Origin of the sequence: Bacillus cereus group sp. BfR-BA-01383 (genome assembly GCF_022663495.1) — a bacterium.
In the GTDB taxonomy this organism is placed as follows: domain Bacteria; phylum Bacillota; class Bacilli; order Bacillales; family Bacillaceae_G; genus Bacillus_A; species Bacillus_A cereus_AU.
On the sequence record NZ_JAKUFP010000007.1, the window covers coordinates 1 to 57,671 of the forward strand.

A 57,671-nucleotide genomic window follows, 5' to 3' on the forward strand; every position below is an offset into this window, starting at 1 on the left:
AAATGAAAAACACCTCCGTTGAATTTGCATACTTAGTATGCGAATTCAGGAGGTGTTTTTTTCATGTACCACTATTCGGGTTCACTTCAGTCTTCTATTCTTGTTATGTTTGTCGAAAAATCTAATAGATTATTACAAGATATATTATACAATTAAAACTTTTCAAAGATACATTAAATGGTAAAATATTCAAAAAAATTCACATTGTTATAGATATTCATAGTAATATTATGATGTTTTACTTGTGAATATATAAATAAAAAGAATAAAACTAATGTAACCTACTAGTTTCTTGATGCTCTTCTTTATAATATATCAAATCCACCTAGTCTTAACGATTGAAATAATATACTTATGCCATATTCAATTACGTTAAACCCCTGGAGACTAGCCCCACCCCCAGAGAACACTCACACCAAAAATCAAGAAAAAACCAAGAGAACACCTATAATTGTTAATATTTACAATCACAAACAAGGAGGCTTTATTATGAATATTAAACAAATGAAAATTTCAGCTATCGCTTCAATGTATGGATTATCTATACTAGCTTTTTTTTCAACAAATTTTAAAACTGAAGAATTGCCTCCAGTTTCAAAAATTTCAAAAGATCATAATACAATTATTCTCGAAAAAGGAATGTACTTAGAAAACAATGAATTACCTTATAAGTATCAATCAACTATATAAAAAACCCCCTCACAGTAAACAGCTTACTATGAAGGGAATTCTATCAAATTGACATCATTACTATCTCAAACTACCCGCAATCTCCGTAAAGATAACCCCAAGCGCATGTGCACCTGCATCTGGATATCCTAAACTTCTTTCGCCAACTGTACCTGCGCGGCCCATGCGAGCTACGATTTCTTTCGTATACTCTGCGCCTTTAACCGCTGCTTCTGCTCCTTTTTCAAAGGCAGTTTTTATTTCTACTTCATTTGAAGCACTGTCTAACCAAGAATCTACACATGGAGCAAGTGCGTCAACAAGTGTTTTATCACCAACTACCGCTCCTCTTCCGAACGATCTTTCACCGATAGATTGTATGCCTTGCAGTGCTGCTTGTAACATTTCAGCGAATTCTTTTACTGTTAGCTCACGTTTTTCGCCTGCTGCTTTACTAGCTGCGCGGAACGCACCGCCCCAAATTGGACCAGATGCACCTCCGCAATGTTCCATAATAATCATCGAACAACCGTCAAGGAATGATCCGATCGTTACGTTTTCTTGTTCCACAATCGAATGCCACTCACGTTTTAATTGCTTAAATCCTTTTGCCACACTCATTCCGAAGTCGCCGTCACCTGCATGCGTGTCTAACTCACAGAACGGTACTTCGTTTTTAATAATAATGTCGCTCATTTTATCAACGAGATACATCATGTTGTTTAATGTAATCACGTTATCTTTAATAACAGCGTGCTCATCCGCTGTTTCTAGTTCAAATGAAACTTCCTTCTCTTCTATCTCTTCAAGCACATTCACGTACTCTACACTTTCAACTGGTCCATCTACTTTAAACGCTGGTGTATTACACTCTTTAGATAGTAGTGTTTTTAGCTCATCATCTAATTTCATTACTGTTAAAGACATACCAGCCATATCAATACTCGTCATATAATTACCGACGAATACTCTATTGATTTTAATGTTTCTTGCAGCTAGTTCTCTCGTAACTGCGTTGTTAAATAAGTAAAGTTCTTGCAGTGGTGTTCCGCCAAAACCATTAACTAGAAGTGCAATCTCTTCTCCGTCTTTTACGCCTAAATCTTTTATTAAATCGTTTGTCATACGGTTCGCTAATTCATCTGCTGACATCGTTTTTTCACGCTTAATTCCTGGTTCACCGTGAATACCAACGCCGTATTCCATTTCATCTTCCGCAAGTGTGAAAGTAGGTGATCCGCTCGCTGGAACTGTACAAGAAGTTAACGCTAAACCGATTGTACGCACATTAGCCGCTGCTTTTTCTGCGATAGCTTTCACCGCTCCTAAATCCATACCTGCTTCCGCTGCTGCACCGGCAATTTTATGAACTAAAATAACTCCCGCAACGCCGCGGCGTCCTACTGTATAAAGACTATCTTCTACCGCAATATCATCGTCCACTTTTACGTAGTCTACTTCAATTCCATCTTCAGTCGCTAAATGCGCACCGTTTTTGAAATTCATAATATCGCCGCTATAATTTTTTATAATTAATAGCGTACCTTTTTTACTAGCCGTCTCTTTAATCGCTTGATATATCTGGATTTGCGAAGGAGAAGCAAACACATCTCCGCACACTGCCGCATCTAACATTCCTTTTCCGACTAACCCTGCATGCGCTGGCTCATGACCACTACCGCCGCCACTAATTAGCGTTACTTTATTTTCATTCATTTCTTTCTTCTTAATGACTTTATATTTTTTCAAAAGCTCAAGCTCTGGGTGAGCCATAACCATTCCGTTACACATTTCAATTACTAATGTTTCTGGTTTGTTTATAATCTTTTTCATTGTGCTTCTCCCTCAATTCCTTTAATATATTGTGATATATTTGAAATCTTCTTCTTACTACTCATGTTAAAATGAAAGCGTTTTATAGTAAACGGACAAAATGAACAATCTGTCTAAAGACACTGCTCTCATTTGTGGATAGGATTTTTATATTAATAACATTCTAGGGATGATTCAGATGACCTCTTCTATAATTTCTAAAAAGATAATCGCGAACTCATTGAAACATTTAATGGAAACAGAGTCGTTTCATAAAATATCAGTGAGCGATATTATGCTACACTGTCAAATGCGTAGGCAAACTTTTTATTATCATTTTAAAGACAAATTCGAACTATTAAGCTGGATTTATAGAGAAGAAACGAAAGAAAACATTATCGACTTTCTCGACTATGAAACATGGGAAAACATTTTCGATTTATTATTTGATTACTTTTATGAAAATCAAAAATTTTACCGAAATGCTTTTAAAGTCATCGAGCAAAACTCGTTTAATCACTATTTATTTGAGCATACGAAAAACTTATATATGAAAATTATTGATGAACTATCCGTGAGCTGTAGATTAACTCTTTCTATTGAAACAAAAAATACGATTGCCTCTTTTTGTAGTCACGGCTTCGTTGGAACGATAAAAGATTGGATTGAAAGTAAATGTGAAGTAGATCCATCCATTATGTCTTCTCTCATGAAAAATATGATAAACAATCAATTACTACTATTACTTGAGCAATCAGCAAACAAATCATAAGGTGGCAAGAACAATGAAAAAGATTATGAATGATGTACAAAATATTGTTCAAGATATGCTGCATGGCTTTTATTTTGAACATAACGACAAAGTACATTACGACGAAACACATAACATCATTTATGTAAAAAACATCGAAAAACTGAAGCAAGACGTCGCTATTATAAGCGGCGGCGGTAGCGGACATGAACCTGCTGGTATTGGCTATGTAGGAAAAGGAATGCTTACAGCAGCAGTAAACGGAAGCATCTTCACTCCGCCTACAGTGGAACAAATTGTAGCAGCAACCCGCTTCATACCAAAAGAAAAAAGTATTTTATTCATCATAAAAAACTTTAAAGATGACGTAGCTAACTTTTTAGCGGCAGAACAAATCGCTAAAGAAGAAGGAAGAAAAATTGACCACATCATCGTAAATGACGACGTTTCAATTGAAGATGATGCTTCTTTTAATAAAAGAAGACGCGGCGTAGCTGGCACTGTTTTCGTTCAAAAAATAGTTGGTGCGGCTGCTCTTGAAGGTCATTCTCTAGAAGAACTAACAGCACTCGGCCGTTCTATCACCGAAAACTTACACACATTAGGAGTCGCCCTTTCACCTGCAAATGATCCAGTAAAGGGAAAAGCTTCATTCACATTAAACGACGATGAAGTCTTTTATGGCGTCGGCATTCACGGTGAAAAAGGGTACCGTAAAGAAGCACTATCCTCTTCTGAAATATTAGCGATCGAACTAATGAACAAACTAAAAAGCATTTATCGTTGGAGAAAAGGTGACAACTTCGCTATCCTCATTAATGGACTCGGTGCCACACCATTAATGGAACAATACATTTTCACAAACGACATTCGCCGTTTGTGTGAACTGGAAGGATTGCAAGTTACATTCGTAAAGGTCGGTACACTGTTAACTTCTTTAGATATGAATGGTGTTTCACTCAGTTTGCTTAAGGTAGAGGATCTGGATTGGGTGAAGTGGTTGAAGGAAAATACGGAAACTGCTAGTTGGTAATACAAATATAAATAGGATGGCTTCAATTGGCTATCCTATTTTTGCACATATAATTATTGAAAGACAACTTCTTCTGGACTAAGTTCATGATACACTTTTGTTTTTAATTCATTAAACTTTCCCCGTGACATATCTACATCAGTTTGCTAAAATTATGTGAAATTTACCCTCTAGTATAGATGGCATTATTGACGTAAGCCCTGGATTTACTATCGACACCCAAGTTGACATTAACGGTTCGCCTCACAAAACTGGAAGGGAAGTACGTTCCACATTACAGTTAGGTTAGCAATGCGTATATGAATGTAAATTAAGACGAAGAAAAGACCACCTACTATGGGCGATCAATTTTTACTAAGTATTTTTTAATGCTTGTTTTATCGTTTCACCTGTTTGTTCAAGCCATTCTAGGGGAGTCATTCTTAAAGCTGGAAAATAAATATCAGTATAATATTCAATGAATTCCTCTTTTTTTTCCGTGGATAGATCACTGTTTAAAAATGAAGTTATGTACTTTATAGTATTTTCTATACAAACTTTGTGGGCTTCTTCTATAAATTCGTGTACAGCTTTTTCTGGTGTTCCCATATCTTGATGGAATGTTCCATCTAAAAAGTCACTTAATTCTTCATAAATATAATCTTTATCATTCATAAATAGCCTCCTAAATTTCTATCTTATAGGGAATCCTGTTCTAATATAACTATCTATTGGGTGTAAGATAGTATTTAATATCCCTATTAAAGAAGGGCTGTTTTCAATGCTTCCTCAAGCATTGTATTGAAATCATTATATATTTTCATCACTGTGCCAGATGGTTTATCAAGTTCTAAGTAAGTACCGTTAGATAAGTTTTTACAAAACCAAGCAATACTTGAATCTCCAAAGAAAAGATACTCTTTTTGAAATTCATTTTCATACCAAATCTCATTCGTTTCTATAAAGCCGCAAATTTGTTCATTTTTTTCTGTTTCTAGTAAAGAAAAATCAACTCCATAAATAACTAGTCCACCAAAATCTAAACCGTTTACGTTTTTAAGAAACTCCTCAAATTCAATCGGTAAATCAACATTAAATTTCTCTTTCACGTGTTCTCTTAATCTATGAACTTCAGTATCTTTTGCTGATGTGTTCAAATTAAAGTTAACACTTTTCAGTATATCTCCAATTTCTAAAACTAGATTTTTCCACATATAAAAACCTCTTTCTAAGTGTATTGTTACACTTTGGATGGTATTAAAAGCCGCTCTCATTTGCGCAGCCATTTATTGTGCCGATTGAAAATCACTTTGAAATTGTCCCATTCTTAAAAACCTTTTCTATAGTTTTCTGAACATACCAGAGAAATTTTAATATCGATTTTCCCAAGTTATCAACTAACATTTGTATACCCCTTACCACTAATACAAATTATACCACATAAAAATAGTAATAATTAACAACAATGAAATGTATTATAAAAGGTTCTTCTTCATACATAAAGCCCCTCAAGTATATCGTTCCATACTTGAAGGGCTTTTAATTTCTAATTCAAAACCTACTAATCTATTCCTTCGCATCCCTCATACTGTAATACCCCAAATTAATAATAATCAAGAAATACCCACCCATAATTCCAGCAGCAAATGTCCACATGAAATCATGGTGTTCAATTTCATACATAATAATCGCACCGAGTATTGCGGCTGCAAACCGGTTCATCATTCCGAGCATCGGTGCTTTTTCTTTTTTTACAATACTATCTCCGAACTTTTCAATGCGCCTTCCTAAAATCCAGGCGCAGTACATACTCACTAAAAGGCCAATACTTATCCCTACGAACTGGGCTGAAAAAGGTGTCACAAGCCATCCTAATACCATCACGCCTAGCAAACAATACATCTGTATGTTGAATAATCTTAGTGCCATACGAATCATGTTATGCTCCTTATCTTTCTCATTGTAATTCCGTATCATCAATCCCATCTTTCGGACTTCAAGCTTTCCGATATATCTTTTTTTTAATGGGGGAATTTGATTTTGCTTACCATTAAATAAGCGAGTATACATGTGCCAAACGCCACGGAAACTGGATTATTCAAGAAGCATAAAATGAGGAGACACATTGCCACAAATGGAATGGGCATGCCGATAAAAGTCGGGAGTTTGCTTTGCTGCGTGTTAAATCTCGCAAGCCGAAGCATTCCGCAAACACTGTAAGAAAGCGCACATAACATCCCGATAGACTGCAAATCTTTTAAAGCAACACTATATGCCAGAATAGACGGTGCTACACCAAAAGTAACTAAATCCGCAAATGAATCTAATTCTCCGCCAATTTCCGAAACAGCATCAAGTTTCCGGGCGACCATGCCATCAAAAAAATCAAATAACATACCTGTAATAATAAAAATTGCTCCCAAATAAATATCGTGAACGAAAATAGCGTAAATAGCTAAAAGCCCACATACAAAATTTGCTATCGTAATCATATTTGGTATGTAACTCATATCATGCTTCTCCTCCTTTCTACTAATTGCTTCATCAAGGTTCTTACTCATTAGAATCAAGATCCTTCTGTTTTTCTTCCAATATAACTTTATTTATTTTCGTTAACGTATCGGTCATTTGCTCTAAAGCATTTATATCGATTTTAGAAAAGTATTTCTCAATCAGTACATCATCTAACTCAGACAACCGCTCTATATACTTACTACCGTTTGTACCGAGCGTAAGGAAATACTCCCGTTTATTGTTAGGGTTTACTTGCTTCGAAATCATCTTCTGTTTTTCCAATTTCGATAAAACTTGGCTGACAGCACTTTTCGATATATTAAAAGTAGTCGCAATGTGATTTGCTGTCGTGTTTTCATTTAAATTAATATGAAATAGCATACTCTCTTGCTGTCCTGTAAGACCGAACTCATCTTTCAACTCCTGAAATAGTAAAATGTAGAATTCATTATAAGCTCGGTTCATTTCATTAATTACTTCTTTATACGATCTAGTCATAGTATTTCTCCTCCAGTTATGCTGGTTTTCCGTCAATATAGTTTAGTTTAGTTTAGTTCACTTAACTAAACTATATTACACCTTTATGTTCGTGTAAAGGGAAATATAGTTCCATCCTTTACTCACAATAGCACAAAAAAGAAGACATCTTAATTGATGCCTTCTTTTCTTATACAATCATTACTATATTAATTCATACTTAAGAATCAAGATTCTCACCATTCGTCTCAATTACTTCTTTATACCAATTGAAACTATTCTTCTTCGATCTTTTTAATGAACCTTTTCCTTCATTATCTTTATCAACGTATATATATCCGTAACGCTTCTTCATTTCTCCAGTAGAAGCACTTACAAGATCAATTGGGCCCCAGCTTGTGTATCCGATAATATCTACTCCATCTTGGATTGCTTCTGACATTTCAATCATATGCTTCTGCAAGTAATCAATACGGTAGTCGTCGTTTACTTCGTCTTCAGCATTTAATTGATCGATTGCGCCAAGACCATTTTCAACGACAAATAAAGGTTTTTGGTAACGATCGTAAAGTTGGTTCGCTGTAATACGGAAGCCTTTCGGATCAATCGTCCATCCCCACTCTGATTTTTCAAGATATGGGTTTTCAACAGAACCAAATACATTTCCGCTCGTTATACTTTTTAACACTTCTGGATCCGTGCTTGTTGCTCTGCTCGCATAGTAGCTAAATCCGATATAATCAACTGTATTATCTCTCAAGATTGACTCATCATCTTTTTCCATTTCAATCGTCAAATTGTTGTCTTTAAAGAAACGTTTCGCATACCCAGGATATGCTCCTCTTGCTTGTACATCAATGAAGAAGAATGATTCACGGTCTTGTTCCATCGCGCGCTGGATGTCATCTGGATTACATGTGTATGGATACGTTGCACCAGCAGCAAGCATACAACCGATTTTTGCATCTGGAATAATTTCATGACATGCTTTCACAGCTAAAGCACTTGCGACAAGCTGATGATGCGCCGCTTGATACTGAATTTGCTTTTTATTCTCACCTTCTTTAAATGCTAGCCCTGCTCCCATGAAAGGTAAATGTAAAAGCATATTAATTTCATTAAATGTCATCCAATATTTCACTTTATCTTTATATCTATTAAAAATAGTTTTTGCATACGTCTCAAAGAAGTTTACAAGCTCTCTACTTCTCCAGCTTCCATACTTTTCTACTAAATGAACAGGAACATCAAAGTGCGCCATCGTAACGACTGGTTCAATGCCGTGCTTTAACAGTTCATCAAACAAATTATCATAAAACTGTAATCCTGCTTCATTCGGCTGTTCATCATTACCATTTGGGAAAATACGTGTCCAAGCAATAGATACGCGTAACGCTTTAAATCCCATTTCTGCAAAAAGAGCAATATCTTCTTTATAGCGATGATAGAAATCAATTGCGTCGTGTGATGGATAAAACTCCCCTTCTACCGGTGTAAATGAATGAATATTTCCTTTCATAATATCCCAACGGTTTTCACCAGTTGGTAATAGATCAACCGTCGTTAATCCTTTTCCGTCTTCTAAATATGCGCCTTCAACTTGATTGGCCGCAATTGCGCCACCCCATAAAAATCCTTTAGGAAAAATAACTTTAGACATATATAAAAACTCCTTTATATAAGAATTAACGAGGAAAGGCATTACGATTTTCCAAGAATACCTTTCTTCGTTTGAACCGGTATAAAATGTAACTACTATTTAACTCCTAACTCTAGTAAGGAATCTCCTGCTTGAATCTTTTCTATTTCAGTTTTCTTAATGCTATATTTATCATAATTTGTAACAACAACTGGTGTTGTCACAATATAACCCGCCTTTTGAATTTCAGATATATTAAACTCAATAAGTAATTGCCCTTTTTCTACTCTCGCTCCTTGTTCAATATGAGAAGAGAAAAATTCGCCATTTAATTTCACAGTATCCATCCCAATATGAATTAAAATTTCAGCACCTGAATCCGCTGTAATTCCTACTGCATGATTCGTCGGGAACAGTGCAGAAACCGTACCTGAAACTGGTGAAAACAACTTTCCTTCTGAAGGCTCAATCGCAACTCCTTCCCCTAACGCACCTGATGCAAATGCAGCGTCGTCAATATGTTCGAGCGGCTTAACAACACCGTTAAAAGGACTAAAGATTACTTCATCATGGTTTGATGCAGCTATTTTATCAATTGCTTCAGCTGTTTCTGTATATGTTTGTTTTTTATTTAAACCAAATAAATAAGTAAGAACAAAACCTAGTATTAAGGAAACAGCCATCGCAATAATTGCGCCCCAAAATCCAGCTGTAATACCATCTTTAGGACTAATAAATGTTGGAAGCGCAAATATCCCAAGTCCACCTGTCATATAAGCTTGCGTACCGAATACACCAAGTATTCCGCCGCCAACTCCTCCAGCAATACAACTCATAATAAACGGCTTTTTAAGAGGAAGTGTAATACCATAAATCGCCGGCTCTGTAACTCCGAAAATACCTGAAATAAAAGCTGGAATACTTAGCGTTTTTAATTTCTGGTCTTTCGTTTTCATCCAAACCGCAAGAACAGCACCAATTTGAGCAAATGAAGTAGCGAATATGAGCGCTAATATAGGATCGATACCGTGCACTGCTAAATTGTTATAGCCTATCGGAACAATTCCCCAATGAAGTCCAAAAATAACGAGTACTTGCCAGAAAGCACCAAGTACTACACCTGCTACTAACGGGCTTAAATTGTAAACCCAAATTGTAGCCTGTCCTAAAAATTGACCTGCCCACGTCGCAATCGGGCCAATCACAAGAAATGTAAGTGGTACAACGATAAGTAATGTGAAAAATGGTACTACGAATGTTTTAACAACATCCGGAATAACTTTCTTTAAAGAATTTTCTACTTTCGATCCAAAATAAGTAGCGAGAATAATTGGAATAACAGATGATGCATAGTTCATTAAAATAACTGGTATTCCTAAAAACGTAATATGAATTGGTGATTCAAACATCGTTCCCGCAAATAGCGTATATAATGGCTCACTTGCTGTTAAACCTGATAAAGCTGGATAAACTAAAGCTCCCCCAATTGCCATACCAATGAACGGCGATCCTCCAAACTTCTTACTTGCTGTATATCCTAGGAAGATCGGGAAGAAATAAAATAACGAATCCCCAACCGTATTTAATATTTGATACGTTCCTGACTGAGTACTTAACCAACCTAAAGCTAAAAATAGTGCATTAAATCCTTTAATCATCCCTGTTGCAGCTAGTACTCCTAAAATAGGAGTGAAAATACTAGAAAGAATATCTATAAGGCTACTCTTTTTCTTTTCACCCGTATCTTCTTCCTCTGTTTCTTGAAATCCCCCGGCAACAATAACCGCTTTATACACATCGGATACATGGTTACCAATAACAACTTGATACTGTCCACCGCTTTTCATAACAGTAACAACATCTTCCATATTTTTCAGTATTTCCGTGTTTGCTTTCCCCTCATCTTTTAACTGAAATCGTAAACGAGTTATACAATGTACGACGCTATTTATATTTTCTCTTCCGCCAACATGTTTCAGTATGTCTTTCGCCAACTTTTCATACTTCATAGTAGTTCTTCCTCCTTACAATCATCCCATTTATCATTTTTATAAAAGAAAAAACCTAAACTAACCATAACAGCGTGATACATACGAATCACTCCATTAAAAGTCAATTTAGGTTTTGCCTGCCAAACAGTAACAATCCCGTTTATTCAATTACATAATTCATTGCGTTTCGTTACACGATGAATGTGCAATGTTAAATACACTTTTTCATCTTTTGAAAGATGACTATTATGTGCTTTTCGTAAGTATGCCTCAATTTTCTCTGTACAACAATATGCTTCATGATACTTACTTTTCACTTGCTCGTATAAAAAATCATCATCGGCCGAATTTAATTCCTTCTGCATTAAACGCTGGGCAAAATATCGTAAATGCGTTACAAACCGACTATAATTAAATGAATTTTCATCTAAGTTCATCTTATAGTGGTACTTTACAACATTTAAAATATCTTGGACGATTTTCGTCATCGCCACCGTTTGCTGCATCGCCGGCTCTCCTTGCTGCGCATTAACGAAATGTAGCGCAATTGACCCTGCTTCATCTTCAGAAAGTCTAAACCCAGTCTCTTCTTCAATAATGTTCAAAGCTTGTAAACCAATTTCAAACTCTTTCTGATAGAACCTCTTAATTTCCCAAAGCAAAGTATTTTTGAGATCCATTCCTTCTTTATGCCGCGTTAAGGCGAAACTTAAGTGATCCGTTAATGTAAGATAAATATAATCACTTAAATCTCCCGGCAAAACTGTTTTAGCATAATGAATAATTCTCTCTGTAATTTCTAAATTCTGCACAGGAATTTCAGTTAACAATCTAGCAAGTTTCTCTGATAATTCTTTTGTTTCTAGCACAAAGGTTTTTTCTACCCTAGATTCATCAATTGTATCGCCTACTTTTTTCTGAAATCCCAAACCTCTGCCCATAAGTACAACTTCTGTCTCATTATCCTTCGTCGTACAAACAACATTATTATTTAAGATTTTATGGATTCTCATATTGTTCCGCCTTCTTTTTCTTATAAAGTCACAAAAGGGAATAAAAAAACCTAAACTGATTCCAAAAGCCACACTACACCCGTAGCCTCCAGATCAATTTAGGTTTTGCCTGCCGAACAGTAACAATCCTTTTAATTATTAACTTAACTATATTATACACAATAAGTAAACGTTTACAATGATAAATTATTGAACATTTTTCTACAAGTAAACTTGAATAAAAAAGACCTCATTACTAGAGCACTTCTTCCCTTAAAATCACCAAAACCCATTTACAAATCTATAAAAGTAGATATAATATCCTTATGGAACCTTCATTAATTTATAAAGCATTGTCAAATGAAACAAGATGTCAAATTTTATCATGGTTAAAAAATCCAGAAAACCATTTCGACGAAAAACCTTATTTAGAACAAGGAATTAATTTTCAGATTGGAGTGTGTGTAGGAGATATCCAGCTTAAAACTGGCTTAGCCCAATCGGTTATTTCTAGTTATTTATTAACTATGAAAAAGGCAGGACTACTAGACTCTGACCGAATTGGAAAATGGACATACTATCGTCGAAATGAAAAAACAATACGAGCGTTTTCTGAATACGTCCAAAACGAATTATAAAGTAAAAGCTAATAATCAACATACCAATTGATTATTAGCTTTCACGCATTCTTCTTTTTACAGGTGTCCAATACATCCTTAACAAAACTTCACTACCTATAAAAGCAAGAAACATGGAAAGGAGAAATTTTTTTAGTATATCATATCTAGTTATTTAGATATCTGTTATTGTATTTGAAATTACATAACCCTAATAATATTGACATCCGATCATACTCGCAATAATGCTCATTTCTTTGTTAATGAATCGATTTTACTTTCAAAATAATGATACGAATGGAGACTTTTATAAATGAAAAAAGTAAACCCTTTACTTATTCTGACACTCGCAATAGGTGTGTTCGGAATTATTACTACCGAGATGGGTATTGTCGGTGTATTACCACAAATCACTCAGAAATTCGGCATTTCAACTGCACAAGCAGGATTTTTAGTAAGTATATTTGCACTAGTTGTTGCTATTTCTGGTCCATTTTTAATTCTGCTCGTCTCTGGGATTAATCGCAAAATAATTTTATTAACAGCAATTTTTGCATTTGTTATTTCAAATATAATCTACGCTTATACAACACAATTTGAAATCATGCTTATTTTTCGTATTTTACCGGCAGCACTTCATCCACTCTTCTTTTCAATCGCTCTTGTAACAGCTGCTAAACTTGTCCCGCCAGAAAAGAGCGGTCAAGCAGTTACAAAAGTTTTCATGGGTATTACTGTTGGATTTGCTCTAGGTGTACCATTAACCTCTTACCTTGCAGACCAGTTTTCACTGGAAATTGCTTTCTTATTTGGAGCGCTTGTTAACGCCCTTGCATTCATTGGAATATTAATCTTTCTTCCTTCCATGCCTGTTACAGAAAAAATGTCCTTCGGCAAACAAATTCGTATACTCGGCAAACCAGGATTATGGTTAAATATTTTAACCGTCACATTCCTTTTTGCAGCCATGTTTTCTGTATACAGCTATTTCGCCGAGTACCTTGCAAAAGTAACTTCCATGAATGGATCTCTCATCAGTATTATGCTATTCATATTTGGTATAGTTATGATTTTAGGGAATCATTTATTTGGCGGTCTCCTACAAAAAAGCACAGTAAATACCGTAATAGCATTCCCTATTCTATATTCTATTGTTTACATATTGGTTTATTATTTAGGCTCCTACCTTGTTCCAATGATTTTTATGGTATTCATTTGGGGCATCATACATGCCGGCGGATTAATTGTTGGTCAAACATGGTTAATAAGCGAAGCAAAAGAAGCACCTGAATTTGGCAATAGCCTATTCGTCTCGTTCTCAAATCTCGGAATTACTCTTGGAACAACTATTGGAGGCTGGTTCATTTCAAACTTAGGTATTCACCAGCTTATTTGGAGCGGATTTATATTCACACTACTTTCATTTCTATTAATTATAATAAAACTAAAATTTTTCAATTCTAATAACCTAGCTTCATTATCAAGCTAGTACATTTTCATTTCCAAATTTGATAAAAAAACATTATAAATTCTTCTCTATACAAAATACAGGTTCTTTTTCTTATAAGATTTTATAAACTAAAAGTATAATGCTCAAAGCCTTTAGCCATAATTACGACTAAAGGCTTTTTTGTATATAAAAATAAATCTAAAAGGAGCTAATTTATGGAACATAATCAAAATGGAATACTTGCTTTAATTGTTTTATTTTTAGGATTAGTGTTTTTTGTTGGTGGAATGGTTTATCATTTATGGGGTTCTTTTTAATTTCAACTTTTAGGCAGATAGATAATTCAAAAACTAAAACGTGTATTGTAATTATTGATATGGAATATTTCCAAAAACAACAAAACATAGATTTGAATTTTATTTCTCAATGAATAAAACAACTTAACATGGTAAAATAATATTTGGATGGGAGTCCAACATATATTATTAAAATTAAGATGGTTTAAGTCGGAGAAAGGCACCTTAGGGTGTCTTTTCTTTATTTTCAAAAGGACCTGCTCAATTATTGCGTAAAAAACATAAAGTAATTTGAATCCGTTAAAATACATGAGTGAACCCTTGTTTTCTCCTCTTATTTAAAGGAGGAACCATTATGGGATTTGGTGGTAGTTGTGGCGGCTGTGGCTTTTCTGGAGGCTTTGCTTTATTAGTTGTATTGTTTATTTTATTAATCATCGTTGGAGCTTCTTGCTTCTGCTAAAAAACTATCGGAGAAGGCACCTATATATGGGTGCCTTTTCTTTATGCCTATTATTATCCGATTCATCATTCAAAGCAAGGAAAATATATCCCACGCTTTACTTACCATAATACCAAAAAGACATCTTAATTGATGTCTTTTTTTTATACTTAAGATTTCAGGCTCTCACCAATCAAAGCTTTTCTTTTTCGATCTTTTTTATGAACCTTTTCCTTCATTTTTTTAGCCCTTCTTAAAATTCCATATAGACCCATTATTGGTTAAAATGTTATAATCGAATTACCCTACATAGTTACTCATATTCAAACTGAGGAACTAACGTCTTATTAGCAATGCGCATAACTCAAATAAAAAAGACACTTTACTGTGTCTTTTTTATTTGCATTCAATTCATTATTTTTTCATAGAAAGTATCTCTTTTATACACAAAATCTATCAAATAGCAAAGGAGACTATCCGATGGAACATCCTGTTGCAAGAGAACTGCGTTACATACGTGTATGCCTTATCATCTTGATCATTGTCATTGCATTTTGGGATAGAGAGAGAGTTGTGGAAATTACTGATCATGGCAGCGACCCTACCCCAAATATCAGCAATATGACCCAAATTGGTGAGAATACATTTGCAGACAAAGATAACTTTGGTCAAATTAAAATATTTAAGTTTAACCCTGATACAAACGACATATCACTCGTTAAAGAATTTAATGCGGAAGAATATTACTCGGATACAGCTAGCTAAAGGAATATGGACCACAAAAGTATAATGATTAAAGCCTTTAGCCATAATTACGACTAAAGGCTTTTTTGTATATAACTAAAACAGGAGCTGACTTTATGGAGCATAATAAAAATGGAATGCTTGCTTTAATCATTTTGTTTTTAGGACTAGCATTTTTTGTTATTGGAATGGTTTATCATTTATGGGGATCAGTTTAAAAATAAATTTCGATTATACAAGTAAACGAAGACATCTTAATGGATGTCTTCGTTTCTTATACTCTTATGAATTCTTTTGACTAGCTGCTCTCCAATCACGAAAAGATGTTGGGCGTCCAGAAAAAGCTCTTTGCTTTGTAGCAGCTGGTTTTTCCTCAAGAGTAGTTGATTTCTCTTCAACAGTAGCTGATTTTTCTTCAAGTATAGTTAATGCTATTTGCATTTTCTCCAGCTGTTCTCTCAAAGCTTGCTGTTCAATCTTTAAATCCGTAAGTAAACGTAAAATCATTTCAGAATTAGCCATAAAGATCCTCCTTCCCCCAATACACAGAATAAAATACAATATGTAAACGGCGGAATACCGGTGACAAAAATAAGGTCGTCAACTCTTTTAAACTCCCAAGGTCCTTTTATTTTTTTAAAGGACCTGCTCCATTCATCCTTAAAAACATAAATTGAATTAAATCCATTAAATAAATGGACTTTATGGAAGGAGGAGTTAATATGGGCTATGGCGGAAGTTGTGGTGGAGGCTGTGGTTTCGGCGGCGGATTCGCTTTACTTGTTGTACTCTTTATTTTATTAATCATCGTAGGAGCTAGCTGTTGGGGCGGCGGATTCGGCTGCTAAGTAGAGGCACTCTTGAGAGTGTCTTTTTTTATGTTCTTGGATGTACAATCCCTATACATATTACTTCATATAGTAATTTGCCAACAAAAAACACTGTCTCAAGATTGCACATTTCAAAATTGACATAGCATTTCATGCACCTTATACTGTTAACAACAGTATACTGTTGTTAACAGTAACGTAATCCATTCTAGGAGGTCTATTCATGAAACATACAGGAAGACATACAGGTGCATTTCTTTTATTATTTCTAGCCGAAGGTGATAACTATGGCGGTCAATTATTGCAAAAGTGCGAAGAGGAACTTCCAGTCAATCCAATCGATAGCGCCATTTTATATCGCACACTAAAAAAATTAGAAAACGAAGGCGCAATTGAATCTTACGTAAGTACAGCTCATCAAGACAAACCGAGAAAGATGTACAAAATTACCCCTGCTGGAAAAGAACAATTGGCCGATTTTCAAATGGATATTGAAGAAAAAATGAAGAACTTATCCTTTTTCTTAGACAAATATAAAAGCTTAAAGGTATCCGATCATGATTAATGGTGTTATCCTTTACACTTTAGCCATTATTCTTACTGGAATTTCTTTTATGAAGGATCGTAATAAAACGAAAGATGCTCTAATGAAGTCATGGAAAATGTTTCGAAATCTTCTACCTGCCATGCTTTCCATCATGCTTTTCGTTGGCTTATCGCTTTCTATATTAACACCATCCTTCATCTCTTCCATCATTGGAGAACAGTCTGGATTCTTAGGTATTGTGTATTCTGCACTCCTCGGCTCTGTGGCACTCATCCCAAGCTTTGTCGTATTCCCTCTTGGAAATACATTAGTCCAGCACGGTGCAGGCCTTCCTCAAGTTGCGGCACTTATGTCTACACTCATGGCAGTAGGAATTACAACCCTTCCGATGGAGCAAAAAATATTTGGGCGAAGTTTTGCTTACGCGCGTAACGCATCAGCATTACTCATGTCTCTCCTATTCTCCTATATCATTTGGGTGGTGATGGTATGAATGAACTAAAAAGATATCGTTTCTTTTTCATTTTACTAATTGGACTTATCGTACTAACTTTTATAAACCAATCTTTAGGATGGAGCGCATTACAATTAACAGGTAATAGTATTTTAGATATGCTGTTTCTCCTCCCTCCTGTCCTAGTATTTGTAGGATTACTTGATCAATGGGTGAAGAAAGAAACGTTAATGAAATATATGGGAGAAAAATCGGGCATCTATGGTATCTTATTCTCTCTATTATTAGGTGGCATTGCAGCTGGCCCCCTCTACGTCGCCTTTCCCATCGCCGCATTACTTTTGAAAAAAGGTGCGAGTATTAAATACATCGTATTTTTCTTAGGCGTTTGGACAACTGCGAAATTGCCGATTATCGTATATGAATTCTCTTCATTTGGAGCGACATTTACACTTATTCATATTAGCTTCGGTCTAGTATTCTTCTATGTAATGGGTCTTATTTTTGAGAGATTTTATGATCAAAGACAATTGCTGCGGTATGATATTACGAAAGAAATATAAAAAGACATCTTACTCTCGTAAAGATGTCTTTTTATATAAACCTTAATTCTCGTTCTGTAAAACCCCTGCTGCTTCTACTCCCTTTTTCTCTTCTTTTAAAAATAGCGATGCGATAAAAGCAACAACAATAAAGATTAATCCAAGTGTAAATGCACCTTGGAATCCTGATGTTAAACCATTTAACTTCTCTGCTGGATCCATTGGATTTGCGGAGCTTTCCATATACTGAGTTGTTCCTGAAGACATTTTCGAAATAAATATAGCCGTACCAATTGCGCCAGCTACTTGCTGTAACGTATTAAACAGTGCTGTTCCGTGCGGATATAGATCTGGCGTTAATTGATTTAAACCGTATGTTTGTGCTGTCATTACAAACATGAGTCCAACCATTAATACGCTGTGCATAATAATAATTTGTAGCATTGATGTGTCAGGAGTAATGTCTTTAAATAAGAACATTGCGATCCCTACTAACACAATGCCGGGAACGATAATAACTTTCGGACTAAATTTATCAAATAATTTGCCCGCGATTGGTCCCATTACGGCACTAATAATACTTCCCGGAAGCATTATTAATCCTGATTTAAAGGCTGTAACGAGTAACACGGTTTGCAGAAACATCGGTAATAAAGTCATCGTTGAAAATAACGACATCATCACAATGACGATTAATCCAACTGATAATGTAAACATCGGAACTTTAAATGCACGTAGTTCTAAAATTGGATTATCGATTTTTAATTGTCGCACGATAAAAATACATAGTGATACAAGCCCAACAATTAAAGCGCCGTACACTTTCGGATCAGACCACCCTAAGTCACCTGATGCACTAAAGCTATACACAATCCCGCCGAAACCTAATGTTGATAAAAGAATAGATGGATAATCTACTTTCGGCCTTGTTAACTCTGAAACATTTTGAATGTACTTCATTCCAATTACAATGGCAATGATTACGATTGGAACGACAAAGTAAAATAACCAGCGCCAATTCAATGAATCAACGATTACTCCAGATAATGTAGGACCAATTGCCGGAGCTGACATCATAACGAGTGCGATTAACCCCATCGTGGCACCACGTTTTTCAGGTGGACAAATGATTAAAATCGTATTCATTAATAACGGTGAAATTAATCCAGTCGCTACTGCTTGGACAATACGCCCGACTAATAAAACGGCAAATGTCGGTGCGAATCCAGCAATTAATGTACCGACTAAAAAGGTTACCATCGCGATCAAAAATATTTGTCTCGTTGTAAGCCATTGCTGAAGTAACGCTGTAATCGGTACTAAAACACCAACAACTAACATGTATGCTGTAGAAAGCCATTGAATTGTTGACGCTGTTACGTCAAATTCTTTCATTAATACCGTTAATGCATTACCAAGTAACGTTTCGTTTAATAACGCAACCATTGCCCCTAAAAGTAATGCGATTAAAATGGGGGTATGCTTCATTTTAGAAGTATCAACTTTGCCACTTGCAGGGCTCTTAGTTGTCATATTCATGTATTGATTCTCCTCCTGTTTTTTACTTCAAAAGCTTTATATAAACCGGAACACATGTAATATAATATACATATGTAGATTAAAAAGGGAGAATCAATTTTCATCCATTGTATATTTAATCTACAAAAAAGGAGAATTGTAGATGAACGATAATGAAAAACAACTTGATTTACGTATTAGACGTACACATAAATTACTATGGAATTCCTTATTTGAATTAATGACGCAATCAAAGCAAAAATATAGTTCCATCACCATTAACCAAATATGCGATCGCGCAATGGTACACCGAACAACTTTTTATAAACATTTTGAAGACAAAGATGCTTTATTAGCATTTGGATTTAAACGCTATGGCGAAATGGTTGCTGAAATACCGCTTCTAGATCGAATAAGTAAACCATTTCAAGTGATGGAACAATTCCTGCATCATGAAGAAATCTGTAAAATATTTGAGGCACAAATGTCCGATGAACAATTCAATAGCCGCATGTATTATTTAAGCCACGAAACAAGAAAACAAGAAACAGAAGCGCTAAATCGCCTTTGTAAAAATCATACGATGCCAAATGATTTAATAACGGAATTTTATTCAGGAGTAATCACCTCATTAAGTGCGTGGTGGTTTCAAAACGAAAGAAAAGTTCCTGCAGCAGAAATGGATAGGCACTTCCATCAACTCATTAATCGGAACATTTTTCAGTTTGAAAAGGAATAACTTCATCGATAAAAAAGCCCATATGAAAATGGGCTTTTTACACACTATTTATTCTCTTTTAACTTCTCTAACTCCAGCTGTACTTCTTCTTGCAAATTTTGATCTAACACTTCTTGTTGATTAGGAGACTTCAAATTATAAAAATAGTTACTAGCAGCTGTTTCTGCTTCTAATTTTTGCACATACGATTCAATGCGTGCAAAGCCTTTCGCTGTGCTTTCTGTATGAAACGAATCAATCGCTCTGTTGCTTTCTTTTATCGCTTGCGCCGCATTTAACCGCGAAACAAGAACTAGTTCTTTATATTGCAACTCTCCATATTTCTTTTGCAATTTATCAATTTGTTCATAAAGCGTCGCTGTTTGCTCTTTTGTTATTTCGTACTGCTTTCGATATAGTTCCGCTTTTTTCTCACTCACAATCTTTTCTTGCAGGGCTAACTGCGCCATTTGATCTTCTTCGCGTGATACGGCAAGCTCAGCTTGGCGGGTTCTTTTCGCAATAAGAGCATCCGTTTCTGAAATTAATGCTTCATATTTTTTTTCTAAATAATATTGGTGAGAAAGTGCTTTTTCAGCCTTCATAATTTGCTGTTCTGTTTCGCGAAGATATTGCTTCAACATGCTAACAGGTTTTTCTACCTTATCTAACGTTTGATGCACATCCGCTACCAAAATATTTTTAATACGTTTTAAAATACCCATTGCTACTTCTCCTCCTTACGAATATTGCGTTCCCATTGATCTAAAATATCTACTTGTTTTTGAACTTGAAAATCGCTGTATAAATCTATATCAGTTGCCATTCTTTTCTCTTTAAACTTTTTATATATCCAAACAATCGTTGCCACAAATGCAAGTATCGGAAGAGCTGGTAATACCCCAATAACAAGGAGCAATATGCCTGTCCACTTCTTAACCACATTCCCTTCAGACTTGCGAAGGATTAACCAACCGAAAAGAACAAATCCAAACGCTAATAGGAATGGTATAAAGAATAAACCTTCAAACTCATTTTCATGATGTTTTTCATGATACTGATCTCGCTCAAAGTTATTAAACTTTTCTTTTTGCGTAACGAAAGCTTCTCTGTTTTTATCATGAGAAACAGTATACTCCGCTTGCTTATGCTTCTCGTGGTCCCACCTGTCAAACTTCATACTATGTAATCCAAACAATAGTAACGCCAGAAGTAACGGAAGGATCATAATCCATTTTAACCAACGCAATTTTTTACGTTTATTCTTTTTCATCTGTTCACCACCATCTAATCATTCATTTTGAGATAAGAAAAAAATGTATTACCTCCCTTTATCTTTGATACATTGAGTGTAAAACTTGGACGTGAGAAGAAAATGAAAGAAACATGATGAATATATGAGAAACATCTAAAAAATTTCTCATAATTATTCCAAAGCGAAATAACCCAATTTCTCCATATAAAATAGAGAAATCGGGTTATTGGTTCATTATTTCTATTCACTTTAGAAACTCACATACCGATTTTCTTCAAATCCAACCTTCAATAATTGAATGGAGAAAAAACCGTCGATAAATTTTTGTTCCAAATATTCAGAATTAATATTAAAATAAACAATGGAGCTACGGGTATTACAAATTATACATAACGAGGGAATAGAAATGAGAATTCAATTAAAAGCTGATTTAATGCTACTACTAGTTACATTTTTTTGGGGTGCATCCATCCTACTTACAAAGCTTGGACTTGATGACATAGAAGAATATAATTTAATCGCATTACGATTTATTATCGCTTTTCTTTTATCAGGTTTAATATTTTACAAACATTTATTCAAAATTGATTTTAAAACTGTAAAATATGCATTCATACTGGCTTCTGTTTTATTTATCGTCTACATTTTCGCGACGTTTGGTACAAAATATACAAGCGTATCTAATGCAGGTTTTTTACTATGTCTCACAGTCATTTTCATTCCCATATTATCAGCTATCTTTTTAAAACACATTCCTGAAAAGAAAGTAATATTAGGAATAGTTTTAACGATAATAGGAATCGGCTTATTAACATTAACGAGTGAATTCAAGATCGGTAACGGTGATATATTTTGCATATTGTCCGCCCTATTTTATGCCATTCACGTCATCATTACCGGAAACGTAACGAAACATGTAAACTCAATTGCACTAGGGGTAGTGCAGCTAGGTTTTGTCGGCCTATTTAGTCTTATTTTTTCATTCATTATAGAAACACCAAAACTTCCTAGCACGATCGACTCATGGCTCATCATATTAATCTTAAGCATATTTTGCACCGCAGTCGCATTCATCGTGCAAGTAATCGCCCAGCAATACACTACGCCTACACATACAGGACTTATTTTTTCATTAGAACCTGTCTTTTCCGCAGGCTTTGCTTTCGTCTTCACAGGGGAAACACTTACAGGAAAAGGATATTTAGGGGCGACACTTATATTGTTGAGTGTGCTGATTGCTGAGGTGGATTTTAAGGGGGTGTTGAGGATTGGTTATAAGAAGAATGTGGAATAGGTAACTAAACACACATTACGTTTGAGAAGATTCATTTGTATTATTCTCTTAACCTAAGTGTAATTCTAACTGCAGCATATCGTGCTATACCTTTTATTCAGCGACAGGAACTTTATTTCCTGTCGCTGATGTTAGTTTAGAATAAAGCTCAATCAGAAATGTTTTACCCCCCTATTTGATAAGGGACAAAAGGAAGCCATTTTGAAAAAAGTTTAATCAAAACTCACTTAGAAGGTTTTACTTGAAGAAATAAAGCATCGTTTTGAATTATATCAAAGAGTGTTTTCTTCTCATAGCGATGAGATTTTCGTCCATTTTTATGTAAGAGATTAAACAAACGAAGGAAGATTTTTGATAGCTCTTGGGCATTTTATTGTAGAGATTGAAATATAAATAGTAATCCTTACTGATTTAGGTTGTTTTATATTCACTTAGTTCTCGCTTCTTTTTATTGAGGAGTAATTGAAGCATTGATTGAGTTCTTCTGTGCTCATAGAAATGCTTATGTTCGCTTCTAATCAACTACATAATCGTGTCAATAAAGTATGAACTATGTTTTGACTGAACCAAATACATAGGGCCACTAAATCTTGTGTGCGGTATTTATTTTTCGTTGCACAAATCCTGTATTTCTAGCTAATTGTTCTAAAGCATCAGGTGACATATATCGTTGCAATTCTTTAGAAAACAATTCTACTTCATCAAAAGCTGATAATTAGTAATAATTTATAGTCCAATAATCCACTTATGTAAACAAAAAACTCCTACAGGTCTACTGGAGAAATTTTTAAAGATTTTACGCTACATAAAAAATATCTTTTCAGTCTAAAGCTACTTTTTAATGAGATATCAACATTTTCTAAGATTATCATCCCTAGTTTAAAAGTAGCTTTTATCAACAAACGGATGCATTAGTAAATAGGATATGTGGATTAAATGCTCTATACAATTGATGGACATGGTATGTGAATATTTTCTTGCTATTGGAGGGATTTCCTAATGGTTGATGATATACAACAACTTATTCAAGAACATAGACAATTTTTTCATCATGATCATACAAGAAGTCTTCAATTTCGGCTTAAACAGTTAAAAAAGCTAAAATATTCCATTCAAAAATATGAAAGTGAAGTGCTGAGCGCATTATATCAAGATTTACACAAAAGCGAGTTTGAAGCATACGCTGCAGAAGTTGGTTTCGCATTTAACAGTATCAATTTTATAATGAAATACCTAAAACAGTGGATGAAACCTCAAAAAGTAAAAACACCTATTCATTTTGCCCCATCCAAAAGCTACATAATAAAAGAGCCATATGGTACCGTGCTAATTATTGGACCTTTTAATTATCCATTCCAATCATTAATTGAACCTCTCATTGGGGCAATTGCGGCAGGAAATTGTGTAATTCTCAAGCCTTCAGAAAATGCACCAAATGTTTCAGCTGTAATTAACAAAATGATAAGTGAAATATTTGATAAACAATACATTCGTGTAATTGAAGGCGGCAGGGAAATCACTTCTTTATTGATTCATGCACCATTTGACCATATCTTTTTTACTGGTAGCGTTCAAGTTGGAAAAATTGTCATGGAAGCTGCGGCGAAAAACCTTGTACCAGTAACATTAGAACTTGGTGGCAAAGGACCAGCCATTGTCGATGAAACTGCTAACCTCGATATAGCAGCTAGGCGCATTATCTGGGGAAAATTCATAAATGCTGGCCAATCCTGTATTGCACCTGATTATGTTATTGCACATAAATCTGTCAAGGTAAAACTGATTTCGAAAATGAAAGAAATCATTACAAACTTTTATGGATCAGATGTACTAAAAAGCAATGATTACGGTCGAATTATTAATGAGAGACAATTCGATAGACTTATTTCTATATTAGAGCAAGACAAAAATTATATAGTATTTGGTGGAAATTCATCTAGAAGCCATTTATATATTGAACCAACACTTCTTGAAGTAAAATCATGGGATGATGCAGCTATGAAAGAAGAAATTTTCGGACCGATTTTACCAATTATGGATTACAATGATTTAGATGAAGTCATTCATACAGTTAACGCCCATCCCAAACCGTTAGCTTTGTATGTATTTACTGAAAATAAAAATGTTGAAAAGCAAGTATTAGAACGAATTTCTTTTGGAGGAGGATGCGTCAACGATACAATGTCACATATGGCTAATCTCCACTTACCTTTTGGCGGAGTAGGCAATGCAGGATTCGGCGCCTATCATGGTAAACATAGTTTTGATGCTTTTACGCATCGTAAAAGCATTTTAAAGAAAAGCTCAAGGATAGATTTAGGGCTTGTATTTCCACCGTATAAGAACAAAATTAAAATTTTGCGAAAGATTTTTAAGTAATACGATTTGTTAAACATGAATGTTGATATAAAAAAAGAAATAATAAAGGGAATCCAGTAGAATGGACTCCCTTTACCTTGTAACAACCTAATCCATTTGTTTAGCGATGTTTAAACAGGACAGGAACAGGGATAAGCATTAGCAATATTATAGCTTATACAAATGAATGGAATGCTTTATTTTATCTTTGCACCAGAACCGCCAAAGAAAATAAAAATAACATACAAAAAAAGAGATATTTTAGTGAAGTTAATACTACTGTTATAGGATATTGATGAAATCTTTTTCTTACCACCAAGTCCATTCCTTTTTTCGTCTTAAGATCTGTATTTTCTACAATTATTAAATGAACAATCTTCCCTTTCTCTTTTCCTTTAATAATTGAAGCTGCTTCTACTCCGTTCTTCAAAGCAGAAACTTCCCCTCCAACTAATTCCCCTTCTCCACAAATCGCCCAAACTCCTTCAAAAATCTCAGCTTAAAACTCCCCACAGGCCCATTCCGATGCTTCGCCACATGAATCTCCGTCATCTCTTTCTGCTTCGTTTCCTTATCGTAATAATCTTCTCGATACATAAGCATAATGACATCCGCATCTTGCTCAATTTGTCCCGTCTCTCTTAAATCAGATAAAAGCGGGCGCTTATCTTGACGCGACTCTACGGAACGAGACAATTGCGACAACGCGACTACACAAACATTTAAATCACGTGCTAATAACTTAAGCTTACGAGAAATTTCACTAATCTCCTGAAATCGATTGCCCTTATGCTTCGGATCACCTGTAATAAGCTGCAAATAATCTACAATGACTAAAATCTTTTTATCACCGTGCTTCCGCTTTAACTTACGAGTTTGCATCCAAATATCTTGCACAGTAACCCCCGCATGATCGTAAATCTCAAGCGGCATTTCACCAATCTCCGCAAACGCCTTACTCACCTTTTCCCAGTCTTCCAGCGCAAAACGATGCTTCGGATTTTTCAGCCTACCTCCTGACACTTCACCTACGCAAGACGCCATCCTTTTCAACAATTGCTTACTACTCATCTCTAATGAAAACAGTCCAACCGCCACTCCAGACTTCGCCGCATGCAATCCAACATTTAACGCAAACGCAGTCTTTCCCATAGAAGGACGTGCACCAAGAACAACAAAATCACCTTCCTGCAATCCGCACGTCATTTTATTTAGCGATGTATAACCAGTCTCAATCCCCGTAATCTCTTTCACGTCTTGATGAAGCTCTTCATACAAACCAACTAACGCATCCTTCAAATCAAACTCACATACACAGTCCTTTTCCTCTAGCTCACAAAGTGCCGTAATCGTCTCACCAATAATTTTCTCATCCTTCTCCGCAATAAGACGCTCTCCCATCTTGTGCCCGAGAACACCCGCCTGATACATTTTCCAGGCACCTCGAACAAGCCCTTCATAATAAGAGAAGTTGGCAGTTGTAGGCACACCATCCATTAACCCTATAAAATACTCCATTCCCCCGATCCCCTTCAAAAAATTCGGATCTACCCTAGAAATGAACGTCACAAGATCAATCGGTTGCCCCTCTTCTTCCATTTTTCGCATTAACTGAAATATAGACTTATGCACCGGCATAGAAAAAACCACCAACTGTTGAATATCAGTCTCCTTCAAAAATCACTCCACTTACCTAAAACCCCCATTGTTCCAAGAATATCAATTCTCTCCTTTCCATCAGCCACTCTATAATCCCTCACTACAGCAACATATATCTTAAAATATAAACGTCCTTCTTCTAACCGCAAATACTGCGTACAATCATTGTTTTCTTGCTCGCTCTACCAAAAAGCATAGAATCTACCATTTGGATTAATTTCAATAAGTATATCTAAACTTTTAAATTGTTTCGTAATCTTAATTTCTTTAATAGCAACTATGTAAGTCATATATTCTTCAAATAAAACCTATTCTGGCTTCATGTAAGCATTTATCGGTTTCTTATCCATTAATTTAATTCTCTTTGTATCTAAGTGCTATTCCCTATCATTTAGTACTTCTAAAATTCCCTTAGCAACCCAAATCTGAACGTCCTGCACATAATAACTCTTAATAAACGCAGCGTTTTCCAAAGAGTTCGTTCTTCTTTTGATTTTATAAATAGTTCCGGGAGTTCTTGTGCTTCTGTTAATAACAGAAGTACAAGAACTCCCCTTTGCAAACTCAAACATATGAAAAAGATCCATCCCATTCTGCTCACACCACTGAAATGAACCCATAAAAACCAACAAAAAAACATATTACAACCCAATAAATAAGGCCATATCAAAAGCATACCCCAATGCCATTTTGATACAGCCTTATCTTATTCACTAATACTACTATCCCGTTATTCATTTTTAGGCTATACAAGCATTAAAAATCAAATCTACCTACAAAACATTACCTTCCTTTATGTAATCATAAAGCTTATTATCAACTGATTTCTCCATAATCATATTCATCGTAACAACCGGGAGTTCTTTTCCATTTTTATCTTGCATTTCAGTTTGTTCTACACTTGCTTTATCAGGTCTCGCTTTTCCTAAATAGTAAAAGTCGGTTCCCTCGTCATCATCTTTTTTTACAAAAATATGGACATCAATATTATTTTTTTTAGCATCAATAATTGTCTGAACTTCCTTTGACTTTAATGTTCTATTACTTCTTGTATACCATTTCAGAACATCTTGATTGAGGAATTCATCACCATAGTTGACACTGGATTCTACCTCATCATTTTTATGATATGTGATAAATATTGGACAAGTGTAATGTTTGGTTTTATAGCCATATACAGTCGAACTCTCATCATTGTGCCAATTTAAAAGTTTGCATACATCTTTTCTTGAGTATTTTTTATATATAGTCAGGTTACTATCACACTCATAGTTTTTGCTCTTTTCTTTCGCACTTTTAATGATATCCATAACCATATACTTAAAGTATTCATTTTGTTCTAAGCTTTTTCGAATAGAATCATTAAATATAAATGTCTTCTCATCCTGCAACGTGAGAATTGGCTTTTCCCCATATTTTTTTTGGTTGTTTTGTGAGAAAAACTCTAATTCAAAAATCCGTTGCACAGAAGTAATCGTCTCATCATCTGTTAAGCAATTAGATTTTTCAAGTTGTTTTAGATACTCATCTTTATCAACTTTTTCTTGCTTTAATAATAAGTCTAACAAGACGATTTCGTTTTTACGTTTTCCATTTAATACTTCCAATGAGAGCATTGTTAAAACTTTATTTTCGTACTCTGTTAATACAGGGACATCTTCTTTCATTTTCAATAGGAACTGATAATAGTTCGAATATCCTTCCACAAGTACAACAGGATCAATAGAATGGCTTACTATAAAGTCATATAAATATGGAATTCTTCCTATTCTATTTTTCAACTCAGCAAAAGCTTCCTTTAATACTTTCATTGCTGTTAAATTACTATTATTAATCGCTTTAAAGATTTGTTTTTTCGCTATCTCTTCAAAGTTAACTGTTGAAATACCTTTAATATAACTCGTATCATTTGTATATCTACGTATGTTATCTTTATTTTGCGATCTGTCTCCTGAAAGGGCAATCGGAATTAAATAGTTGTTTTTATAGTTTCCAATGAAATCAATAATCGTAACAAAATCTTTCGAATCGTGTTTTCGAAGCCCACGCCCCAACTGCTGTATAAAGATAATACTTGATTGAGTTTGTCTTAACATAACAACTTGGTTCACACTCGGAATATCAATTCCTTCATTAAAAATATCTACTGTTAAAATGTAATCGAGTATGCCATTTTCTAATTGATTCACGCGCAATTCTCTTTCCTCTTGGGAATGATCTCCAGTTAATGCAAATGTGCGAAAACCCCTATTATTTAGGGCGTATGATAATTGTTCTGCTTCATCTTTTCGGCTGCAAAACATTAGTCCTGTTACTTTCTCACCAGAAAAACCGTAATATTTTACTTTTTCAACTATATGATCCACTCGTTCTTCCGTAACAAGTTTAGATAAAACCGTAGTGTCATCTATCTTTTCACCATTATATTCAAAATCAGTTACTCCAAAATAATGGAAAGGACAAAGCATATCTTCTTCAAGTGCTTCTTGCAAACGAATTTCATAAGCAATATTGTAATCAAATAGCTCATAAATATTAAAATTGTCTGTACGTTCAGGTGTAGCTGTCATTCCCATTAAAAATTTCGGTTTAAAATAATCAATAACCCTATGATAAGAACTAGCACCCGCTTTATGAACTTCATCTATTAAAATATAATCGAATAGCCCAGGATCAAATTGTTTTAAATTTTCTTCTTTTGAAATGGTTTGGATCGTTGCAAATAAATATTTAGCATTTATTTGTTTATTTGATCCTGATAAAATCCCAAAGTCCTCATCTATCCCACCAAGAACTTTTTGAAAATCGGATTTCGCTTTATTTAATATTTGCTCTCGATGAACAATAAATAGCATCCGTTTAGGTGCAAAGTTTCTGACATCAAATGCTGACAGATATGTCTTCCCTGTTCCTGTTGCGGAAATAACTAATCCTTTTTCTTTTCCAGCTTCTCGAATAGCTTGTATTTCTTGTAACGCAGCTTGTTGCATTTTATTTGGGCTAATTTTCAAGGCTTCTTCAATTGAATTATGATATTGACCAGGTAATTCTACAACTCGATCTAGCATCTTATTTTCTGCAACTTGTTCATATACTGTTTCGTAATTTGCAATCAACTCTTCAGTTAAAATTTGAGAATGCTCCCAGACTTCTTCAAATTGATTTTTAAAATGCTGTACAATCTCTCCATCTTCATGCGATGTTAACTTAACGTTCCATTCATAGTTTACCTTCAAAGCATGTGCAGTCAGATTTGAACTACCGACAATTAATGAACAATGTGTTTTGTTATCGAATATGTATCCCTTTGAATGAAAACCAGATAAATTTGTTAACCTTACTTCTACATTTTCAAGTTTCATTAACTCTCTAAACACTTTTGGTGTATTAAAATTTAAGAATGTTGATGTTAATATACGTCCTTTAACCCCTTTTTGTTTAAGATCAAGAAAATGCGATTTTAAAGTCGCCAGCCCACTTTCCGTAATAAAGGCCACTGAGAAAATAAAGGCTGTACTATTTTCAAGCTCCTCCAACAATGAGCTTAAAACATTTTCATTTTTCTTCGTATTGTTTACTAATAGTTTAGGCTTATATATTCCGGGATGATTATGTTTTTGATCAATAAATCCTTTATATAAAGATCCCTCTAACTTTTGAATGAAATTCTCCATATGATCACCATTTATGACAAATTTTTATACTAATTGTATTACTCACTGATTTAAAGTGCAAATTTATTACAATAAAAAAACTATCCGCATAAAACGAATAGTTTTTAATCAAATTACTTTACAATCGATTCTTTTGATAATTTCTCAATAGTTGGGATATCCGCAGGTGCCCACTCTAAAGCTGCTAGTTCATTAGGATATAACCATTTAATTGCTACATGCTCAGTTAAAACCGGACTTCCTTCAACAAGTTTACAATAAAAAGTATTCAAATGAACAATACCAAAATCATACTCATAGGCTGTATAATCAATTTGTTCACCAATCTGCACGCTACAATGCATTTCCTCATTAATTTCACGCTTTAACGCCTCTTGAGGTGATTCTCCCTCTTCTATTTTCCCACCTGGAAATTCCCACATAAGAGGTAGCGATTTAGATGGTCCTCTTTGTGCACATAAAATTTTCTCATCTTGGACAATTACTGCTCCAACAACATAAATATTTTTCTTCATTATGTCCTCCTTAAATCTCACAGAAACTCTATAATCTACGTTTCCATACCTTATAGGCTGAAAAATGCCTTTTATATTTTTTAACGACTAATAAATTTTTAATCAGTAAGACAGATTTTATCTATTCCTATCTACCATCTTTAATGTAATTAGCCTAACACTCTCATCTCTTTTATATTATATAGAAGTAACTACAAAAATACAGCATGATTGAGCACTTCTCTCTTAAGCACCTTTTTCCCCTTCCAAGTATCACTCTCAATCATCCTCTTAATAACATCATCCCAATAAACGACTTCTTCCAGCATACCTTTAACGCTCTTTCTAAGAGATTGGATTTTCTGAGACTATAGAAGTATTAGTAAAACATAACTATTTAATTCCCTACAATAAAATACACTTATCTAGACTTAAATTATCTTTTACTTAGTCAAACTCAATATTAAATATTTTTTTATACTTATTTTCACTATCTCAATCCATTTAAACGAATAGTTAAGCTTACTTCTCTTCAATTTTTAAATTCAAAAACAGCAACACTTATTTCAGCGTTGCTGTCCTTCTTTCAAAATATGCATGAAGGCGATATTCACATATCTCCTTTGTCCATTCAAATAAAATCTCTTCATCTTCTTTTCTAACATCCATATTTAGAGAAAATACATTTCCATCAAATGATAGTAAACCTTTCGAACTACCACTCCATTTTGTCATTGGCATTGTGGCGATTAGTTTACTAACTTTTTCTTCATCATATTCCCACATACGTTGTGCTTGCTTATCACTAAAATCAATTCGCTTGCGGTATTCTTTTTCCATTAAAAACTGATGGAAGAATGGTGCAACTTCTTCTGGAGAGATAGGATGGTACCATTTCTCTTTTCCGCGTTGTAACATCGCTAACAGTAGTAGCATTTTATAACTTTTTGCCATTCCTGTTTTTTCAACTTCTTGTAACCACGCTTCACAATGTAAAAACACTGTTTTTTCCAGTTCTGTTAATTCATCATTCCATGCTAAAAAGCCAACATATGATTTAAACTCTTGGCGGTATTCTTTACTCTCTTCTGTACCAAGCTTATGTAATTCTAAATATGTAGGTCGACGTCCAAGATCTATTTTTACAGTTTGATAGCCATGCTGCAGTTTTTCTTTTCTCGGCATTTTCTTTTTCAGTAATTCATCTAATAATTGCTTTGCTTCTAATTCAAACTCTACTGTACATCCATCTGGCAATATATTTTGTGTACCATTTCCTTTCGTCTTTCCATCATCAACTCGAAGCATTTGCATTTTTATATCTGCATTTCGGTAATTCGCAATTAGATCAATTACAACACAAGACTCCTTATGCTCATGCAATCGTAAACCACGACCAATTTGTTGCGTAAAAATTGTTAATGATTCTGTTGGGCGAACAAATAAAAGTGTATCGACAGATGGAATATCAACACCTTCGTTAAATAAATCTACTGTAAAAATAGCATCTAGCTTATTACTGTCCAGCTGTTTAATCGCATCTTCCCTCGAAATATGTTTTGTTTCCGAATGAAGTGAAATTGTACTATAACCGTTCTTATTAAAGTATGTAGACAAAAAGACTGCTTGCCTAATACTAGAGCAAAAGACAATTGTTCTAGTTTTCTTATATTTCTTCCAAGCTTCTAAAATATTTAAGGCGAGTTCCTCTCTTAACTGAATTTGCGCAAGTTCCTCACGATCGTACTTATTGCCTATCCAACGTATTTGTGAGTAATCAGTATCATCATGTACTCCATAATAGTGAAACGGAGATAACCATCCACGCTGGATCGCTTCCATAAAATCTATTCGATATGCAACGTTCCCATCACAAATCGAATAAATATCACGAAAATCATTTCGATCTGGCGTTGCCGTTATTCCCAATAAGAAGTTAGGGTTAAAATAATCTAGTACTCTTTGATAACTGTTAGCTGCTGCATGGTGGAACTCGTCTACAATAATAAGGTCAAAATCATTAGGTGAGAAGTTTTCTAGGTGACGCTTTCTACTCAACGTTTGAATAGAAGCAAAAACAACATCCTTCTCGCCTTCTTTTTTCTTCCCATTATAAATCCCCGTAGTCTTATTATCGATTACACGTAGAAAAGATTTTTCTGCCTGATTTAATATTTCTTCTAAATGCGCAATAAATAAAACTCGCTTAAAACGTTTTGCAAAAAAAGCAGCTAAATACGTTTTACCAAGTCCTGTTGCCATAACAACCATCGCTTTGTTGTATCCTTCTTCCAATACATTCTCTAATTGTTCCAATGCAGATACTTGTGCAAAGCGTGGTGTAATCTTTGTTTCATATACGCCTGATTCCTCTAATTCAATTTCTACTCCTGAGCTCGCAGTATAATTCTCTTGTCCCGAGGGCATCATCATTTCTATCTCTTCTTGTCTTGTCCAAGTTCGGACTAAATTCGAATGAGTTGTATGAAATTCTTCGTACTCTTTACGATATTGTTTAATTGTTTCTAAATTGATAGGCTGAGTTGCTTCGTTCATATGAATATGTAAAAATTGATCAATCGCCTCTGAAAAAGCTTCCTCTCCAACACTCTCTTTCACAAGCAAGCTCCATTCCACACCACTTGTTAACGCGGAACGAGACATATTAGAAGAACCAACAATCATAACTCCGTCGCTCTCACGCTCAAATAAATAAGCCTTCGGATGAAATGATTTCCCTGCACTCCTCCACAGTCGAATCTCAATATCAGGATGAATTTCATACAATTTCTCTAAAGCATCTGGTTGTGTAATATACAAATAATCTCCTGTACAAATCTTAATATCTACATTCTTTTCTGCTGCTTTCCGTAAAAGGGGAGCTAAGACATCTACCCCTGATTTCATAACAAACGAAGTTAAAATATATATCGATTTTGCATCATCCATATAGCGCTCTAGCTTATGGATCAAATTATTCGTAACGAGCTGTACATTAGTCATCCTGTACCTCAACTAAGAAAATTCTCTCCTGAAAACCACCACGCTTTTCCGCCTTCTGTTTACGAACTTTCTCAACATCCTCTAACGTCACACCTTCATATTGTGCTAACGCATTCACTAGCTCTAATAAATCAGCTAATTCTTCTACTTTATGCTCTTTACTTTCAGCCTCTAAATACTCAGCTAGCTCCTCTTGTGTTTTCTTACTCACTTCTACTATATATTCTTTTTCATCTAGTATTCTAGTTGTGAATGTCTTTCCATTATTCTCGATAATTTCTGGGATACGATCTCTTACTAATTTGTTGTAGATTGGCATTTGAATTCCTCCATGGTTAGGGATTTTCTTCAATTATAACATCCATAATTTGTGTTCTTCAGTAGTTTCAAACTTTAAATTTACAATTTAATTTAACCACGTACTCTCTGCCCTTATTAACTACCTCTTGCACTACATTCTTATAAACATGAACATGAACACATCCATGTATTACCGAAACTTCCGGTAATTATAATGTCACATAATCAAAAAATTTTCTTATAAATGAACAATAATTTGTGCCTTTGCCATTAAAGCCAGACCGTTTGCACCATTTCCTTCGAACGTATAATGTTGCGATATTCGGCGGAACAGCTGAGTTCATCGCATTATGGCTAAAGAGTATCGGAATGGAATCACTATTCTATTTCTACGTAGCTGGCTGTATCGCGATCAGCTTTATTACGTATTGGCGTATGGATGAGTCATCGAAGACTTCGCAGATTGAGGCGGAGCTTGGTGGTGGAGATACATTAGCTAATAATAAATCTAGTTAAAATTATGTATTCTATGTTCTTCGTTTACCTGAACTCGATTTACTTTATCTAAGAAAGCATAATTCATTAATATATAATTTAAAAACCTTCGGATATTGGTTCTATAAACAAACAAAAGATGTGGCGACATTGCAAGAAATCCTTAATCATAATACACCACAAATTACACTTAAATACATTGGTATCAATAAAGAAGAAAAGGATAATATCCTTGATACATTCCTTATCTAATTTTTAAAAATAACTTTATTGAAAAATATAATAGTAAATTCACACTATATATTTAAAAAAGTAAAAGCGGACTCATAAGAGCTAACTTTTACTTTTTATTTTTTAATATGTCTTATGAAAGATTTAAAATTAATTCTGCTAAACTATCACAAATAACTTCGAAGCTTTCGCTTTCATAGTCTTCTAATTTTACTTGTCCATTTTCATTATCTACAACTACCAAGAGACCATTAAATTCCATACCAATAGGAATATTATTCAGTTGATTATCATGTGCGCCTTGGTATCCTTGTAAAGATACATAAAAATCATGCAGTTCAATTCCTGGTATAACAAGATTTAATTCAAAATCATAACCTAAATAATTACCTCCTAAGTCTAAAAACCAATAAGAATTATAATATTCTTTAATTGAATTATGTAATTGTATCCCCAAATCTTTTTCTATATCAAAAAAATCATGAATTATATTTTTCTCTAAAGGTTTCCAAAATACGTCCCCCTCTGTATCTGGTTCTCCTTCATAGATAAAAGCATCTGCTTCTTCTATCCATAAAGATTTTGGCAATGAATTATTACAATCTTGCCACTCTCTAATTATTTTATCAAAACAATTTTTCATTTCATTTTTCATTTTTTTATTTACCTCCTACTTTATGATGTTCAATAAATTTCTGAAGCATTTCTGCATATTCTGCATCTTTTCCCCATGCTCCAATCGCTTTTTCTGCGTTATGAATCCCTCCAAAACTAGCATCCCATTCCGTGCACAACACCCTAAAAAAAGACCACCAAAAGGCAGTCCCTCAAAACTCAATCCTATTCCCAATCCCTTGCTCCACCGCTTTCTCATACAAATACTTCGCAACGATAATATCTACTACTGCCAAACCAACTGATTTAAAAATAGTAATCTCTTCATCGTTTTCGATTAAGTATTATTTATCCCTATATCCACTCTTGATCTTTTTACTCTAAGGTATAGCCTGGTATGGATTTTCAAATCCTCTTTAAAATCCTATACGTATTTTCCCTCCATCTTCTATATGCTTCCGTAAATAATAATACTTATGGAGTTCTATAATCATATAAAACAAAACAAACGAAATCACTGTGCATGCAGACATAAATACAATTGCCCCCATCTGTTGTGTTGCAATGCTAAGAATTATATTAGCAATTAACTGCCCCAATCCAGCTGCAATAGCTGCTACTTTTACACCACCAGTTCCTTTCGATGATTTTGATTTTTTTCTTGGTTCCTGAAGTTTTTCAATATGATTTTTATAAAAATCATACAAAGCAAAACCATACAAACCAAATGAAAGAATAAAATAGATGGGGGTTTGTAATTGTAACACTTCATAAGCATATTTTTGAGTTATAACCAATAATCCGACTGAACATATGGTTCCATATACTCCTCGAAATAGAGTGTATTGTAATTGTCGTTTCCGAGGATTGATAGCAATCCATATCGCCCACAAATTTAAAAAAATAACTGGAGGAGTTACTATATATACATAGAGTAATCGAAAAGGATTCGCAAAAGCAGGCAAAAGAACAAACACGTCTGCCCCCAAAAGGACAAGACCAATTACGTGAACTCTTATTTCATTTACAGGATAAAGAGCCATATAATGTGCAAAAGCTTTCTTATTAAAATCTATACTTTTTTTCATGTTAATTAAACCACCCCGCTACTGTTTCAATCGGTAAAAGTTTCATAGCTATTCATTCTCCTTCCCCCTAAATTTATCCATAATATTATGAGCAACTATATTCCATAGTAAAGAAAGTACGGTAACAAACAGTACAGCTAAAGAAAAATAAATCCTATCCTTCCATGTATCATGTACAATCATGCCCAGTATAATCATTATTAACGCACCAACACATATAACTATTTTTGAAAATTTTCGCATTCTATTATCTCGCTTCCTTCTCAAACTTAAATGAAAATCACCCGCCATAACCGTTAAGTGGGCTTGCGGAAAAACCTGATTCTTCACCTGCATGGAATCTATAACCATACCCACCTATTATAATCTCACCTTTCATACATAATGAGCAAAATATATATTGGTTAATTTCACCAAATGTATTATATTGTATTATTCCGAACTTTTAAACGTTTTATCTTTCTATTGAATATTCTACTTTTTCTTGCTTTACACGATTTTATGCAAAAAAGACCACCAAAAGGCAGTCTCAAAACTCAATCCTATTCCCCATCCCGCACTCCACCGCTTTCTCATACAAATACTTCGCAACGATAATATCTACTACTGCCAAACCAACTGATTTGAAAATAGTAATCTCTTCATCGTTTTCGTGTCCAGCTTTTTCCCCGCTTATAATTTGTCCAAGTTCAGCGTGGAGATTGCTAGTTTTATCGGAATTTGAAGGTCACCTGTTTCTAGATCATATTCAATTAAGCAATCCTACAAATGCCTCTTCTTCCTCATCTATAAAACCTACAAATATAACTTCTTCAATATCCTCATGATTAAATACAAATGTATAATCAGGATTAATGTAGCCTTCTGGATAAAAACAGCCAATATAGTCATACATCACAGGTTCTTTAACCATAAGCTTTTGTTTTCTTCCATAAATCACAATTTTCTTCGTCCCACCTTTTAATAGAACAATAGAACCATTTGGTAAAAACTTTTCTTTAGAAAATTGCATAATTCCCCAGCCTTCCTTTATCTAAATGTAATTCTATATTCATGATGTTGCTTCTCCCTTTTCTTTTCCATAGTCTTTACTGACTATAGGAGAACCGCGATTATATACTTAAAATTTAATGCAGACTCTTTAAAAGGTTTCATGTGTTCTACCTCCATCTTCTATATGCTTCCTTAAATAATAATACCTATGGAGTTCCATAATGAAATGAAACAAAATAAACGAAAGCATTGAGTATACACACATTAATACAATTGCTACCATCTTTTGTGTTGCAAAACCAAGGCTGATATTAGCAACGAGTTGGCCCAATCCTATAAAAGCCACTACTCCGAAACCAGAGTTTTTTTTCGATGACTTTGATTTTTTGATTGGTTCCTGAAGTTTTTTTATATGATTTTTATAATAATAATTCAAAGCAAAAATATACAAACCCACTGAAAAAACAAAATAGATTGGAGTTTGTAATCCTAACATTCCATATGCAAACTTTTGGGTTATAACTAATAATCCTACTGAACATACGATGCCAAATACCCCACGAAATAGAGTGTATTGTAATTGCCGCTTCCTAGGATTTATAACAATCCATATTGCCCATAAATTTAAAAAAGCAACTGGTGGAACTATTATGTACATATATATCGGTTGAACAGGATTCGCAAAAGCAGGCAAAAGAACAAATATATCTGCTATCCCAATCACAAGAGTAATTATAGTCGATCTTATATCATTTACAGCATAAAGAGCCATATAATATTCAAAAACTTTTTTATTAAAATCTGTATTTTTTTTCATGTTAATTAAACCACCCTGCTACTATTGACCAAGTTTTTTTCGCACCCGTTTTCACCATATCCTTAATACTATCATCTTCACCATCACCATCTAAATCAACATCTCATTTTACACCTTCTGTGAAATATTATTCCCTACTCGAAAAGGAGATCAACCCATTAATAAGATCTAGGCTTATCAAAAATTTCAAAAAGCCAAAGATTTTGCTCGTATCGAATCTATTGGGACTCACACCATGCGCAAAACCTTCGGCTATTGGTTCTATAAATAAACAAAAGATTTCGCTATGTTGTAAGAAATACTCAATCATAGCACCTCATAAATTACAATTAAATATATTGGCATCAATAAGGAAGAAAAAGATAATATACTAGATAATTTCTATATCTAATCATATATGATCAACATAAAGAAAAATTTGATATACAATCAGATTTAAAAACATTACTTAATAATTCTTTGAATTAAATTGGAGCTGATTCTCACTCGATTTTCTACTTAAAAAACATGATTACTATATATTTCACCAGAATACAGATTCAAAACTATTTAATTAAAGACTAAAAAAACTATTTTTCTTTTTTCCATGATATTCGAAATTCCCCACCATGTTCTTCCGTTTTAATTTTAACCTTATATGTATCATCCTTAGGCACTTTAATATTTTTTTCGCCTTCGCCACTATTAAACTCTAGTATTGTATTATCATTTGAATCCACAACATAAGCAATTATAGTTCCTTGTTTAGTTTTATCATCAAAAGAAAAAATCCAATTCTCACCTTTTTTAACTTTCCTATCTTGAGTTGCAGATCCAGTAAATTTTCTATAATCTCCAGATATACTACCTGATACACTATCTGAAGAACCATGAACTTTACCACCAACAATAGTTCCCTCTCTTGTAAAACAACCACTAAGAATTACTAAACACAAAACAAATAAAATTGTATTTTTAAAAATTTTCACCATCATTACCCCTTCTATTCCCAATAAAATTATATCCATTAAACTTATAAAAATAACTATAATAAAAAATTATATCCATTAAGATATATATATTTTATTATAGTTATAAATTTCAAATTATTATTTCAAATCTTCACGCAACTTAATTTCATCCTCATTTATGTAACCAGTAAAAATAACTTCTGATATGTATTCATGGTTAAAAAACATATTATATTCAGTTGAAACATTTCCAATAGGATAATAACAAGCCACATAATCCCAAGTTTCCTTAGTTTTTGAATCTTCCTGTTTTCTACCATATATCATCAAAGGTTGCTCCCATGTTTTAAATTACTCCAGTCTTATATTAATCCCGTTTTTTTGTAAATTTATCATAAAATTTCTCTTGCGCCCACCGTCCGAATTTTAAAAAACATATTAAACCTGCTCCCAAAAGAATGAGAACGATAGTTCCTAACAATTTTCCCCACAAATTGTTGGATGGAGTAATCATTAATCCTATAATAGATACAGATATTACGACATAAACTAAAATATATAATGGTTTATACGATGGAGTTTTCATATCATCTTTTCTCCTCAGGTTTTTCAAATTTCAAACTACTTCCCACAGTAAAACCCTCTAAAGCAGGAACCGTTATACCAGTTTCTTTTCCAACGCTACCTTTCAAACCTATTGCGCCCAATCACAAGAGTAATTATAGTCGATCTTATATCATTTACAGCATAAAGAGCCATATAATATTCAAAAGCTTTTTTATTAAAATCTGTGTGTTTTTTTTATGTTAATTAAACCACCCTGCTACTGTTGACCAAGCTTTTTTCGAACCCGTTTTCACCATATCCTTAATACTATCATCTTCACCATCACCATCTAAATCAACATCCCATTTTACACCTTCTGTGAAATATTATTCCCTTCTCGAAAAAAAGATTAACCCATTAATAAGATCTAGACTTATCAAAAATTAAAAAAAGCCAAAGATTTTGCTGGTATCGAATCTATTGGGACTCACACTATGCGCAAAAGCTTCGGCTATTGGTTCTATAAACAAACTAAAGATGTAGCCATGTTGCAAGACATACTCAATCACAGCACACCACAAATTACACTTAAATACATTGGTATCAATAAAGAAGAAAAAGATAATGTCCTTGATGCATTCCTTATTTAATCCAAAAATATTAAAATATGAATACTATAAAAATTAACTATCTACTTCCCATCAAAATTATGGTAATCCTATTAAGCCTGGGCTTACCCCTTCTACCTTTGCCCATTCAAACGAGCACTCAACTAACATTTGATTCTTACACTTAATTTTTAATAAACCTTCTTCTTCTATCGTATTTATTTCAAAATAATCAATTATATTTTCTGTCCCTAAACCTTTTATTGTTAAATTATGAATAGTAAAGAAAGATATCTCTACATAAATTACATCCCACTTATTCCATCGTTTTGGCTTGTTTTCAACATTTTCCTTTGTCATCAATTGAATAACTAAAGTAGGACCATCTCTTTTAAGACGCACATCTAATAACTCTGATTCTTCAAACTTTGGTATTTTCCCAAAAATACTAATTAACGCTTGTGGATTTAAAAATTTAAATTGATCAATCATTTTTATACTCCCTATTTTTTATTTCTCTTCTCAAAATAATAATGATCCTCCATACCATCTACCTGTCCTGTTCGTGTATTGTATTCAGGTCTTACATTATGATGCGGTGGCTGATCTCCAATTCCACCTTCTCCAAACTTATGACCCTCTGAATGATCTTGAATTATAATTTTTTGACCTTTTACTTCATATGTAAATTCTCGAGTCATAATAGGCTGTTTATTATCATTTAATATCCTTTTACCATTACTATCTGTTAATGGTACCACTTTTTTACTAATCGGATGTTGAAATCTAGGTATATTTAATTTCTTTTAAACTAGCTCCCCTAGATTCATGAGAAATTTCCCCCTCAATTTTCTTAACTTTGAGATAATATTAAAAAGACTTATGCGTAATTCACATAAGTCTTACTTTTGTTACTCATAATTAATTATTATTTTTCTTCGCAATCACATAAGCTAGAAAACATTTCTTAAAATGATGAACCAATAATGCACCACTCTAAAAAAAAAGAGAATTGATATCTATTAAATATAATAATCAGGATTTCCTTCCATTTTTATTAAAAATTCTTCTAAAGAATCCGCTATTTTCGTTGAACCATAATATATAGGACATTGACCTAATTCATTTTCCTGCTTAAATTTAATTGTTAAAAAGCTAATCTCTGATACTTCAAAAAATACTAGTGATTCTTCATCATCGACATCGTCCAAATTAGGATTATATTCATAAATATCTTGTCTTAAACGAAAATCTACAACAGAAAATTGGTCCATGAATCTGTTAATAAGAGTCTTATTAGTCTTTAAAAATCCATAGCCAATTTCCTCATAGAAACGCTTTAGTTCTTTTGGAAACTGCATTTTCAACAAATCTTCTGCTTCTGCTATCTCTTCTTTTGGTAAAGGATAAAAAATAGGTGTTTGATTAGATTTAACACTCTTGTCTGCTACAACATATTTTTTCAAAAAGTTAAACATAATTTTTACTACCTCCTTACTAAAGAAGAGTTGGTTTCAATGCTTCCTCAAGCATTGTATTGAAATCATTATATGTTTCCATCACTGTACCAGATGGTTTATCAAGTTCTAAGTAAGTACCTTCAGATATGTTTTTACAAAACCATGCTATATCTGAATCTCCAAGGAAAAGGTACTCTTGTTGCCACTCATTCTCATACCAAATCTTATTATTTTCTAAAAGTCCATAAACTGTTTCATCTCTTTCTGTTTCTAGTAAAGAAGGGTCAACTCCATAAATTATCAGACCATCAAATTCGAAGCCATTTACAGTTCTAAGAAATTCCTCATACTCATTAGGTAAATCAATATTAAAGCTTTCTTTAACACGTTCTCTTAATCTTTGAACTTCAGTATCTTTTGCTGGTTTATTCAGTTTGAGGTTAAAACTTTTCATTGTTTTTTCAACTTCTAAAAGCGTATCTTTCCACATATAAAAACCTTCTTTCTCAATTTATTCCCCTTTAGGATAAATATTATATTTTGGTATAGGCCAATCTATATCAATACTATCTCCATGAGTTAAGTCTTTAGTTAGTGTTTTTTGTGTATTAGTAATAGCCTTATGATATGGATGATTTTGTATTAAAGTTAAATTTTCAAAGTCATTTGTCCCCCCATCATCTAAGGGGAGGTTATGATGTACTTGCCACCCTGATGGATTTTTTCCTTTTTTCATATTTTCTATTTCAAAATCTGGTATACCCGCTTTCTTAAGTTCAAGAATCTTCTCAGGATTAGTTGCCAAACTGTAAAGGAATTCCTTTTTTACAGTATTTTGAAAAACCTTTCTAAGTTTTGCAGCTTCTTCTCGAGCTCTCTTAGAGTAAGTAATTTCATCAACTTTAACATCTTTAAGAATTACATCTTCTCCATATAATTTACCAACAAAAATGTCACCATCCGTAGTCCTTTTAGTATATTGATAAGGTGATAGCTTATCCTTAGCTGTTTGATAAGTATCAATAAAGCTAGATTTTAAAGAACTTCCCCCAAAACCAGCATAAGCAAAACGGTTTCCAATGTTTAAATTAAAATTATTTAATACGTTTATTGCGTTTCTATATTTAGCAGAATTAGTTACTCTGGACATACCTTTTGTTAGATTTGCAGTAGTTGCTACCTTCGATACTTTACTTAATCCTTTATCACCAATGAGACCTAGCCCAATTTGAGTTAAAGCATAACTTCCCCACTTTGCCCGACTTTCTGCGTCTCCATTTATTACATCATTAATAAATGAATCCGACAATGCATTATACATGGTACTAAGGGTATCAATAGGGTGCAAAGCAGCGTTCCCCATGTTTTCCCACGTTTCCCAATCTCCTAAAGCTTTTATTCCGTCTATTGTATCGCTAACTGCTTGTCCCGTACCATCTACAATACCGTTCCAAATTTTTTCACCAATAGATTTTTCAGGTAGCTTACCGCACATTTCACCTTCTTCAATTGAATTGGCAGCTTGTCGTGCCCTCTCTTCTATAATTGCTTGAATTGAAGTTGTCCATTCCATATTCAACCCTTGTGTACTAAACGTACCACTTACAGGACTAAAACCTTTTCCACTTTGTACCTCTGCTAAACCTTGTGCGATACTAGCAGCTAGTTGAAGTGCTGTATCATAATTGCTACTAGAAGTATAATTAAATTCATATAGATGTTCTAATTTTTCTTGCAGTTTTTGCCTCATGACAGTAAAAAGATTTACCATAGCGTCCATACCTGGGATTGGCATAGTTTGATTGAGTGCTTCTGTACTTGCTATCATTCGGTCAATTTCCCGAATTTGTTCTAATATCTCGTGTTCAATTACATCTGTAGAAGCGACTTGTGATTGAAATTGACTTGGAAAAGCATCATTCTGACGGATTAATTCTTCACACAAATAAATGATTCCTTGTGCCAAAGGACGAAAGGTTTGTACAAAAAATGCTTTTGCACTACTATATGTTTGCCCTTGTAAAACAGTATCAACTGCAAAAGTGTCAATCGACTGAATGGCTTGTTCCATACCTTGAATGGTAGCGGTACATACAGCATTCATGCTTTGAGTTTGGCTTCGTACTTCTCCCAAATACATATTTAAACTCATGCATTGACCTCCCTTGCTAATTGTTGTTGTTGATAGGAAAGGGCGTTTTCTAAATCATTAAGGTCTCGTCTTTCTTTAAGCAACGTTTCTTTTTTGTTTTCCAATTCAAATGTGACTTTTCGTTCAATATATTGTGTATCTTGATACGTATTCATAAAAAACTGAGACATTTCTCTATCACCATGCCAAGTTCCTAAAATTCGATCAAACAAACGACGATTTCGACTTCTACATTCATAAAAATCTGCTTCCGCTTGTTCTTGAGCTTGAATCGCAGATTGATTTCGGTCCTGTTCTTCAAATACATTTCGTAACTTTAGATTTAACTCTTTAATTTGATTTTCAATATCTCGATCCATCTTTTTCCTCCTACTATTTTACTTTACGTAGGTTGTCACATTAGCGAAAAGTGTTGTGAAGTTCGTTATCCATTCTCTCAAATTCATTAGATACCGAATGAATATTATCAACCGCTTGTTGAAAGGCAGCGGAAAATTGTTTCGTAAAATCTAACATTTGTTGATTCGCTTCTTGTGCTTTGGAGTTAACAGATAGTGTTGTACGCGTCGCCTTTGTTATAGGACGATTCGTTGCACTTTGGATTATATCCGAAGCTGTTCTCATCTGCGTAGCAATTTGCGTTACTGTTTGTAAATTACTTTGAAATTGTCCCATTCTTTCAAATCCTTTCAATAAATTTCCCAAACGCATCAACGAAATCTCAATAAATATATATCCCTATCAATATCACTCGCTAGGCACGCAATCAAATGAGCCATACACTATAAGCTGTATGGCTCATTTGAAATGCTTGTTATATAGAATAAAGCGTTTTTAATTCAAACCGAAATTACGTGATAATTCTTCATCATGAGAAGCAACAGCCTCTGCAGTTTTATTAAGCTGCATATTAATTTCTTGTAATAGCTGTGCAAAGTTTTGTACTTTTGGCTTTAATTGATTGAACTGTTGATCAAAACCTTCGAAAGCACGACCTTCCCATTCTCCTCTTAATTCATTTTGTAAGTTTTGTAGTTGACTTAAAATGTCCTTAATTTGATTTGCACCTTGTCCATATCGAGCTGCTTTCGATTTAAGCTCCTCTGGTGACATACGAATTTGTCCAGCCATTTTCATTTCCCCTTTAATACATAATGAGCAAAATATAAATTGGTTAATTTTACTAAATATATTATAAAGTATTATTCTGAACTTTTAAACGTTTTATCTTTCTATTGAAAAAGTAGAATATTAATATTCTACTTTTTCTTGCTTTACAAGATTTTATGCAAAAAAGACCACCAAAAGGCAGTCCCTCATAACGAAATTCTGTGTTAACTTATAACAAAAAAAGAGGAGCCATCTCCTCTTCATAAATAAACACTATTTAACGAATTTCCCGAAAGAATTCTCCTTCCTCAAGCGTGTGAAGGACGTAGCCCAACGATAAGTGGGAGATGAATTTCGGTTTGGCGTAGCCAAAAGGCTTTGCCTTTTATTTTCACCTCCGATATAATCAGTATTATAAAGGGGAAAGGTTGGTATATCAATGAAGTTAGATAGTAATAATCATTCAGTGTTCTTGTTGTATTATCACCTTGTATTGGTTGTGAAATACAGAAGAAATGTATTTGATGATGATATGTCGGACTATGCAAAAGACATGTTTGTCCGATTATCTGAAAACTATAACATCACATTAGTTGAATGGAATCATGATGTAGACCATGTGCATATCTTATTCAAGGCACATCCGAATACAGAAATGACAAAGTTCATTAATGCTTATAAAAGTGCAAGTTCTCGACTAATCAAGAGAGACTTTCCCCATGTGAGAAAGAAACTTTGGAAAGAAATGTTTTGGTCAAGAAGCTTTTGCTTGATTACTACGGGGGGGTCACCGATAGATGTAGTAAAGAAATATATTGAAAATCAAGGGAAAAGTGAGGTGTAGGAAATGTTAAAATCATACAAATATCGTATCTATCCAAATAAAGAACAACAAATGTTTTTCTCAAAAACATTTGGATGTGTTCGATTTGTATACAACAAGATGCTTGCAGATAGAATCAAATCTTATCAAAAATCACAGGATAAACTTGATAAATCTGTTAAATATCCTACGCCTGCACAATATAAGGCTGAATTTCCATTCCTAAAGGAAGTTGATAGTCTTGCATTGGCGAATGCTCAAATGAATTTGAATAAAGCATACGCTAACTTTTTCCGTGATAAATCTGTTGGATTCCCGAAATTCAAAAGTAAGAAAGATAACCATCGTAGTTATACAACAAATAACCAAAAAGGCACGGTTTACATTGAGAGTGGTTATATCAAGCTGCCAAAACTAAAGACCTTGGTAAAGATTAAACAGCACAGACAATTCTTTGGATTAATTAAGTCTACTACAGTGTCTCAAACACCTACTGGTAAATACTTTGTATCGATTTTAGTAGAAGAAAATGAGCAATTGTTTCCTAAAGTTGATACAAAAGTTGGTATTGATGTTGGGCTAAAAGACTTTGCAATATTGTCTAATGGCAAGAAATATGAGAACCCTAAATGGTTGAGAAAAGCCGAAAGAAGATTAGCTCTTCTGCAGCGCTCTTTGTCGCGTAAAAAGAAAGGTTCAAACAATAGAAACAAGGCCAGGTTACAAGTTGCAAGACTTCATGAGAAGATTGCGAATCAACGCAATGATTTTCTTCACAAGATAAGCAATGAAATCACAAACGAAAACCAAGTAATTGTGATTGAAGACTTGAAAGTGAAGAACATGCAAAAGAATCACAAATTAGCAAAAGCAATCAGTGAAGTATCTTGGGCTAAATTCAGAGAGCACCTTGACTATAAAGCAATATGGAAAGGTCGTGATTTGATAATCGCACCTAAGGATTATGCGAGTAGCCAATTGTGTTCTTGCTGTGGTTATAAAAATAAGGAAGTCAAGAATCTAAGCCTTAGAGAGTGGACTTGCCCTGAATGCAATAGCCATCATGATAGAGATGTAAACGCAAGTATAAACTTACTAAAATTAGCCATGTAATTGGTATTTTCTTTAGGGGTAGGTACTACCCTTATAGCTTGGTAAATATAGATAGCTAATAAAAGTATCTACTTCCCAAGAAGCTCCCACTTCAAACAGTCCGTAAGGACGTTAAGTGGTGAGTAGTTCACTTTGTTCCTTATACTCATGATTAAGAATAATCAATTGTTTTATTGCATATAAAAAACATGATCTTGATGTAGTACCAAGATCATGTTTTACGTTGAATATGATAGTAGATGCAAATATAAACAATCACTGACCATTAGTCTACAACCAATCCCACACCCCAACACAAAAGAAAAAAGCACCAGGTCCCCCCCAGTGCTTTCTCCCCTAAAACAAATGACAAGCCACCTGATGCCCTTTCGCAATCTCCACCATTTTCGGTACTTCCTGGGCGCATTTTTCAGTGGCGAATTTGCAGCGCGTTCTGAATTTGCAGCCGGATGGTGAGTTGAGCGGGCTTGGCACTTCGCCTTGCAGGATGATTCGTTCTTTTCCTGCGTTTGTTGGGTCTGGTTCTGGCATGGATGAGAGTAGTGCTTGTGTGTATGGATGTGCCGGTTTTGTGTATAGGTCTTCACTGTCGGCAATTTCTACTATGTTTCCTAGGTACATGACTCCGATTCGGTCTGATATGTGTCTTACCATAGATAGGTCATGTGCGATGAATAAGTATGTGACGCCTGTTTCTTCTTGGATGTCTTGCAGCATGTTTACGACTTGTGCTTGGACTGAGACATCGAGTGCTGAGATTGGTTCGTCACATAGGATGAAGTCTGGTTTTACAGATAGTGCGCGCGCGATGCTGATGCGCTGTCTTTGGCCTCCGCTAAATTCGTGCGGGTAGCGATATAGGTGTTCTTCTTTTAGGCCTACTTTTTTGAGTAGGTCTAGAATGATTTCTTTTCTTTCTTCGGCTGTGTAAGAGCCATGAATGTTCATTGGTTCGCTAATAATTTGGAATACGTTCATTGCCGGGTTTAATGATGCGTATGGATCTTGGAAAATGATTTGCATTCGTTTTCGGTATTCCTTTAGTTCACTTTCTTTTAAATTCGCAATGTCTTGTCCGTCGAATAAAATGTTCCCTGAAGTGACATCGTGTAAGCGAATGATGCTTCTTCCTGTCGTTGATTTTCCGCAGCCAGATTCCCCTACTAGCCCGAATGTTTCACCCTTTTTTATTGTGAAGCTTAGGTCGTCTACTGCTTTTAATTGCTCTGTTTTTCTGCCGAATAACCCTTTTTTAATAGGAAAATACTTTTTTAAGTTCCGTACTTCAATTAAGTTTTCTTCACGCATGGGAATCACCTACTTTTTCATCGTTTAGCCAGCACATAGAGCGTCTTTCGTTTCCGATTTCAAAATATGGCGGACGTTCTTTTTCACAAATGTCCATTTTATGCGGACAACGCTCTGCGAATGGGCAACCTTTCGGCGGATGTAGTAAGTTTGGCGTTACACCTTGAATTGGCGCGAGTCTTTCTTTTACGCCGTTCGATATTTTCGGCAAGGAGTTTAATAGCCCTTTCGTATATGGATGGTTCGGCGATTGGAAAATATGAAGTACAGGTCCTTCTTCCATAATAAGCCCGCCGTACATTACAATCACTCGCGTACAGTTTTGCGCGACGATTCCAAGGTCATGCGTGATGAGCAGTAACGACATATTCGTTTCGTTTTTTAAGTTTTTCATTAAGTCTAGTATTTGCGCTTGTATCGTTACATCAAGTGCTGTCGTCGGTTCGTCCGCAATGAGAAGGTCTGGATTACAAGACATCGCCATTGCGATCATCACCCGCTGTTTCATTCCGCCGCTTAGCTCATGCGGATATTGTTTTACCCTTTCTTCCGGTGAAGAAAGACCGACTTGTTTTAACAAGTTAACCGCGATGTGCTCTGCTTCTTTCTTTTTCACTTTTTGATGCCTTATAATTACTTCTGTCATTTGCTTTCCAATTTTCACAACTGGGTTTAATGCCGACATCGGATCTTGGGAGATAAGTGAAATTTGATTTCCTCTAATAGAGCGTAATTCTTTTTCTGATTTAGAAAGTACGTTTTCATTTTGAAAAAGAATCTCTCCTTCTCTCACTTTCCCCGGAGACGTAACGAGAGCCATAACGGATTTTGCCATAACACTCTTTCCGCTTCCCGATTCCCCAACAATCCCGACGACTTCACCTTTTTTCAAACTAAATGAAACGCCGCGAACAGCTTCTACTTCGCCGCCTTCTATGAAAAAAGAAGTCTTTAAGTTTTTTACTTCTAATAGTTTTTCAGACACGCTTTTCACTCCCCCTCACTTAAAGCATTAGTTCTCATGATGAGCCCCTTTTGGTGCAAAAGCTTTTTTCAACGCTTCACCGATGACGTTAAAACTTAGTACTGTTAATAGAATAAGGAACCCTGGGAAGAGTGTTAAATACCAAGCTTCACCGATATATCCTTGCGCATTATTTAGCATGCTACCCCAAGAAGAATCTGGTTCTCTAATACCTAATCCTAAGAAGCTAAGTGATGATTCCATTAAAATAGATGTCGCAATTGTTAATGTCGCTGCAATTATAATGGTCGATAAAATGTTTGGAATGATATGTCTTACAATAATCATAAATGACTTTTGTCCTGACACTTTTGCATATAACACGTACTCACGCTCTTTTACCGATAACGTTTCTGCCCTTACGATACGCGCGGTGTCCATCCATGTCAGTAATCCAATAATAAGAACAAGCGTTGTAATTCCTGGTTTTAAATACGCATTTAATAACAGCATTAAAAAGAATGATGGAATCGACATTAACACTTCAACAATTCGCATTAAGAAGTTGTCTAACTTTCCGCCAAAATATCCACTAATTGTTCCGACTGCGGTCCCGATTGTAATGGAAACAACCATCGCTAGAAAACCAACCGCAAGCGACACTCTTCCTCCATATAACGCTCTCGTTAAGTAATCCCTTCCGTAATCATCCGTTCCGAAAGGATGACTCATACCCGGTTCTTGTAAACGATCTGGAATCGACATTTTGCTAGGATCGTATGGCGATACGAATGCAAAAATTGATGCGATCGTTAAGACCGAAAGTATAATAACTCCCATTACTACAAACTTATTTTTTGTAAAACTACTTTTTATCGTTTGAAATCTCCTATTATTCATTCCAAATCACCCCCTCATTCGAATGCGCGGATCTACTACGCCATATAAAATATCAGCAATTAAATTACCGAGAATTAACATGAATGATGATAATAATGTGATTGCCATAATAATTGGATAATCAAATCTAAAAATAGCATTCACCCCGAGCGAGCCGAGTCCCGGCCATGAGAATACTGTTTCCGTAATGAACGCTCCGCCTACTAAACTTGGAATAGATAATCCGAAGATTGTAATGATCGGTATTAATACATTTCGAAGTACGTGATTAAATAAAACTGATTTCTTCGAAGCGCCGTACGCATATTGAATTTGTACGTAATCCTCTTCTAATTGCTGAATTGTGCTGGAACGAATATATCTCATATAAACAGAGACGTTTTGGAACGCAAGCACCATGCAAGGTAAAATGCCGTGCTGGACAATATCCCAAACAGAATCTTGACCGACTGTGCGCATACCCATACTCGGAAGCAAGTTCAGTTTTAAAGAGAACAAGTAGATTAATAGTAAAGCGAACCAAAAGACTGGCATTGAGATTCCTACATAAGAGATAAAATTCACAATGCGATCAAAGAACGAATTCTTTTTTACCCCTGTAAGTAATCCAAGCGGAATTGCGATTACAAAGGAGACGACTAAAGATGACCCCATTAATCCGATTGTTGCGGGTAATCTTTCTGTAATAAGTTCTAAAACCGGACGATGATTTTGAAGTGAGTAACCAAAGTTCCCTGTTAAAATATTTTTTAACCATAAAATATACTGCACGTAAATCGGTTGATCTAGTCCTAAACTTTTGCGAATACGCTCAACATCAATTGGGCTCATATTCGGCGTTACAAAGTTTCGAACCGGATCGCCCGGCGCTAGTTTTATTAATAGAAAAGAAATAATAGAAATAACAAATAAAAGCGGAATTGCATTTAAAAGCCTCTTTGCAATTACTTTATACACAAACTTCCCCCCTCAAGATAGAGTGAAACTTTAATCAGCAGAGCTTCCACCTAACTTACTCGCATTTGCCGAATTTTGAGGTGGGAGTCTTACTGCCCATTAAAGCGGGATAAAGAAGCTGATTTTCACCAGCTTCTTTATCGTTTCTTATTTCACTTCATAAATCTTCGATAGATCTTCAAACATTGTAACTGGAATTGCTTTTGCTTCTTTTAATCCATCAAACTTTTTATCTACTGCAATAACTGCTTTCGGATATGCGATTGGAAGATAAGGTAGATCTTCTCTCGCTGTATCTTGGATTTTATGGTAAAGCTCTGCGCGTTTCGTTTTATCTGTTTCAACTGCAGCTTCTTCCCATAATTTATCGAAGTCAGCATTTTTATAACGTGCATAATTGTACTCGGCATTACTTAAGAATAAGCTCTTATATGAATCTGGCTCTGGTCCCATTATGTAACCACCGAATGTAATGTCATATTCTTTATTTTCTTTATCTAAGCCTTTTTCACTTGCCGCACTAGCATCTAATGCATTCAGTTCAACTTGTAAGCCAATTTCTTGTAATTTTTGCTGTGTATAAAGTGCTAAGCTTTCCATAATTTTATTATTCGTTACATACATAACACGTACTTTTTCTTTATCTTTCACACCAGCTTTTGCTAATAAATCTTTCGCCGCTTTTTGATCATACTTATACTCTTTAATATCTTTCGCATAATACATAGCGTCTGGTGTTAAGATTGAATTTGCCGGTTCTGCAAATTGACTAGAAACGAACGCTGAGTTAATCATTTCTTTCTTATCTAATGCATGCGCAATTGCTTGGCGCACTTCTTTTTTCTTCATAAGATCTGTATTATTGTTATAAGATAAGTAGAATAATCTACCTTCTGGGAATGTCACCATTGAGAAGTTCCCAGTGCTATCTAGTTTCTTAAAGTCTTGCGGCTCAATCATCTTCATATTAATTTGACCATTTTGAAGTGAAACATTTGCCGTATTACGGTCTTTTACAACGCGGTACACGATAGAATCTAATTTCGCTTTACCAGCAAAGTAATCATCGAATCGCTCTAACGCAACATATTCATCCGATTTAAACTCTTTGAATTTAAATGGACCTGATCCTACAGGCTGTAGGTTTTTCTTACTCTTCACTAAATCTCCTTCGCCTTCAAATACATGTTTCGGAATTGGGAAGAAATCATTCATAACCCCTTCGAAAGATGCACTTACTTGTGGTAATACGAATTGAGTCGTTAGCTCATCCACTTTTTTCACCTCAAGCGGCTTTCCTTTAAAAATAAAGTTTTCACGGCTTGAACTATTTTGCTTCTCATCTAAAATTGATTGGAATGTAAATGCAATATCATCTGATGTAATTTTCTTACCATCATGCCATTTCAAATTATCCTTTAATTTTAAAGTCCATGTTAATTGATCCTCTGAAGGCGTAAAGCTCTCAGCAAGAACAAACTTTTTCTTACCGTCTTCCATATGGTACAGCGGTGCATATAAAGCTTGCTGCACAGTTAATGACACACGATCATTCGCATAAAGCGGATTCATCGTATCTGGATTGTCACTAACGCCAATTGTTAACGTCCCTCCATCTTTCGGAGTCCCTGACGTACTAGTTCCCGCTTGCTTCGAAGAATCTTTCTCCCCAGAACAAGCCGCTAATGCAATAAGTAATAGTAGGACAAATGGTAATGCAAACAACTTCTTTTTCATATTTCGACCCCTCTCGACTATTTACACCTATAAGAAAACTCGGAATTAATACCGAGTTTTCTTATAGGTTTTAAAATACCACTACCTGTATGTATTGTCAAACTTTTTCGGAAAGGTAGAAAGTTTGAAATCTACCAATTGAATTCTTGCGATAAACTATATTTATGCGGGGGATAAAATAAAAAGACCACGAAAAAATGGCCTCGCAAAATGAGTTGAAAAACTAGCAGTCTACAGAAAATTTCTCTAGAATGGGATTAAATACAAGAAATATTTAGGAGGTTATCATGACATTTGATGAATTGAAAAAAAACAAACCAACAACCCTATGGATCGAGAGTGATGAAGATGGAGAGTTTTTCACTGAAGAAAAGATAAGTGCAACAAATAAAGTGCTCGACTCTTACATTAACAATTTAGAGCAATTGGGCGAGAATCCAACCGAAGCCGCAATCATGCAAGGCGTTAAAGAGGTAGTTATTAAAATAAATGAATTAAATATTGAACATGACCATTTTATCGAAACAATGGAAAGAGAAGATCTCTATGAATTTATCGATACAGCAGCACAAATAGCTGGCTTAGAATCCGAAGAAGACATAACAGAAGAATGGCGAGAATGGTAAACAAGCTGTACCTCTAATAATTAGAGGTACAGCTTGTTTCATACGCCAATTGAATTACTAATTTGATATCCGCATAGAATTCACATATTCCAACATAGTATCAATTTGATTTTTACCAAGAGGATCTAATTATACATTCTAGCACACTCATCCCCCTCAAAACTCAATCCTACTCCCAACCCCAAGCTCCACCGCTTTCTCATACAAATACTTCGCAACGATAATATCCACTACTGCCAAACCAACTGATTTGAAAATAGTAATCTCTTCATCATTTTCGCGGCCGGCTTTTTCTCCGCTTATAATTTGACCGAGTTCGGCGTGAAGATTACTAGCTTCAAATAGACCTTCTTTTATTGGAACTTGAAGGTCTCCTGTTTCTTCTAGTGCTGCTTCTTTTGATTCGACTACTACTTTATTAGCACTTGCGATGGCGTGAGATGGTAGTTCTTGCATGCTTGGCCTGAATGAGCCGACGGCGTTTATGTGGACGCCTTTTTGTAGTTTCTCTGAGAAGACTGGTGTGGATGCGTTCGTAGTTGTGACGATGATGTCCGCTTCGCTTATTGCTTCATTTGGATTTGTGTGAACATAAGCAGGTTTATTGAATTTCTCTTGTATATATTGCGCAAATGCATACGCCTTTTCTTCCGTTCGATTGTATAAAATGACTTTTTCGATATCTCTAACCGTAAATATAGCTTCCGTAATTCCCTTCGCCTGTTCGCCTGTCCCGATAATACATAAAGTTTTTGCATCATGACGAGCTAAATGTTTCGTCGCTACTCCTGATAAGGCGCCTGTTCGGATCATTGTTAAATACGAACCTTCTAAAAGTGCGAGTGGTTCTCCCGTTTGAAAGTCTGATAGCATTACGATCCCGTTTATCGTTTTCTTTCCTATTTTTTTATTATGCGGGACTACTGTTACTACTTTTAAACCGAGTGCTTCAAGTCCTTCCGCTACTGAAGGCATAATTAATGCCGTATTTTGTTCGCTTGCAAATGGTAATGAGCCGCGAATTGGTGTGATCGTTCTTTCTGCGGAAAATTCTTGTAAAGCAAGCGCCGCGTATTCAATAACTTCATTCATATTTACTAAGTTTCTTTGTTCGTTCGCGCTTATGACTAGCATATTTGTTCACCCTTTCCTATATTCTTCTCCTCACTTTGTACTATATTTTCATTCACAACCTGCGCCCCTACTAAGTCACCTGTAATATTCACGACAGTATGCCCCATATCAACGAGCGGAGAAACAGCCGCAATGATCGGGATAATAGTTAGCGGGAGCCCTAGTGTAGAAAGCAAAATAGTCGCAGTAATAACGTCTGCCCCTTTTACTCCGGCGCAGCCCGCTGCAAGGACGATTCCTAAAAATACAGTTTGCATAATAAGCCCAAATGTAATTGGAATTCCGTATACATTTAATGCGAAAACGGCTAAAACACCAAGTGCTGCTGATAGTCCGTTCATATTAATAGTAGCTCCAAGCGGAATAGTGAAGCCAGCTACTGATTCTGATATACGAAGTCTTTTTTGCGCCACTTCCATCGTTACTGGAAGCGTTGCGCTGCTCGATGTCGTACTTGCAGCTACGAGCATAGCTGGACTTGCTTGCTTATAAAAATGTACTGGACTTATCTTCCCGAAAACTTTTAATACAATTGGATACATAACGAGAATAATAAGTAACAATGACAAATAATCAGCTATTACATAGCTAACAACCGCTGTAAGCATATCTGCTCCAAATGTGCCAACTACATGAGCAATTAATGCCATAATTCCGTACGGAGCAAATCCAATAACGATCTCCGCAATTTTAATCATTATTTTTGATCCTTCATGCACTAATTTACGAGTTCCTTTCGCTTGATCGCCAAGAAGAATAAGTGCCATGCCGACAAAAATAGCAAAGATAATAATTTGAAGCATACTTGTTTCTGCAGCTGCTTGAATGACGTTGGAAGGAAACCATTGCACGATATTATCTACAAAACTAAACTTCTCTTCTTTAAAGTTCTGCCCGCTCGCAAAAAGACCTTCTACCCCTTTACCAGGATTGATAATATAAGCAATCACTACGCCAATACTTGTCGCTAATACAGCTGTCATTGCATAGTAAATGAAAATTCTTCCGCCAATTGCTCGTAACATTTTCGAGTTTTCAAGTTGTGCGATACCTGAGACGATGCTTAAAAAGGTTAACGGAACGATAATCATTTGTAATAAACGAATAAATATATCCCCAATCGGTTTTAAAACAGCTACTTTTGGTCCCAATACTACCCCTAACGCAATACCGATTAATGCCCCTATCAAGATTTTCACAGGTAAATTTAATTTTCGCCACCACTTCATCCAAAGGTCCCTCCCCTTAAGAAAACATTAAGCTAACAAAAACCCCCGATTCAAAACATCCCTCGGATCTACAACAAACTGATGAAATCCTGTAATAAATGCCTGCCCGGTTACTTTCGGAACGACTGCTTCATATTTGTCTACCTCTGTTACGGATAATACTTCTCCTTCAAATTGTCCGTCAGTAATGCATTCATGGATGAAAATTTCTCCTTTTTGCAGAGCCTCTTTTTCAAAAAGGGTTGCGATTCTTGCGGAAGTTCCTGTGCCGCAAGGGGAACGGTCTACTTGCCCGTCAGCGAAGATTGTTACATTTCGTAAAGTAGCGTCTTTTCCTTTCGGTTTGTCTGAGAAAATAACGCCGTATATCCCTTTTAAATCTTCTTCAAGTGGATGTTTCACTTCCATTTGGCTTTCAATGTAGTGCTTAATTTTCCCACCCCAAGTTTGAATTGCAGGTAAGTCTTTAAAATCAACTTTCAAACCAAATTCTTTACTATCTACAACAGCATAAAACGCGCCGCCAAATGCGATATCTACTTGAAATTCATAGTCATCTATTTTGATAGGAACGTCTTTCTTATATACAAACGAAGGAACGTTTTCAAATGATACGGATTCAACTTCGCTCCCGTTAAATTTTGCGTACGCAATGACTTCCCCAGCAGGGCTATCAATAATGAACTTTTGTTTTTCGCCTGTCACTTCAAACATACCCGTTTCAATTCCTACTGTAATAACAGCGATAATTCCGTGACCACACATCGTACTCCAGCCTTCATTGTGCATAAATAATACGCCAAAATCAGCGTGAGCACTTGCGGGCGGAGTAATGATACAACCGTACATTCCGTGATGCCCTCTCGGTTCATACATCAGAATTTCACGAAGATGATCCAAATGTTCCATGCAGTATGCACGTCTTTCTAACTGCGTTTCTCCCTTTATCTCTGGCACGCCGCCCGTAATAATTCGAAGCGGTTCCCCAGCTACGTGCGCATCAATTGTTGTGTATATTTTACTAACCTTCATTTCTATCTCTCCTCTATATATTGATACTATTTTTATTGCAAGTATCATGCCAAAGTGCAAAGCGTTAATTTGTTTACATTTTTCTGAAAAAGGTGTATCCTTTTGGCAACAAATCTGTATACTACTGTCTACTTTTTTATAAAATCAACCCACAAATAGCGGGATAAATTCTTTGGAGGCCATGTTATGAAACAATTTGATAACTTTGCAGTTCCAACGTTGCACACGCTCCTCTCTTACGTCGAAGAAGCGATTTCTATCGTAAATACGGAAGGAGTTATGTTGTACTGGAATGAGGCAGCAGAAAAAATGTATGACATTAAGAAGGAAGATATTATCGGTAGAAATGTACAACAGTTCTTTTCAAAAGAAGATATTATGAATTTAAAAGTTCTTGAGAGCGGGCAACCGGTCCGGGATATTTATCATCTTCCGCGTCCAGATAAGCACGTATTAATTAGTACGACTCCTATTTATAACGACGACAACGAATTAATTGGTTCTATGTCTGTAGAAAGAGATATTACTGCGACGATTAAGTTGAATGAAAAATTATCCTCTACTTCTGAAGAATTACAGCAATTAAAGCAAATGATTCAACATCAGCAAGATGACCCCTTCAGCACGATTAAAGGAAATAACGCAACACTTCAGCACATTATCCACAACATGAAAAAGGTAGCGAAAACTGATGCGACGATTTTAATTACAGGCGAAAGTGGTGTTGGAAA

General features: G+C 34.9%; 60 protein-coding genes and 10 pseudogenes (1 of these 70 running past the window's edge). 22 read left to right on the forward strand and 48 right to left on the reverse strand.

The features are described 5' to 3' along the window. Positions 1-489: 489 nt before the first annotated feature. On the forward strand, positions 490-690 hold the full coding sequence (locus MR065_RS09190; protein ID WP_242213417.1) for a hypothetical protein: 201 nt from the start codon (positions 490-492) through the stop codon (positions 688-690). 60 nt (positions 691-750) lie between these two features. Here the strand turns inward: MR065_RS09190 and dhaK are convergent, their stop codons facing one another. Beyond that, positions 751-2,502: a dihydroxyacetone kinase subunit DhaK gene (gene dhaK, locus MR065_RS09195; protein ID WP_242213418.1), complete on the reverse strand. Its 1,752-nt coding sequence runs from the start codon at positions 2,500-2,502 to the stop codon at positions 751-753. A 178-nt stretch (positions 2,503-2,680) separates the two neighbouring features. Here dhaK and dhaS point away from each other — a divergent pair, with 178 nt between their 5' ends. Together dhaS and dhaQ are read left to right on the forward strand one after the other, a co-directional pair. Further along, complete coding sequence (dhaS, locus tag MR065_RS09200; RefSeq protein ID WP_242213419.1) at positions 2,681-3,253, forward strand: dihydroxyacetone kinase transcriptional activator DhaS; 573 nt, start codon at positions 2,681-2,683, stop codon at positions 3,251-3,253. Positions 3,254-3,266: 13 nt separating this feature from the next. Beyond that, positions 3,267-4,265, forward strand: a complete 999-nt coding sequence (gene dhaQ / locus MR065_RS09205) for a DhaKLM operon coactivator DhaQ (RefSeq protein WP_242213420.1) — start codon at positions 3,267-3,269, stop codon at positions 4,263-4,265. A 354-nt stretch (positions 4,266-4,619) separates the two neighbouring features. On the opposite strand, the gene MR065_RS09210 is transcribed toward dhaQ, so the two are convergent. The 8 genes from MR065_RS09210 to licT form a co-directional block, all read right to left on the reverse strand. Next, positions 4,620-4,919, reverse strand: coding sequence for a contact-dependent growth inhibition system immunity protein (locus MR065_RS09210; RefSeq protein ID WP_242213421.1), 300 nt, complete (start codon positions 4,917-4,919; stop codon positions 4,620-4,622). Between the two features lie 86 nt (positions 4,920-5,005). Continuing rightward, positions 5,006-5,458, reverse strand: a complete 453-nt coding sequence (locus tag MR065_RS09215) for a YrhA family protein (protein ID WP_242213422.1) — start codon at positions 5,456-5,458, stop codon at positions 5,006-5,008. Positions 5,459-5,810: 352 nt separating this feature from the next. Continuing rightward, positions 5,811-6,182 carry an ATP synthase subunit I gene (locus MR065_RS09220; RefSeq protein ID WP_242213557.1) on the reverse strand — a complete coding sequence of 124 codons (372 nt, stop codon included), beginning with the start codon at positions 6,180-6,182 and terminating at the stop codon, positions 5,811-5,813. An 83-nt stretch (positions 6,183-6,265) separates the two neighbouring features. Further along, on the reverse strand, positions 6,266-6,805 hold the full coding sequence (gene pssA / locus MR065_RS09225) for a CDP-diacylglycerol--serine O-phosphatidyltransferase (protein ID WP_242213423.1): 540 nt from the start codon (positions 6,803-6,805) through the stop codon (positions 6,266-6,268). Beyond that, entirely contained in the window at positions 6,798-7,256 is a 459-nt protein-coding gene (locus MR065_RS09230; protein WP_242213424.1) for a MarR family winged helix-turn-helix transcriptional regulator, read from the reverse strand. The genes pssA and MR065_RS09230 overlap by 8 nt, the downstream gene beginning before the upstream one ends. Before the next feature lie 199 nt (positions 7,257-7,455). Next, positions 7,456-8,895: a 6-phospho-beta-glucosidase gene (locus MR065_RS09235; protein ID WP_242213425.1), complete on the reverse strand. Its 1,440-nt coding sequence runs from the start codon at positions 8,893-8,895 to the stop codon at positions 7,456-7,458. Between the two features lie 95 nt (positions 8,896-8,990). After that, a complete protein-coding gene (locus MR065_RS09240) occupies positions 8,991-10,883 on the reverse strand; it encodes a beta-glucoside-specific PTS transporter subunit IIABC (protein ID WP_242213426.1) in 1,893 nt (630 codons plus the stop codon). A 146-nt stretch (positions 10,884-11,029) separates the two neighbouring features. Continuing rightward, on the reverse strand, positions 11,030-11,878 hold the full coding sequence (gene licT / locus MR065_RS09245; protein ID WP_242213427.1) for a BglG family transcription antiterminator LicT: 849 nt from the start codon (positions 11,876-11,878) through the stop codon (positions 11,030-11,032). A 305-nt stretch (positions 11,879-12,183) separates the two neighbouring features. Between licT and MR065_RS09250 the strand changes: the two genes are divergently transcribed. The 4 genes from MR065_RS09250 (at position 12,184) to MR065_RS09265 (ending at position 15,427) form a co-directional block, all read left to right on the forward strand. Continuing rightward, entirely contained in the window at positions 12,184-12,495 is a 312-nt protein-coding gene (locus MR065_RS09250; protein ID WP_097906085.1) for an ArsR/SmtB family transcription factor, read from the forward strand. 292 nt (positions 12,496-12,787) lie between these two features. Continuing rightward, complete coding sequence (locus MR065_RS09255) at positions 12,788-13,963, forward strand: MFS transporter (RefSeq protein WP_242213428.1); 1,176 nt, start codon at positions 12,788-12,790, stop codon at positions 13,961-13,963. A gap of 612 nt (positions 13,964-14,575) precedes the next feature. Continuing rightward, the gene (locus MR065_RS09260; protein ID WP_000505673.1) at positions 14,576-14,683 is read left to right on the forward strand and encodes a YjcZ family sporulation protein; all 108 of its coding nucleotides are present in this window, start codon (positions 14,576-14,578) and stop codon (positions 14,681-14,683) included. Between the two features lie 459 nt (positions 14,684-15,142). Then, a complete protein-coding gene (locus tag MR065_RS09265; protein ID WP_242213429.1) occupies positions 15,143-15,427 on the forward strand; it encodes a YmzC family protein in 285 nt (94 codons plus the stop codon). A gap of 261 nt (positions 15,428-15,688) precedes the next feature. Here the strand turns inward: MR065_RS09265 and MR065_RS09270 are convergent, their stop codons facing one another. Further along, positions 15,689-15,928: a preprotein translocase gene (locus MR065_RS09270; RefSeq protein ID WP_242213430.1), complete on the reverse strand. Its 240-nt coding sequence runs from the start codon at positions 15,926-15,928 to the stop codon at positions 15,689-15,691. Positions 15,929-16,128: 200 nt separating this feature from the next. Between MR065_RS09270 and MR065_RS09275 the strand changes: the two genes are divergently transcribed. From MR065_RS09275 to MR065_RS09290, 4 genes are all read left to right on the forward strand, one after another. Beyond that, positions 16,129-16,254 carry a YjcZ family sporulation protein gene (locus MR065_RS09275; protein WP_000540377.1) on the forward strand — a complete coding sequence of 42 codons (126 nt, stop codon included), beginning with the start codon at positions 16,129-16,131 and terminating at the stop codon, positions 16,252-16,254. Positions 16,255-16,459: 205 nt separating this feature from the next. Further along, positions 16,460-16,801 carry a PadR family transcriptional regulator gene (locus MR065_RS09280; protein ID WP_242213431.1) on the forward strand — a complete coding sequence of 114 codons (342 nt, stop codon included), beginning with the start codon at positions 16,460-16,462 and terminating at the stop codon, positions 16,799-16,801. Beyond that, a complete protein-coding gene (locus tag MR065_RS09285) occupies positions 16,794-17,276 on the forward strand; it encodes a hypothetical protein (protein WP_242213432.1) in 483 nt (160 codons plus the stop codon). Before MR065_RS09280 ends, MR065_RS09285 begins: the two co-directional genes overlap by 8 nt. Continuing rightward, the gene (locus MR065_RS09290; protein ID WP_242213433.1) at positions 17,273-17,800 is read left to right on the forward strand and encodes a permease; all 528 of its coding nucleotides are present in this window, start codon (positions 17,273-17,275) and stop codon (positions 17,798-17,800) included. Before MR065_RS09285 ends, MR065_RS09290 begins: the two co-directional genes overlap by 4 nt. Positions 17,801-17,842: 42 nt before the next feature. Here MR065_RS09290 and MR065_RS09295 read toward each other — a convergent pair whose 3' ends face one another. After that, the gene (locus MR065_RS09295; protein ID WP_242213434.1) at positions 17,843-19,318 is read right to left on the reverse strand and encodes an MDR family MFS transporter; all 1,476 of its coding nucleotides are present in this window, start codon (positions 19,316-19,318) and stop codon (positions 17,843-17,845) included. Between the two features lie 142 nt (positions 19,319-19,460). Here MR065_RS09295 and MR065_RS09300 point away from each other — a divergent pair, with 142 nt between their 5' ends. Beyond that, positions 19,461-20,036, forward strand: coding sequence for a TetR/AcrR family transcriptional regulator (locus MR065_RS09300; RefSeq protein WP_242213435.1), 576 nt, complete (start codon positions 19,461-19,463; stop codon positions 20,034-20,036). A 44-nt stretch (positions 20,037-20,080) separates the two neighbouring features. Here MR065_RS09300 and MR065_RS09305 read toward each other — a convergent pair whose 3' ends face one another. Next, the gene (locus tag MR065_RS09305; RefSeq protein ID WP_242213436.1) at positions 20,081-20,740 is read right to left on the reverse strand and encodes a PspA/IM30 family protein; all 660 of its coding nucleotides are present in this window, start codon (positions 20,738-20,740) and stop codon (positions 20,081-20,083) included. Positions 20,741-20,742: 2 nt separating this feature from the next. Further along, positions 20,743-21,288: a lipid droplet assembly factor 1 gene (locus tag MR065_RS09310; RefSeq protein ID WP_242213437.1), complete on the reverse strand. Its 546-nt coding sequence runs from the start codon at positions 21,286-21,288 to the stop codon at positions 20,743-20,745. 388 nt (positions 21,289-21,676) lie between these two features. On the opposite strand from MR065_RS09310, the gene MR065_RS09315 reads away from it, so the two are divergent. Then, positions 21,677-22,564: a DMT family transporter gene (locus MR065_RS09315; RefSeq protein ID WP_242213438.1), complete on the forward strand. Its 888-nt coding sequence runs from the start codon at positions 21,677-21,679 to the stop codon at positions 22,562-22,564. A 223-nt stretch (positions 22,565-22,787) separates the two neighbouring features. Here the strand turns inward: MR065_RS09315 and MR065_RS09320 are convergent. Then, positions 22,788-23,035, reverse strand: a pseudogene (locus MR065_RS09320) (hypothetical protein); the annotation flags it as partial. After that, positions 23,014-23,228: pseudogene (locus MR065_RS09325) on the reverse strand (IS4 family transposase); the annotation flags it as partial. The pseudogenes MR065_RS09325 and MR065_RS09320, both read right to left, overlap by 22 nt. A gap of 335 nt (positions 23,229-23,563) precedes the next feature. On the opposite strand from MR065_RS09325, the gene MR065_RS09330 reads away from it, so the two are divergent. After that, positions 23,564-24,943, forward strand: coding sequence for an aldehyde dehydrogenase (locus tag MR065_RS09330; RefSeq protein WP_242213439.1), 1,380 nt, complete (start codon positions 23,564-23,566; stop codon positions 24,941-24,943). 181 nt (positions 24,944-25,124) lie between these two features. On the opposite strand, the gene MR065_RS09335 is transcribed toward MR065_RS09330, so the two are convergent. From MR065_RS09335 to MR065_RS09365, 6 genes and pseudogenes are all read right to left on the reverse strand, one after another. Continuing rightward, positions 25,125-25,352 (reverse strand): hypothetical protein, encoded by a 228-nt coding sequence (locus MR065_RS09335; RefSeq protein ID WP_242213440.1) that lies wholly within the window; start codon positions 25,350-25,352, stop codon positions 25,125-25,127. A 20-nt stretch (positions 25,353-25,372) separates the two neighbouring features. Continuing rightward, positions 25,373-26,566, reverse strand: a pseudogene (gene dnaB / locus MR065_RS09340) (replicative DNA helicase); the annotation flags it as partial. Positions 26,567-27,354: 788 nt separating this feature from the next. Continuing rightward, positions 27,355-30,255 carry a DEAD/DEAH box helicase gene (locus MR065_RS09350; RefSeq protein ID WP_242213441.1) on the reverse strand — a complete coding sequence of 967 codons (2,901 nt, stop codon included), beginning with the start codon at positions 30,253-30,255 and terminating at the stop codon, positions 27,355-27,357. Positions 30,256-30,368: 113 nt separating this feature from the next. Continuing rightward, a complete protein-coding gene (locus MR065_RS09355) occupies positions 30,369-30,770 on the reverse strand; it encodes a (deoxy)nucleoside triphosphate pyrophosphohydrolase (RefSeq protein ID WP_242213442.1) in 402 nt (133 codons plus the stop codon). A 540-nt stretch (positions 30,771-31,310) separates the two neighbouring features. After that, positions 31,311-33,752, reverse strand: a complete 2,442-nt coding sequence (locus MR065_RS09360) for a DEAD/DEAH box helicase family protein (protein WP_242213443.1) — start codon at positions 33,750-33,752, stop codon at positions 31,311-31,313. Continuing rightward, positions 33,745-34,071, reverse strand: coding sequence for a nucleoside triphosphate pyrophosphohydrolase (locus MR065_RS09365; RefSeq protein WP_242213444.1), 327 nt, complete (start codon positions 34,069-34,071; stop codon positions 33,745-33,747). The genes MR065_RS09360 and MR065_RS09365 overlap by 8 nt, the downstream gene beginning before the upstream one ends. Positions 34,072-34,364: 293 nt before the next feature. On the opposite strand from MR065_RS09365, the pseudogene MR065_RS09370 reads away from it, so the two are divergent. Continuing rightward, positions 34,365-34,568: pseudogene (locus MR065_RS09370) on the forward strand (alpha-ketoglutarate transporter); the annotation flags it as partial. Between the two features lie 81 nt (positions 34,569-34,649). Beyond that, a pseudogene (locus tag MR065_RS09375) lies at positions 34,650-34,799 on the forward strand (tyrosine-type recombinase/integrase); the annotation flags it as partial. A 112-nt stretch (positions 34,800-34,911) separates the two neighbouring features. Here MR065_RS09375 and MR065_RS09380 read toward each other — a convergent pair. The 8 genes and pseudogenes from MR065_RS09380 to MR065_RS09410 all read right to left on the reverse strand — a co-directional run bounded on the left by MR065_RS09380 (position 34,912) and on the right by MR065_RS09410 (position 38,291). Beyond that, the gene (locus tag MR065_RS09380; RefSeq protein ID WP_242213445.1) at positions 34,912-35,433 is read right to left on the reverse strand and encodes a SecY-interacting protein Syd; all 522 of its coding nucleotides are present in this window, start codon (positions 35,431-35,433) and stop codon (positions 34,912-34,914) included. A gap of 4 nt (positions 35,434-35,437) precedes the next feature. Further along, positions 35,438-35,572 carry a hypothetical protein gene (locus MR065_RS27435; RefSeq protein WP_277927365.1) on the reverse strand — a complete coding sequence of 45 codons (135 nt, stop codon included), beginning with the start codon at positions 35,570-35,572 and terminating at the stop codon, positions 35,438-35,440. 33 nt (positions 35,573-35,605) lie between these two features. Next, positions 35,606-35,728 (reverse strand): annotated as a pseudogene (locus MR065_RS09385) (ornithine cyclodeaminase family protein); the annotation flags it as partial. 81 nt (positions 35,729-35,809) lie between these two features. After that, positions 35,810-36,481, reverse strand: coding sequence for a hypothetical protein (locus MR065_RS09390; protein WP_242213446.1), 672 nt, complete (start codon positions 36,479-36,481; stop codon positions 35,810-35,812). Between the two features lie 48 nt (positions 36,482-36,529). Beyond that, a complete protein-coding gene (locus MR065_RS09395) occupies positions 36,530-36,832 on the reverse strand; it encodes a hypothetical protein (protein ID WP_242213558.1) in 303 nt (100 codons plus the stop codon). A gap of 178 nt (positions 36,833-37,010) precedes the next feature. Next, positions 37,011-37,219 (reverse strand): annotated as a pseudogene (locus tag MR065_RS09400) (ornithine cyclodeaminase family protein); the annotation flags it as partial. Positions 37,220-37,229: 10 nt separating this feature from the next. Continuing rightward, entirely contained in the window at positions 37,230-37,493 is a 264-nt protein-coding gene (locus tag MR065_RS09405; RefSeq protein WP_242213447.1) for a DUF4176 domain-containing protein, read from the reverse strand. 129 nt (positions 37,494-37,622) lie between these two features. After that, positions 37,623-38,291, reverse strand: coding sequence for a hypothetical protein (locus tag MR065_RS09410; RefSeq protein WP_242213448.1), 669 nt, complete (start codon positions 38,289-38,291; stop codon positions 37,623-37,625). A gap of 127 nt (positions 38,292-38,418) precedes the next feature. Here MR065_RS09410 and MR065_RS09415 point away from each other — a divergent pair. Continuing rightward, a pseudogene (locus tag MR065_RS09415) lies at positions 38,419-38,682 on the forward strand (tyrosine-type recombinase/integrase); the annotation flags it as partial. Positions 38,683-38,860: 178 nt separating this feature from the next. On the opposite strand, the gene MR065_RS09420 reads toward MR065_RS09415, so the two are convergent. From MR065_RS09420 to MR065_RS09430, 3 genes and pseudogenes are all read right to left on the reverse strand, one after another. Then, complete coding sequence (locus MR065_RS09420; protein WP_002202960.1) at positions 38,861-39,262, reverse strand: hypothetical protein; 402 nt, start codon at positions 39,260-39,262, stop codon at positions 38,861-38,863. A gap of 117 nt (positions 39,263-39,379) precedes the next feature. Beyond that, a pseudogene (locus MR065_RS09425) lies at positions 39,380-39,592 on the reverse strand (DUF4176 domain-containing protein); the annotation flags it as partial. 16 nt (positions 39,593-39,608) lie between these two features. Continuing rightward, positions 39,609-39,827, reverse strand: coding sequence for a hypothetical protein (locus tag MR065_RS09430; RefSeq protein ID WP_242213449.1), 219 nt, complete (start codon positions 39,825-39,827; stop codon positions 39,609-39,611). A 346-nt stretch (positions 39,828-40,173) separates the two neighbouring features. Here MR065_RS09430 and MR065_RS09435 point away from each other — a divergent pair. Further along, positions 40,174-40,437: pseudogene (locus tag MR065_RS09435) on the forward strand (tyrosine-type recombinase/integrase); the annotation flags it as partial. A gap of 57 nt (positions 40,438-40,494) precedes the next feature. On the opposite strand, the gene MR065_RS09440 reads toward MR065_RS09435, so the two are convergent. From MR065_RS09440 to MR065_RS09475, 8 genes are all read right to left on the reverse strand, one after another. Continuing rightward, a complete protein-coding gene (locus tag MR065_RS09440) occupies positions 40,495-40,887 on the reverse strand; it encodes an immunity 50 family protein (protein ID WP_242213450.1) in 393 nt (130 codons plus the stop codon). 11 nt (positions 40,888-40,898) lie between these two features. Beyond that, complete coding sequence (locus MR065_RS09445; RefSeq protein ID WP_242213451.1) at positions 40,899-41,156, reverse strand: HNH/endonuclease VII fold putative polymorphic toxin; 258 nt, start codon at positions 41,154-41,156, stop codon at positions 40,899-40,901. Positions 41,157-41,417: 261 nt separating this feature from the next. Then, positions 41,418-41,873, reverse strand: coding sequence for an SMI1/KNR4 family protein (locus MR065_RS09450; protein ID WP_087970821.1), 456 nt, complete (start codon positions 41,871-41,873; stop codon positions 41,418-41,420). 19 nt (positions 41,874-41,892) lie between these two features. Then, positions 41,893-42,345: a YrhA family protein gene (locus MR065_RS09455; RefSeq protein WP_000265347.1), complete on the reverse strand. Its 453-nt coding sequence runs from the start codon at positions 42,343-42,345 to the stop codon at positions 41,893-41,895. 21 nt (positions 42,346-42,366) lie between these two features. Then, positions 42,367-44,007, reverse strand: coding sequence for a T7SS effector LXG polymorphic toxin (locus tag MR065_RS09460; RefSeq protein ID WP_242213452.1), 1,641 nt, complete (start codon positions 44,005-44,007; stop codon positions 42,367-42,369). Beyond that, the gene (locus MR065_RS09465; protein ID WP_242213453.1) at positions 44,004-44,366 is read right to left on the reverse strand and encodes a DUF3958 family protein; all 363 of its coding nucleotides are present in this window, start codon (positions 44,364-44,366) and stop codon (positions 44,004-44,006) included. Before MR065_RS09465 ends, MR065_RS09460 begins: the two co-directional genes overlap by 4 nt. Positions 44,367-44,406: 40 nt before the next feature. Beyond that, the gene (locus MR065_RS09470; RefSeq protein WP_242213454.1) at positions 44,407-44,682 is read right to left on the reverse strand and encodes a TIGR04197 family type VII secretion effector; all 276 of its coding nucleotides are present in this window, start codon (positions 44,680-44,682) and stop codon (positions 44,407-44,409) included. Between the two features lie 159 nt (positions 44,683-44,841). Further along, positions 44,842-45,138, reverse strand: coding sequence for a WXG100 family type VII secretion target (locus tag MR065_RS09475; RefSeq protein ID WP_242213455.1), 297 nt, complete (start codon positions 45,136-45,138; stop codon positions 44,842-44,844). Positions 45,139-45,556: 418 nt separating this feature from the next. Between MR065_RS09475 and tnpA the strand changes: the two genes are divergently transcribed. Next, the gene (tnpA, locus tag MR065_RS09480; protein WP_098357176.1) at positions 45,557-45,961 is read left to right on the forward strand and encodes an IS200/IS605 family transposase; all 405 of its coding nucleotides are present in this window, start codon (positions 45,557-45,559) and stop codon (positions 45,959-45,961) included. A 3-nt stretch (positions 45,962-45,964) separates the two neighbouring features. Continuing rightward, a complete protein-coding gene (tnpB, locus tag MR065_RS09485; RefSeq protein WP_242213456.1) occupies positions 45,965-47,053 on the forward strand; it encodes an IS200/IS605 family element RNA-guided endonuclease TnpB in 1,089 nt (362 codons plus the stop codon). A 336-nt stretch (positions 47,054-47,389) separates the two neighbouring features. Here tnpB and MR065_RS09490 read toward each other — a convergent pair whose 3' ends face one another. The 5 genes from MR065_RS09490 to MR065_RS09510 form a co-directional block, all read right to left on the reverse strand. Next, positions 47,390-48,361, reverse strand: coding sequence for an ABC transporter ATP-binding protein (locus MR065_RS09490; RefSeq protein ID WP_242213559.1), 972 nt, complete (start codon positions 48,359-48,361; stop codon positions 47,390-47,392). Continuing rightward, complete coding sequence (locus MR065_RS09495; RefSeq protein WP_242213457.1) at positions 48,354-49,346, reverse strand: ABC transporter ATP-binding protein; 993 nt, start codon at positions 49,344-49,346, stop codon at positions 48,354-48,356. Before MR065_RS09495 ends, MR065_RS09490 begins: the two co-directional genes overlap by 8 nt. Positions 49,347-49,373: 27 nt before the next feature. After that, positions 49,374-50,225, reverse strand: a complete 852-nt coding sequence (locus MR065_RS09500; RefSeq protein ID WP_071710759.1) for an ABC transporter permease — start codon at positions 50,223-50,225, stop codon at positions 49,374-49,376. A 6-nt stretch (positions 50,226-50,231) separates the two neighbouring features. Further along, on the reverse strand, positions 50,232-51,182 hold the full coding sequence (locus MR065_RS09505) for an ABC transporter permease (protein ID WP_071710760.1): 951 nt from the start codon (positions 51,180-51,182) through the stop codon (positions 50,232-50,234). 147 nt (positions 51,183-51,329) lie between these two features. Continuing rightward, the gene (locus tag MR065_RS09510; protein WP_242213458.1) at positions 51,330-52,919 is read right to left on the reverse strand and encodes an ABC transporter substrate-binding protein; all 1,590 of its coding nucleotides are present in this window, start codon (positions 52,917-52,919) and stop codon (positions 51,330-51,332) included. Between the two features lie 287 nt (positions 52,920-53,206). Between MR065_RS09510 and MR065_RS09515 the strand changes: the two genes are divergently transcribed. Further along, a complete protein-coding gene (locus MR065_RS09515; RefSeq protein WP_242213459.1) occupies positions 53,207-53,545 on the forward strand; it encodes a hypothetical protein in 339 nt (112 codons plus the stop codon). A 156-nt stretch (positions 53,546-53,701) separates the two neighbouring features. On the opposite strand, the gene MR065_RS09520 is transcribed toward MR065_RS09515, so the two are convergent. Genes MR065_RS09520 through MR065_RS09530 form a run of 3 tightly spaced genes read right to left on the reverse strand, consistent with a single transcriptional unit; the run spans position 53,702 to position 56,988 of the window. Further along, entirely contained in the window at positions 53,702-54,679 is a 978-nt protein-coding gene (locus MR065_RS09520) for an ornithine cyclodeaminase family protein (protein ID WP_242213460.1), read from the reverse strand. Continuing rightward, complete coding sequence (locus MR065_RS09525; protein WP_242213461.1) at positions 54,673-55,908, reverse strand: dicarboxylate/amino acid:cation symporter; 1,236 nt, start codon at positions 55,906-55,908, stop codon at positions 54,673-54,675. Before MR065_RS09525 ends, MR065_RS09520 begins: the two co-directional genes overlap by 7 nt. Before the next feature lie 27 nt (positions 55,909-55,935). Beyond that, positions 55,936-56,988, reverse strand: a complete 1,053-nt coding sequence (locus MR065_RS09530) for a proline racemase family protein (protein WP_242213462.1) — start codon at positions 56,986-56,988, stop codon at positions 55,936-55,938. Between the two features lie 138 nt (positions 56,989-57,126). Here MR065_RS09530 and MR065_RS09535 point away from each other — a divergent pair, with 138 nt between their 5' ends. Beyond that, positions 57,127-57,671, forward strand: the beginning of a protein-coding gene (locus tag MR065_RS09535; protein ID WP_242213463.1) for a sigma-54 interaction domain-containing protein. It continues 835 nt past the right edge of the window; the window shows 545 of its 1,380 coding nt (coding positions 1-545); its start codon is at positions 57,127-57,129; its stop codon lies off the right edge, out of view.

Excerpts from the sequence above, each read along its gene's own strand:
- MR065_RS09490 (WP_242213559.1), bottom strand. The coding sequence starts at position 48,361 with ATGCGTGAAGAAAACTTAATTGAAGTACGGAACTTAAAAAAGTATTTT.
- MR065_RS09510 (WP_242213458.1), bottom strand. The coding sequence starts at position 52,919 with ATGAAAAAGAAGTTGTTTGCATTACCATTTGTCCTACTATTACTTATT.
- MR065_RS09275 (WP_000540377.1), top strand. The coding sequence starts at position 16,129 with ATGGGCTATGGCGGAAGTTGTGGTGGAGGCTGTGGTTTCGGCGGCGGA.
- MR065_RS09440 (WP_242213450.1), bottom strand. The coding sequence starts at position 40,887 with ATGATTGATCAATTTAAATTTTTAAATCCACAAGCGTTAATTAGTATT.
- dhaK (WP_242213418.1), bottom strand. The coding sequence starts at position 2,502 with ATGAAAAAGATTATAAACAAACCAGAAACATTAGTAATTGAAATGTGT.
- pssA (WP_242213423.1), bottom strand. The coding sequence starts at position 6,805 with ATGAGTAAGAACCTTGATGAAGCAATTAGTAGAAAGGAGGAGAAGCAT.
- MR065_RS09215 (WP_242213422.1), bottom strand. The coding sequence starts at position 5,458 with ATGTGGAAAAATCTAGTTTTAGAAATTGGAGATATACTGAAAAGTGTT.
- MR065_RS09210 (WP_242213421.1), bottom strand. The coding sequence starts at position 4,919 with ATGAATGATAAAGATTATATTTATGAAGAATTAAGTGACTTTTTAGAT.
- MR065_RS09315 (WP_242213438.1), top strand. The coding sequence starts at position 21,677 with ATGAGAATTCAATTAAAAGCTGATTTAATGCTACTACTAGTTACATTT.
- licT (WP_242213427.1), bottom strand. The coding sequence starts at position 11,878 with ATGAGAATCCATAAAATCTTAAATAATAATGTTGTTTGTACGACGAAG.
- MR065_RS09190 (WP_242213417.1), top strand. The coding sequence starts at position 490 with ATGAATATTAAACAAATGAAAATTTCAGCTATCGCTTCAATGTATGGA.
- tnpA (WP_098357176.1), top strand. The coding sequence starts at position 45,557 with ATGAAGTTAGATAGTAATAATCATTCAGTGTTCTTGTTGTATTATCAC.
- MR065_RS09230 (WP_242213424.1), bottom strand. The coding sequence starts at position 7,256 with ATGACTAGATCGTATAAAGAAGTAATTAATGAAATGAACCGAGCTTAT.
- MR065_RS09305 (WP_242213436.1), bottom strand. The coding sequence starts at position 20,740 with ATGGGTATTTTAAAACGTATTAAAAATATTTTGGTAGCGGATGTGCAT.
- MR065_RS09460 (WP_242213452.1), bottom strand. The coding sequence starts at position 44,007 with ATGAGTTTAAATATGTATTTGGGAGAAGTACGAAGCCAAACTCAAAGC.
- MR065_RS09520 (WP_242213460.1), bottom strand. The coding sequence starts at position 54,679 with ATGCTAGTCATAAGCGCGAACGAACAAAGAAACTTAGTAAATATGAAT.
- dhaQ (WP_242213420.1), top strand. The coding sequence starts at position 3,267 with ATGAAAAAGATTATGAATGATGTACAAAATATTGTTCAAGATATGCTG.
- MR065_RS09450 (WP_087970821.1), bottom strand. The coding sequence starts at position 41,873 with ATGTTTAACTTTTTGAAAAAATATGTTGTAGCAGACAAGAGTGTTAAA.
- MR065_RS09250 (WP_097906085.1), top strand. The coding sequence starts at position 12,184 with ATGGAACCTTCATTAATTTATAAAGCATTGTCAAATGAAACAAGATGT.
- MR065_RS09255 (WP_242213428.1), top strand. The coding sequence starts at position 12,788 with ATGAAAAAAGTAAACCCTTTACTTATTCTGACACTCGCAATAGGTGTG.
- MR065_RS09530 (WP_242213462.1), bottom strand. The coding sequence starts at position 56,988 with ATGATACTTGCAATAAAAATAGTATCAATATATAGAGGAGAGATAGAA.
- MR065_RS09410 (WP_242213448.1), bottom strand. The coding sequence starts at position 38,291 with ATGAAAAAAAATACAGATTTTAATAAAAAAGTTTTTGAATATTATATG.
- MR065_RS09300 (WP_242213435.1), top strand. The coding sequence starts at position 19,461 with ATGAACGATAATGAAAAACAACTTGATTTACGTATTAGACGTACACAT.
- MR065_RS09390 (WP_242213446.1), bottom strand. The coding sequence starts at position 36,481 with ATGAAAAAAAGTATAGATTTTAATAAGAAAGCTTTTGCACATTATATG.
- MR065_RS09280 (WP_242213431.1), top strand. The coding sequence starts at position 16,460 with ATGAAACATACAGGAAGACATACAGGTGCATTTCTTTTATTATTTCTA.
- MR065_RS09430 (WP_242213449.1), bottom strand. The coding sequence starts at position 39,827 with ATGAAAACTCCATCGTATAAACCATTATATATTTTAGTTTATGTCGTA.
- MR065_RS09285 (WP_242213432.1), top strand. The coding sequence starts at position 16,794 with ATGATTAATGGTGTTATCCTTTACACTTTAGCCATTATTCTTACTGGA.
- MR065_RS09220 (WP_242213557.1), bottom strand. The coding sequence starts at position 6,182 with ATGATTCGTATGGCACTAAGATTATTCAACATACAGATGTATTGTTTG.
- MR065_RS09355 (WP_242213442.1), bottom strand. The coding sequence starts at position 30,770 with ATGAAGAAAAATATTTATGTTGTTGGAGCAGTAATTGTCCAAGATGAG.
- MR065_RS09290 (WP_242213433.1), top strand. The coding sequence starts at position 17,273 with ATGAATGAACTAAAAAGATATCGTTTCTTTTTCATTTTACTAATTGGA.
- MR065_RS09360 (WP_242213443.1), bottom strand. The coding sequence starts at position 33,752 with ATGACTAATGTACAGCTCGTTACGAATAATTTGATCCATAAGCTAGAG.
- MR065_RS09235 (WP_242213425.1), bottom strand. The coding sequence starts at position 8,895 with ATGTCTAAAGTTATTTTTCCTAAAGGATTTTTATGGGGTGGCGCAATT.
- MR065_RS09455 (WP_000265347.1), bottom strand. The coding sequence starts at position 42,345 with ATGTGGAAAGATACGCTTTTAGAAGTTGAAAAAACAATGAAAAGTTTT.
- MR065_RS09365 (WP_242213444.1), bottom strand. The coding sequence starts at position 34,071 with ATGCCAATCTACAACAAATTAGTAAGAGATCGTATCCCAGAAATTATC.
- MR065_RS09265 (WP_242213429.1), top strand. The coding sequence starts at position 15,143 with ATGGAACATCCTGTTGCAAGAGAACTGCGTTACATACGTGTATGCCTT.
- MR065_RS09295 (WP_242213434.1), bottom strand. The coding sequence starts at position 19,318 with ATGAATATGACAACTAAGAGCCCTGCAAGTGGCAAAGTTGATACTTCT.
- MR065_RS09395 (WP_242213558.1), bottom strand. The coding sequence starts at position 36,832 with ATGGTTATAGATTCCATGCAGGTGAAGAATCAGGTTTTTCCGCAAGCC.
- MR065_RS09470 (WP_242213454.1), bottom strand. The coding sequence starts at position 44,682 with ATGGGACAATTTCAAAGTAATTTACAAACAGTAACGCAAATTGCTACG.
- MR065_RS09525 (WP_242213461.1), bottom strand. The coding sequence starts at position 55,908 with ATGAAGTGGTGGCGAAAATTAAATTTACCTGTGAAAATCTTGATAGGG.
- MR065_RS09420 (WP_002202960.1), bottom strand. The coding sequence starts at position 39,262 with ATGGTGAAAATTTTTAAAAATACAATTTTATTTGTTTTGTGTTTAGTA.
- MR065_RS09465 (WP_242213453.1), bottom strand. The coding sequence starts at position 44,366 with ATGGATCGAGATATTGAAAATCAAATTAAAGAGTTAAATCTAAAGTTA.
- MR065_RS09260 (WP_000505673.1), top strand. The coding sequence starts at position 14,576 with ATGGGATTTGGTGGTAGTTGTGGCGGCTGTGGCTTTTCTGGAGGCTTT.
- MR065_RS09310 (WP_242213437.1), bottom strand. The coding sequence starts at position 21,288 with ATGAAAAAGAATAAACGTAAAAAATTGCGTTGGTTAAAATGGATTATG.
- MR065_RS09500 (WP_071710759.1), bottom strand. The coding sequence starts at position 50,225 with ATGAATAATAGGAGATTTCAAACGATAAAAAGTAGTTTTACAAAAAAT.
- dhaS (WP_242213419.1), top strand. The coding sequence starts at position 2,681 with ATGACCTCTTCTATAATTTCTAAAAAGATAATCGCGAACTCATTGAAA.
- MR065_RS09475 (WP_242213455.1), bottom strand. The coding sequence starts at position 45,138 with ATGGCTGGACAAATTCGTATGTCACCAGAGGAGCTTAAATCGAAAGCA.
- MR065_RS09405 (WP_242213447.1), bottom strand. The coding sequence starts at position 37,493 with ATGCAATTTTCTAAAGAAAAGTTTTTACCAAATGGTTCTATTGTTCTA.
- MR065_RS09380 (WP_242213445.1), bottom strand. The coding sequence starts at position 35,433 with ATGAAAAATGAAATGAAAAATTGTTTTGATAAAATAATTAGAGAGTGG.
- MR065_RS09515 (WP_242213459.1), top strand. The coding sequence starts at position 53,207 with ATGACATTTGATGAATTGAAAAAAAACAAACCAACAACCCTATGGATC.
- MR065_RS09270 (WP_242213430.1), bottom strand. The coding sequence starts at position 15,928 with ATGGCTAATTCTGAAATGATTTTACGTTTACTTACGGATTTAAAGATT.
- MR065_RS09240 (WP_242213426.1), bottom strand. The coding sequence starts at position 10,883 with ATGAAGTATGAAAAGTTGGCGAAAGACATACTGAAACATGTTGGCGGA.
- MR065_RS09350 (WP_242213441.1), bottom strand. The coding sequence starts at position 30,255 with ATGGAGAATTTCATTCAAAAGTTAGAGGGATCTTTATATAAAGGATTT.
- MR065_RS09330 (WP_242213439.1), top strand. The coding sequence starts at position 23,564 with ATGGTTGATGATATACAACAACTTATTCAAGAACATAGACAATTTTTT.
- tnpB (WP_242213456.1), top strand. The coding sequence starts at position 45,965 with ATGTTAAAATCATACAAATATCGTATCTATCCAAATAAAGAACAACAA.